Source organism: Pseudomonas huaxiensis (genome assembly GCF_003231275.1).
GTDB lineage: Bacteria > Pseudomonadota > Gammaproteobacteria > Pseudomonadales > Pseudomonadaceae > Aquipseudomonas > Aquipseudomonas huaxiensis.
On sequence record NZ_QKVL01000005.1, the window covers coordinates 1 to 57,671 of the forward strand.

A 57,671-nucleotide genomic window follows, 5' to 3' on the forward strand; every position below is an offset into this window, starting at 1 on the left:
GGGAATCAAACCGGCGTAACACGGGCAGCCACTGAAGCTGTCCAGGCTTCCCGCGACCAGTACGCCTTCGTTGATAAATGACGGAATGCCCCCGTGGATCTGATAGGTCTTCCCGGTCACGCCGCACGTCACCGAGTCACCCTGACGGGCCGTAGGCAAGCCCTCGATGATGAATTCGCTGTCGCCGGTTAGAACCTGACCGCCACAGGTGGTCTTGTCGCCAATGCGAATGAGGTAGCCGAGCACCATGAATCTGCGTCCTTCTGCTTTGTCCAAAACCTCCCGGGAAATAGCTCCCAAGGCCAAGGGCAGATGCTTGCAAGAGGACAGCTTGATGGTAAGCAGGCGGATTCCGAGCGCTAAGCAGGATCTTTCCGATAGAGCTATCAGTTACCGCAAAAAAGGTCCGCAGGATAATGCCTGCGCCCTTACCCGTTCAGGGTGGCATGCGACGCCAAAGCCATTCGGCACAGCCACAGGCCAGACTCCATTACGGATTCATCGCTTTTATCGGGACAAAGGAATTCAGAAAAGAGAAGGCGACGGAACAGGCAATGCTGCCCAACCCGCAGGTGAAGATTTATGCAGAGACAGGGTCCAGAAGATTCTCGGACCCCGGAAATGGAGGCGCCCCCATCAGCCACACCCCGGCACTCGATGTTCCCGCTGTGACTGCTGCCTTCTGGCTCTGACCAGGTGGCATGCCAGCATGCTCGGGCAATCGTTGCGGGCCTTACGGGGCAAGGGTTTCAGGCGAATGGGGCTGCGAAAGTTCTACCGTGCGAACACGAGGCACGGACAAGGTGAAATCAGGGGCGTGGCCAGCACTGTCACACTTTGCTGTCACACCCATGGCCTGCATCATCAAGCGCGGGGCGCTCTACTACCTGGCGCACGTTTCTGCTATTACCTCAAGTACAGGCTATGCAGCACACCCCCCGTTCATCTCTTCCCAGTGTTGTGCCCGCCAACCCGGCAAAGAATCGTAAAAAAGGCATTTAGAAATGCTTCTGAGGCGCGCATTTTCGATTGCCGGACTGCACGGCGTTGCATGCATCTTCGGCGGCGCTGTAGGCGTCCAGGTATTGCTTGCGTTCTGCGATCCGCTGTTGAGGGGTGCCGCCAGGACATCCTCCGTCGATCATATCGATGGCCGTCTTGGTCATGAACATTACCGTCTCGGTGCTGCTGGTGACGGAGGCGTTATCGGGGATCTTCGTGTCGATTACGATTTGCTTGCGGGTTTCGCAGTCGCCGGAAGCGAACGTCAGACCCGATTCGCCGCCGCCAACGATTTCAGGCGTTGCATTGTCAGGGTTGCCGGTGGCCTTGAGCGCACTCAGTTTATAGTCCTTGGCGCACGCCATGAGCAATTGGTACTCGGCATCACCATTGCCGTATGCGGCGGTGCTGTAGCACGCCTCGTCTGCGGCGCATTCATTGAGCTTACCTATGTCGTACTGGATGAGGCCAAGGCGTTTTTCGTAGGGGTGCATGGACCACGTATTGTTGTCTTTCGCTCCGCCGAGAGCGGCCTCTATGTACTGACCGCAGAACTGGGGATAGGTGGTACAGCTTTTCGCCTGTGTCAGGGCAGCAATCTCTGCCTGGCAGTGAGCCGCGACCTGCTCCTGACCTGGACTCACGGTGTAAGTGGTTGCCGATTGTTCTGCCGCTGGGGCGACGTTTCCCGTGCCTTCGTCATCCGAGGTGTCGCTCGAGGTGTCGCCCAAGGTGACGACATCCATGACAACCATGAAAGGCAGGGCAACGCTCATGATCCCGACACCAAGAACGTCGCCGTCCTTGGCGGAGTCGACGATCATCTGACCAGTCTGGCCGGTATGGGTAGAGCAGCCGGCAAGCGCCAGCATCGCCATGACGGTTAGAGTTTTCCGCATGTTTGATTCCTGTAGGGACGGGACACTGACTTCTTGGCCAATGGCTGCGCCCTTCGGAATTTCTGCCCGCAAGTGTTTGTGATGCCCGGATAGGCCTCGACTCTCTTTAGCCGCCCAGGTCAATGCCAATGCGCCTTTATCGTCTTCCATTTCCCAGGAGCTATACGAATACGGAGTTCTGCCTGGATGGATTCCGCCGGAGTCTGCTACCCGAACCGGGTTTTCTTCAGCTACGTAGTCGTCCAGACACTCCGGCAGCAATGTGAACTGCGGCCGAACTTCACCCTCAATGAATCGCTTCATAGTTGTCCCTGCCACGATCACGATAATCAGGAGGTTAGACAACCGCTGATGTTTTCACACAACCTGGGCCGTTTTCTCCCATAGACGCCCCTTCAAGCAGCCCCCCAAAGGCCCCTATCTGCTCGCGATGCAGGTCAGCCGCCCAGCGCATGACCGCGAAAAAACAGAGCTACCCCACTCCGATCAGACGCGCTTTTCACCCAAGGCAACGTCAAGACAGGCACGAATGTAGGACATCCCGATTCAACACCGGACGCTTACTGACTTTTATTGAGAGAAGAAACCTCAGAAAAGAGGCAATGACAGAACAAGCGATGCAGCCTGATCCGCAGGTGAAGGGTGTTGCCGACAGGGTCAGAGAGACTTTCAGACCCCGGAAATGGAGGCGGCCCCACCAGCCACACCCCGGCACACAATGTTCCCGCTGTGGCTGCTCCCTTCCGGGCCTGACCAGGTTAACGGGTAATCGTTGCGGGGGGACCGATGGGGCCACCACTACGCGACTCGCCAAGTGACGAGCCGCGCCATTGTACCGGTCTGAGAGGGAGTTACAACCTCCAGCGCGAGAAAAAACCATCATTTCTCAATGACTTGTCCCGCTGACCGGTCAGACGCTGATGCCCTGCTCCGCCAAAAAGGCCACGAATGCGTCCTCGTCCATCACCTTTACCCCCAATTCACTGGCCTTGGCCAGCTTGGAGCCGGCACCGGGGCCGGCAACGACGCAGTGGGTCTTGCCTGACACGGAACCGGCAACCTTCGCACCGAGGCTTTCCAGTTTGTCCTTGGCGATATCACGGCTCATGCGCTCCAGCGTCCCGGTCAGCACCCAGGTCTGGCCGGCAAGCGGCAAGCCTTCGGCGACCTTCTTCTCGCTGGCCCAGTGCATACCGAACTCCAGCAACTGGGCTTCGATGGCACGGGCCAGCTCGCGGTTGGCTTCGATCAGGAAGAATTCCCGCACGGCTTCAGCTTGCTTGGCCGCCAGGGCCTGGCGCAGGTCGATGCCGTCGGCTTCGATGATCTTGTCCAGGCTGCCCAGCTTGGCCACCAGCTTTTCCGCACCGGTCGGGCCGACCGAAGCAATATCCAGCTTGGCGATCATGCCGGCCAGGGTCGTACTGGCGGCGAACTCGGCGCTCAGTTCGCCTTCGTCCTGAAGCTGCATGCCGCAATCGAGCAGTTGCTGGATGACGTTGCGGTTGTGCTCGTCCTCGAAGAAGTTGTGAATCTCGTAAGCCACTTCCAGCCCCACATCCGGCAGGTAGGTGAGCACCTGCGGCAGCGCCTTCATCACGCGCTGCAGCGAGCCCAGCGAGCGGGCCAGCACCTTGGCGGTTTCCTCACCCACGTCAGGGATGCCCAGCGCATAGATGAAGCGCGCCAGACCGGGGCGCTTGCTGTCTTCGATCGCGGCCAGCAGCTTATTGCTGGAGACTTCGGCGAAACCTTCCAGCTCGACCACCTGCTCATAGGTCAGGCGATACAGATCAGCCGGCGAGGCGATCAGGCCCTCGTCCACCAGTTGCTCGACGCTCTTCTCGCCCAGGCCTTCGATGTCCATGGCGCGGCGCGAGACGTAGTGAATGATCGCCTGCTTGAGTTGCGCCGCGCAGGCCAGGCGGCCAACGCAGCGGTACACCGCGCCTTCGCTGACGGTTTCCTTGCCTTTGCTGCGCTTGACCAGTTGCGTGCGCTCGACCTGCGAGCCGCACACCGGGCACTCGGTGGGAATCTGCACCGGACGGACGCTGGCCGGATCACGCCGCTCGATGACCACCTGCATGACCTGCGGAATGACGTCGCCAGCCCGGCGGATGATCACCGTGTCGCCGATCATCACGCCCAGGCGCTCTACCTCATCCATGTTGTGCAGCGTGGCATTGGCCACGGTAACGCCCGCCACCTTGACCGGTTTGAGCCGCGCCACCGGCGTGACGGCGCCAGTCCGGCCCACCTGGAATTCCACATCGAGGACTTCAGTAAGTTCTTCCATGGCCGGGAACTTGTGGGCGATAGCCCAGCGCGGCTCACGGGCGCGGAAGCCCAGCTCGCGCTGGGACGCCAGGCTGTTGACCTTGAACACCACGCCGTCGATCTCGTAGGGCAGGTCGTTACGCCGTGCGCCGATGTCGTGGTAGTAGGCCAGGCATTCCTCGATCCCGGCGGCGTGCCGCAGTTCACGACTGATAGGCATACCCCAGGTCTTGAGCTTTTCGAGGATGCCGATATGCGTGTCGGCGATCGCCTCGGATACCTGGCCCAGGCCATAGCAGCAGAATTCCAGCGGGCGGCTGGCGGTGATCTTCGAGTCCAGTTGGCGCAGGCTGCCGGCAGCGGCATTGCGCGGATTGGCGAAGGTCTTACCGCCGATCTCGGCCTGGGCGGCGTTGAGTTTGTCGAAGCCGGCCTTGCTCATGAACACTTCACCGCGCACTTCCAGCACTTCGGGCCAACCGGTGCCGTGCAACTTGAGCGGGATATTGCGAATGGTGCGCACGTTGACGCTGATGTCCTCGCCGGTGGTACCGTCGCCGCGGGTGGCGCCTTGCACCAGTTGACCGTTGCGGTACAGCAGGCTCACAGCCAGGCCATCGAGCTTGGGTTCGCAACTGTAGTCGACGGGCGCACCGCCACCGAACAGATCACCCGCCGGCAGGTCCAGGCCTTCCACCACGCGGCGGTCGAACTCACGCAGGTCGGTTTCCTCGAAGGCGTTACCCAGACTGAGCATCGGCACTTCATGACGCACCTGGCTGAAGGCGGACAGCGCCGCGCCGCCCACGCGCTGGGTCGGCGAATCCTCGCTGACCAGTTCCGGATGCTCGGCTTCCAGCGTCTGCAGCTCGCGGAACAGGCGGTCGTACTCGGCATCTGGCACGCTGGGCTCATCAAGCACGTAGTAGCGGTAGTTGTGCTGGTCGAGTTCGGCACGCAGTTCGAGGATTCGGGTTTCGGCATTCATGGCGGGATTCTCGTGCAAAGCAAAAGAGCAGCCGGGCTGATACCTGTCAGTTCTGCGGCACCCTGGGGCTGCTGTGCAGCCCTTCGCGAGCAAGCTCGCCCCTACAGGATCTGCGCACATTACCTGTGGGAGCGAGCTTGCTCGCGAAGGGCCGCAAAGCGGCCCCAATGCATCCAACTGACTGGCATGGGCCAGGACTGCTCTTGCGTTTTTCTCTACGAAGCGATGCTTCAGCGTTTCTGGGTCAGGGCGCGGCGCTCGAATTCGACGATACGCTGACGGTAGTGCTCGATGGTCTGGGCGGTCATGACGCTGCGCTGATCATCTTTCAATTCGCCATTCAGTTCGTGGGCCAGTTTGCGCGCGGCGGCGACCATCACGTCAAACGCCTGCTTCGGATGCCGTGGACCCGGCAGGCCGAGGAAGAAGCTGACGGCGCGGGTGCTGAAGTGGTCGATATCGTCCAGGTCGAATACGCCCGGCTTGACCGCATTGGCCATGGAGAACAGAACTTCGCCATTGCCCGCCATGCTTTCGTGGCGGTGGAAGATGTCCATTTCGCCGAAGCGCAGGCCGCTTTCGAGGATGTTCTGCAGCAGGGCCGGGCCTTTGAAGCCGCCCTCATCACGGGAAATCACGCTGATCACCAGCACTTCCTCGACTTGCGGCAGTTCCTTGCCTTCGCTGGCGGAACCGTAGCCGGTGGTCTTGGTGTTTTCCGCAGGGAAGTCGTCGTCGATATCACCGAACAGGTCAGGCTCGCGCGAATCGGCGCTCAGGTTCAGGTCGCCCTGCTGTGGCTCGGTGCCACGCTTGCCGCGCTTGTTGGCCTTGCCGGCCTTTGGCTCGCGGGCAGGCGCACTCATCGACGGCAGGTCATCCTCGTCGAGTTGCGGCTCCTTGTGCGTGTCGAGTACGCGGGGCGGCCCCAATACTTCGGCGCTGGTTTCTTCATCCGGGATATTGGACAAACTGCGGTCCAGACGGAACTTCAACTTGCCCTTGCCGCCGCGCATGCGGCGCCAGCCGTCAAAGAGAATACCGGCAATGACTATGATGCCGATGACGATCAGCCATTCGCGCAGACCGATTTCCATGTAATCCCGTGCCTCTGTGAAAAATGCTGAAAAATAAAAGGGTTAAAACCCTTTAAAACGTGGCGCCAACTCTATGTTCTGACTGACGTTTTACCCACGTACGAAAAATTGACATTAAGCTAGCACGACCAAAGATAACTTTACACCGTCTGTCGCAACGGACAGGTTCATTTAGTCCGGGTTCGTGCTTCATATCTCGTATCAGGCGTCGACCATGGCCATCGCCTCCTCCACATCCACCGCCACCAGCCGCGAACAGCCTGGCTCGTGCATGGTTACCCCCATCAGTTGATCGGCCATTTCCATGGCGATCTTGTTATGGGTGATATAGATGAACTGCACGGTCTGACTCATCTCTTTTACCAGCCGCGCATAACGGCCGACGTTGGCATCGTCGAGCGGTGCATCGACTTCATCGAGCATGCAGAACGGTGCCGGGTTCAATTTGAAGATGGCAAATACCAACGCCAGGGCGGTCAGCGCCTTTTCACCGCCAGAGAGCAAATGAATAGTGCTGTTCTTTTTTCCTGGCGGGCGCGCCATGATCGTTACCCCTGTATCGAGTAAATCTTCGCCCGTCAGTTCCAGATACGCACTGCCGCCACCGAAAACTTTTGGAAAAAGTGCCTGCAAACCGGCATTTATCTGATCGAAGGTATCTTTGAAACGATTACGCGTTTCCTTGTCGATCTTGCGAATGACGTTTTCCAGCGTGTCCAGGGCTTCGACCAGATCGGCGTCCTGAGCATCGAGGTAGCGCTTGCGCTCGGACTGTTGCTGGTATTCCTCGATGGCCGCGAGGTTGATTGCGCCCAAACGCTGGATGCGCCCGTCAAGGCGCTCCAGTTCGGCCTCGGCCTCCTGTTCGCTGGCCTCCTCGGTCAGGGTCGCCAACACGCCGTCCAGGTCGTAGCCGTCGGCATGCAGTTGCTCGTGCAGGGTCTTGCGTCGCACGCTCAGGCCTTGCCATTCCATGCGGTGCTGCTCGAGCTGGCCACGCAGCAACTGGGATTGTTGCTCGGCCTGGCTACGGCGCTTCTCGGCATCGCGCAACTCACGGTCGGCATCCTCCATGTGCAGACGCGCCAGACGCATTTCCTCGTCGACGCTCATGCGCTTTTCCAGCAGTTCTTCGAGCTTGAGGCGCAGTTCTTCCAGCGGTGCCTCGCCCTCTTCCAGGTTCAGGCTCAACTGTTCGCGCTTTTCGCTCAGACGCTCGGATTGCAGTTCCAGGCGTTCCAGGGCCTGGCGGGTGGAGTCGTGCTGGGCCCGCAACGAGCCGAGGCGCACCGCGAGCTGGTGGGCGTGATCCTTGTGTTGGCGCGCTTCCTGGCGCACCCGGTCGAGGTGTTCGCGCAAGCCATCGCGCTGGGCCAGAAGCATTTCCCGCTGCTCGGTGTCCTGAGCCATCAGTTCCAGCGCTTCCTGCAACACCAAACGTGACTCGCCCAGTTGTTCCTGCTCGATCCCGCGCTGCTCCGCAGACTCCGCCAGTTCGTCTTCAAGACGCCGACGGCGCAGGCCCAGTTGCTCGGCGCGGGCCTTGCCAGCGGACAGGCGCGCCTTCAGCTCACCTTGTTGACGGGCTTCGTCCTGGGCACGGCGGCGCAGTTGTTCACGGCCGTCTTCAAGCTGGCGCTGCTGGTCGCGCTGGTCGTTCAGTTCTTCGTCCAGTTGCGCCAGCCGGGCTTGCTGCTCTTCCTGTTCCAGGCCAAGACGCTCCAGCTCCTGTCCGCGGGCGAGCACGCCACCCTGGGCATCGCTGGCACGGCTGACCCGCAGGAAGTTGCGGCCGACCCAATAACCGTCGCGACTGACCAGACTCTCGCCCTCGGCCAGTTGCCCGCGCAGCGCCAGCGCCCGATCAAGACTCTCCACCGGCTTGACCCGGCCCAGCCACGGCGACAGATCCACCGCACTTTCGACCTTGTCCAGCAGGCTACCCGGCACGTGCGCGGCGCCCAGGCCGGCGTCGAGCAAGCGCAGTTCGCCCTGGTCGAAACCGTCGAAGCCCAGATCGCTGAACGAGTCCACCAACACCGCTTGCAGATCGGCGCCCAGCACGGTTTCCACCGCCAGCTCCCAGCCCGGCTCGACGCGCAGGCCTTCGGCCAATCGCGGGCGTTGCTCCAAACCATGCTCGCGCAGCCACTGGGCGGCGCCGCTGCCGGGTTCCAGCGCAGCCTGTTGCAAGGCTTCCAGCGATGCCAGACGACCGCCGAGACGCTGCAACTCGCCCTGCGCCTGCTGCTGGGCCTGGGTGGCCTGTTGCAGGCGTTCGCGCAGATGATCGAGGCGCTCGGCAGATTGTTGTTCTTCCAGTTGCAGGTCTTCCAGCAGCAGTTCGCTGCTGGCAACTTGCTCGGCCAGTTCGAGGATCGCCGCGTCTTCCGGGTCGGCGCTGAGCTGATCGCGTTCTTCGCCCAGCTTGCGCTGGCGCTCGGCCAGACGTTCGAGGCTGTGTTCCAGTTGCTGGATGCGCGACTGCTGCACCTCGGCCTGGCGGCGCGGCTCGGCGGAACGGGCGTTGAAACTGTCCCACTGCTCCTGCCAGCCGTGCATGGTGGTTTCGGCTTCTTCAAGTGTCGCGGAGGCTTCCTCGGCCGCGGCCAGGGTCATTTCCTGTTCCGGGTCGAGCATCTCCAGTTCTTCGCCAAGGGTCGCCAGCAAGGTGCGGTCGTGCCCCAGGTGCGATTCGGTTTCCTGGCGCGAGCGCTCGGCTTCTTTGAGGTCGTCCTGCAATTGGCGCAGGCGTTGCTGACCGTGCTGGATACTTTGCTCGACCCGGGCGATGTCGCCGCCGACCGAGTAGAAGCGGCCCTGAACCAGATTGAAACGCTCGGACAGTTCGTGATGGCCATCGCGCAAGCGCTCGATGCTCGCATCGGCGTTGCGCTGCTCGGCCACCAGCGCCTCGAAGGACACTTCCTGGTCGCCGATAACGCTTTCGCGCTGGCTGACCTGGGTGTCCAGCGCGCGCCAGCGCAGGGCCGACAGTTGCGCCTTGAGCTGGCGTTCTTCGGCCTTGTATTCCTTGTACTTCTCCGCCGCCTGGGCCTGCCGGTGCAGGCGTTCGAGCTGGCGCTCCAGCTCTTCGCGCAGGTCGGTCAGGCGCTCGAGGTTTTCATGGGTGCGGCGGATGCGGTTCTCGGTTTCGCGGCGGCGCTCCTTGTACTTGGAGATGCCTGCGGCTTCTTCGATGAAGTTGCGCAGTTCTTCCGGCTTGGCCTCGATGAGCTTGGAGATCATGCCCTGCTCGATGATCGAGTAGCTGCGCGGGCCCAGGCCGGTGCCGAGGAAGATATCGGTGATGTCACGGCGCCGGCACTTGGTGCCGTTGAGGTAATAGGTGTTCTGCGCGTCGCGGGTGACCTTGCGCCGGATCGAGATCTCGGCATAGGCGGCGTATTCGCCCACCAGGGTGTTGTCGCTGTTGTCGAAGACCAGTTCGATGCTGGCCTGGCTGACCGGCTTGCGGCTGGTGGAGCCGTTGAAGATGACGTCGGTCATCGATTCGCCGCGCAGGTTCTTCGCCGAGCTTTCGCCCATGACCCAGCGCACCGCATCGATGATGTTGGACTTGCCGCAGCCGTTAGGACCGACTACAGCGGCCATGTTGCTGGGAAAATTGACGGTGGTCGGGTCGACGAACGACTTGAACCCCGCCAGGCGAATGCACTTCAGGCGCATGGTCAGTCAGTCACCAGGGCCGACAGCACCAGTTCACAACTGCGTCCGCAGTACTCGGTGAGCACCTGGCGGATTCGCGCCAGGTCACCGGCGACCACCGCCTGCAGCAATTCGGTGAACAGCACCAGGAAGTCGTTCATTTCCGCCTTGCGCTGGTCCAGGGCCAGGTAATAGGTGCGGCTCATGGCCGGCTGCAGGTTCTCGACGGTTTCCTGCAGATAAGGATTGTTGGCAAACGGATAGGCGGCGCGCATCACCGCGAAGCTCTCTTCGACGAAGGCCTTGATGTCCTGACGCGCGCAAGCCTCTTGCAGGCGCTGCTGAATGGCCAGGAACGGCGCCAGCTCGGCATCGCTCGTGCGCCGCGTGGCAACGGCGTTGCCCAGCAGGATGTACAGCTCGCTCATCAGGGTGCAAAGGCTGCGCACGTTGAGTTCGTTGAGAACGGTCACGTGGGCGCCACGGCGCGGCAGAATGGTCACCAGATGACGGCGCTCGAGAATCAACAGGGCTTCACGCACCGAGCCACGGCTGACATTCAGTGCCTGAGTGACCTTCTGTTCCTGGATGCGTTCTGCAGGCTTGAGTTCACCCCGGATGATCCGTTCGGCCAGGTAGTGGGCAATTTGCTCGGAGAGGCTGTCCGGCGCCTTGAACGTCATGGTTTTCCTTCAAAATCGTTGAACGGCTAAAAACGCGGAAGTGTAACGCAAATGCCCACTGCCAGCATGCTGGAGCCGTCATCCTCGCGAGGCTTTTCCTACAACACGCTCTCCCCCTGTGGTACGGGCTCCCGCCGTGCGCGCTTCACCCTCAGCGAAAGGATTCCCACAAGGCTAGCTGACGCTTCAGCAGCCCGCACCAGTCGATTCACTCGTCTATTTAGGAATTCAGCTACAGAAAGCCTGCTTAACTGAAACACAGGGATTAGCGCATTGGGAGAGCGGCCGAATGGATTTTCTTGACCTACAGGTCAGAAAATCATTGACCGGAAAGTCAAGGCTGAATACATTTCGCCTCAGTCCGCTCAACAACAATAATTCGCTTGTGAGGCCCTTCCGTGATCCAGTTTCTCTTGAACCAGGAGTTGCGCAGTGAGCATGCCCTGGACCCCAACCTGACGGTGCTCGACTATCTGCGCGACCACCTGGGTAAAACCGGCACCAAGGAGGGCTGCGCCAGTGGTGACTGCGGCGCGTGCTCCGTGGTGGTCGCCGAACGCATTACTGACGAAAACGGCCAGGACAGCCTGCAATACCGCAGCCTGAACTCCTGCCTGACGTTCGTCTCGTCGCTGCATGGCAAACAGTTGATCAGCGTCGAAGGCCTCAAGCACCAGGGCAAGCTGCACAGCGTGCAACAGGCGCTGTCCGACTGCCACGGCTCGCAGTGCGGTTTCTGCACGCCGGGCTTCGTCATGTCGCTGTTCGCCCTGCAAAAGAACAGCGACCAGCCCGACCTGCACAAAGCCCACGAAGCCCTCGCCGGCAACCTGTGCCGCTGCACCGGCTACCGACCGATCCTCGCCGCCGCCGAACAGGCCTGCTGCCAGGCCCAGCCCGACCAGTTCGACGCCGCCCAGGCGCAGACTATCGCCCGCCTCAAGGCCATCACGCCAACGGAAACCGGAGAACTCAACAGCGGCGACAAGCGCTGTCTGGTGCCGCTGACCGTGGCTGACCTGGCCGATCTCTATGGCTCGCACCCGGAAGCCCGGCTGCTGGCCGGCGGCACCGACCTGGCGCTGGAAGTGACCCAGTTCCACCGGACGCTGCCGGTGATGATCTACGTCGGCAACGTCGCCGAGCTCAAGCGCGTGGAGCATTTCGACGACCGCATCGAGATCGGCGCGGCCACCCCGCTCACCGACTGCTACGAAGCCCTGCACACTGAGTACCCGGACTTCGGCGAGCTGCTGCACCGCTTCGCTTCCCTGCAGATCCGCAACCAGGGCACCCTCGGCGGCAACATCGGCAACGCCTCGCCGATCGGCGACTCGCCACCCCTGCTGATCGCCCTCGATGCACAGATCGTCCTGCGCAAGGGCGACAGCACCCGCACCCTCAAGCTGGAGGACTATTTCATCGACTACCGCATCACCGCGCGGCAGGAGAGCGAGTTCATCGAGCGCATCATCGTGCCGAAAGCCAGGGCCAACTGGGTCTTCCGCGCGTACAAGGTGTCGAAACGGCTGGACGACGATATTTCCGCGGTGTGCGCCGCCTTCAACCTGCGCATCGACAACGGTGTGATCGAACATGCCCGGGTCGCCTTCGGCGGCATGGCGGCAATCCCGAAACGCGCCCGCGCCTGTGAAGCTGCGCTGACCGACAAGCCGTTCAACCAGGCCACCCTGGAGAAAGCCTGCCAGGCCCTGAGCGAAGACTTCACGCCGCTCTCGGACTTCCGCGCCAGCAAGGAATACCGCCTGCTGGGCGCGCAGAACCTGCTGCGCAAGTACTTCATCGAACTGCAAACACCGCACATCGAGACCCGGGTGACCGATTATGTCTAACCACCACGCGCCCAAGAGCCAGGCGGAAATGGCCGAGCTGTTCGCCCAGGACCTGACCACCGGTGTCGGTCGCAGCGTCAAGCACGACAGCGCTGACAAGCAGGTGTCCGGCGAGGCCGTGTACATCGATGACCGCCTGGAATTCCCCAACCAGTTGCACGTCTATGCCCGCACCGCCGACCGCGCCCACGCGCGCATCCTCAGCGTGGACACCACGCCGTGCTATGCCTTCGACGGCGTGCGTATCGTCATCACCCACGAAGACATTCCGGGCCTCAAGGACATCGGCCCGGTCGTGGCCGGCGACCCGCTGCTGGCCATCGACAAGGTGGAGTTCTTCGGCCAGCCGGTGCTCGCCGTGGCCGCCCGCGACCTCGACACTGCGCGCCGCGCGGCGATGGCGGCGATCATCGAGTACGAAGACCTGGAACCGGTGCTCGACGTGGTCGAGGCGTACCGCAAGAAACACTTCGTGCTGGACAGCCACACCCACCAGCGCGGTGACTCGGTCGCCGCTCTGGCCAGCGCCCCGCACCGTCTGCAAGGCACCTTGCACATCGGCGGACAAGAACACTTCTACCTGGAAACCCAGATTTCCTCGGTGATGCCCACCGAAGACGGCGGCATGATCGTGTTCTGCTCGACCCAGAACCCCACCGAAGTGCAGAAACTGGTCGCCGAAGTGCTCGACGTGCCCATGAACAAGATTGTCCTCGACATGCGTCGCATGGGCGGCGGCTTCGGCGGCAAGGAAACCCAGGCGGCCAGCCCGGCCTGCCTCTGCGCGGTGATTGCACGCCTCACCGGCCAGCCCACCAAGATGCGCCTGCCGCGCGTCGAAGACATGATGATGACCGGCAAGCGTCACCCGTTTTACGTCGAGTACGACGTCGGTTTTGACGACAACGGTCGCCTGCACGGCATCAACTTCGACCTGGCCGGCAACTGCGGCTATTCGCCGGACCTCTCGGGCTCGATCGTTGACCGCGCCATGTTCCACTCCGACAACGCCTACTACCTGGGCGATGCCACGGTGCACGGCCACCGCTGCAAGACCAACACCGCGTCCAACACCGCCTACCGCGGCTTCGGCGGTCCGCAAGGCATGGTCGCCATCGAAGAAGTGATGGACCATATTGCCCGCCATCTGGGCCGCGACCCGCTGGACGTGCGCAAGGCCAACTACTACGGCAAGACCGAGCGCAACGTCACCCATTACTACCAGACCGTCGAACACAACCTGATCGAGGAAATGACCGCCGACCTCGAAGCGAGCAGCGACTATGCCGAGCGCCGCGAGTCGATCCGCCGCTTCAACGCCCACAGCCCGGTATTGAAAAAAGGCCTGGCGCTGACCCCGGTGAAATTCGGCATCTCGTTCACCGCGACCTTCCTCAACCAGGCCGGTGCGCTGATCCACATCTACACCGACGGCAGCATCCACCTGAACCACGGCGGCACCGAGATGGGCCAGGGCCTGAACACCAAGGTCGCCCAGGTGGTGGCTGAAGTGTTCCAGGTCGATTTCGACCGTATCCAGATCACCGCCACGAACACCGACAAGGTGCCAAACACCTCGCCGACCGCGGCCTCCAGCGGCGCCGACCTGAACGGCAAGGCCGCGCAGAACGCTGCCGAGATCCTCAAGAAACGTCTGGTCGAGTTTGCCGCGCGGCAGTGGAAGGTCACCGAGGAAGACGTGGAATTCCGTAACGGTCACGTGCGCATCCGCGACGAGATCGTCAGCTTCGAGACGCTGGTCCAGCAGGCGTACTTCGCCCAGGTATCGCTGTCGAGCACCGGCTTCTACAAGACGCCGAAGATTTTCTATGACCGCAACCAGGCGCGGGGCCGGCCGTTCTACTACTTCGCCTTCGGCGCCGCCTGCGTTGAGGTGATCGTCGACACCCTGACCGGCGAGTACAAGATGCTTCGTGCCGACATCCTCCACGACGTTGGCGACTCGCTGAACCCGGCCATCGACATCGGCCAGGTGGAAGGCGGCTTCGTTCAGGGCATGGGCTGGCTGACCACCGAGGAACTGGTGTGGAACGCCAAGGGCAAGCTGATGACCAATGGCCCGGCGAGCTACAAGATCCCGGCGGTTGCGGACATGCCGCTGGATATGCGGGTGAAACTGGTGGAAAACCGCAAGAACCCGGAAGACACGGTGTTCCACTCCAAGGCCGTGGGCGAGCCACCGTTCATGCTCGGTATCGCCGCGTGGTGCGCGATCAAGGACGCCGTGGCGAGCATCGCCGACTACCGCGAGCATCCGCAGATCGACGCGCCGTCGACCCCGGAGCGGGTGCTGTGGGGGTGTGAGCAGATGCGCAAGGTGGTGGCGGCACGCAAAGTGCCTGCCGAAGCCGAGGTGGTGACCGAGTAAAGCCAGGGCTGCTGCGCAGCCCATCGCTGGCAAGCCAGCTCCCACAGGGGCTGGCAAGTGCTTCACCTGTGGGAGCTGGCTTGCCAGCGATGAGGCCTGAAGGTCTCCACAAGACTCCTGGAGAGGACCCCAATCATGCACCAATGGATCAACGCCCTCGCCGAATTGCAGGAACAGGGCGAGCCCTGCGTCTTGGTGACCATCATCGAGGAGCGCGGCTCGACCCCGCGCAATGCCGGCTCGAAGATGGTGGTCAGCGCCAACCGTCTGTTCGACACCATCGGCGGCGGGCACCTGGAATTCAAGGCCATGCACATCGCCCGCGAGATGCTCGCCGAAGGCCGTGAATCGCCGCACCTCGAGCGCTTCAGCCTCGGCGCCAGCCTCGGCCAGTGCTGCGGCGGTGTCACCGTGCTGCTGTTCGAGCCCATGGGCGCGGTGCAGGCGCAGATCGCTGTGTTCGGCGCGGGCCACGTCGGCCGCGCTCTGGTACCCTTGCTCGCCGCGCTGCCCTGCCGGGTACGCTGGATCGACTCGCGCGAGCAGGAATTCCCCGAAAACATTCCCGCCGGCGTCTGGAAAGTCGTCAGCGAAGAGCCGGTGGATGAGGTCGACGAGCTGCCCCCAGGCAGCTACTGCATCGTCATGACCCACAACCATCAGCTCGACCTGGAACTCACCGCCGCCATCCTCAAGCGCAATGACTTCACCTGGTTCGGCCTGATCGGCTCGAAGACCAAGCGCGCCAAGTTCGAGCACCGCCTGCGCGACCGCGGCTTCGAAGCCGAGCGCATGCAACGGATGCGTTGCCCGATGGGGCTGGCCGAGGTCAAGGGCAAGCTGCCGATCGAGATCGCCGTGTCCATCGCCGCCGAAATCATCGCCACCTACAACGCCAGTTTCGGCCTGCACAACCCGGCCGCGAACGCTGAACCCATCGCCCAACTGCTGCCGCCCTCACGGCGCAGCCACGCCATTTGACGAGAGTGTTATGAGCGCAACCCGCAAAGCCTACCGATCCGCCATCCTGCACAGCGTCGCCGACCCGGCCGAAGCCGGCATCGAGGCCTCGTTCGAGTATTTCGAAGACGGTCTGCTGGTGGTCGACAACGGCAAGATCAGCCGCCTCGGCCATGCCAGCGACCTGCTGCCGACGCTGCCCGCCGACATCGAAGTGGTGCATTACCAGGACAGCCTGATCACCCCCGGCTTCATCGACACCCACATCCACTTCCCGCAGACCGGCATGATCGGCTCCTACGGCGAGCAGCTGCTGGACTGGCTGAACACCTACACATTCCCGTGCGAACGCCAGTTCGCCGACAAGGCACATGCCGACAAGGTGGCGAAGATTTTCGTCGAGGAACTGCTGCGCAACGGCACCACCACTGCCCTGGTGTTCGGCAGCGTTCACCCGGAATCGGTCAACGCCTTCTTCGAAGAGGCCGAGCGCCTGGACCTGCGGATGATCGCCGGCAAGGTGATGATGGACCGCAACGCCCCGGACTACCTGACCGACACCGCCGAATCCGGCTACGCCGAAAGCAAGGCGCTGATCGAGCGCTGGCACGGCAAGGGCCGCCTGCACTACGCGGTGACCCCACGCTTCGCCCCGACCAGCACCCCGGAGCAACTGCAACTGGCCGGGCAACTGCTGGGCGAATACCCGGACCTGTACATGCACACCCACCTGAGCGAGAACCTCAAGGAAATCGACTGGGTGAAATCGCTGTTCCCGGAGCGCAGCGGCTATCTGGATGTGTACGACCACTTCAAGCTGCTGGGGCAGCGCTCGGTGTTCGCCCACGGCGTGCACCTGTGCGACGCCGAATGCCAGCGCCTGGCCGAAACCGGCTCGGCGGTCGCCTTCTGCCCGACGTCCAACCTGTTCCTCGGCAGCGGCCTGTTCAACCTGTCGCAGGCCGAGAAGTTCAAGGTCAAGGTCGGCCTGGGCACCGACGTCGGCGCCGGCACCAGCTTCTCGCTGCTCAATACGCTGAACGAGGCCTACAAGGTCATGCAGCTACAGGGCACTCGCCTGCATCCGTTCAAGTCGCTGTACCTGGCCACCCTCGGCGGCGCTCGCGCACTGAGCCTGGATGACCGGATCGGCAGCCTGCGGGCCGGTAACGACGCCGACTTCGTGGTCCTCGACTACAAAGCCACACCGCTGCTGGACTACCGCCTGCAGCAGTCCAACAGCATCGAGGAAACCCTGTTCGTGCTGACCACCCTGGGCGACGACCGCACCATTCGCCAGACCTTCGCGGCTGGCAACTGCGTGCACCAGCGCTAGGATTTCGGCGCAAACAGCGCGCTGCGATACCGCGCGGCGCCATAGGACCACACAACGCAACGCGGGACCCGCTTCACCAGCCGTGATATCGGCTGGTGAAGCGGGTCCCGCGTGGGTGTTGCCAAAGGTCGGGGATCAGCTCTTGGCCTGGGCCGAACCACCGCGCTTCTTGCTCTGCAGCAGGTGCGAGAACACCGCGTGCAGGTCGTCCGAGGCGCTTTCCTCGTCAAGGTTGAGCTTGCTGTCGATGTGATCCATGTGATGCATCATCAGGTTCACCGCGAGCGTCGCGTCGCGGGCCTCGATGGCATCGATCAACTGCATGTGCTCGTCATAGGAGCAGTGCGAGCGGTTGCCGCTTTCATACTGAGCAATGATCAGCGAGGTTTGCGACACCAGGCTGCGCTGGAAACTCACCAGCGGCGCGTTGGCGGCGGCTTCGGCCAGCTTGAGGTGGAATTCGCCGGAGAGGCGGATGCCGGCACCGCGGTCACCGCGGGAGAAGCTGTCGCGCTCTTCACGGACCATCACGCGCAGTTCGTTCAGTTGCTCGACAGTGGCGTGCTGCACAGCGAGTTCGGTGATCGCCCGCTCCACCATGCGCCGGGAAAAGAATACCTGACGCGCTTCTTCCACGGTTGGGCTGGCAACCACGGCGCCGCGGTTGGGGCGCAACAACACCACACTTTCATGGGCCAGACGCGACAAAGCGCGGCGGATGATGGTGCGGCTGACGCCGAAGATCTCGCCCAGGGCTTCCTCACTCAACTTGGTACCCGGCGCCAATCGCTGCTCGAGAATGGCCTCGAAGATATGCGCGTAGACGATGTCATCCTGGGTACCGCTGCGGCCACCGGTCTTGCCGGCCCGCGGGGCTTTCTTGAGGGGTTGTAGCTGTTCGTTCATGGGCACTCGCGCACGAAGATTCGCCTATCGGACCTCGACTGTAATACCAGCCAGTGGGGCGATGGCAAGTCCTGGGTAGAAAATTAACGGCTAAAGGTATTGCCGCATTGTACACAGCAAACTGCATTTCTGCAGGCGGCGATCTCCGTTATAGCGCCCGCCACCTCTAATGTGCGCACACCTAATAAAACAGTATTTGCATTCTTTGTATACAAACGCATAATCCACCGGGCAACTTCCTGACTCAAAGGTCAACATTCGAGTCGGTCGCCTTGCCAACCCTTCCCTCGCAGAGCCCCGAGTGATCGTGCAGGACCAGCTCTGAAAAACAAGAAAGACTTGAGGAGTACACGCTGTGGAAAGCCGCAAATCCGACGCACCTACGCTGGATCTTGCCCCACCGCTCGAAACGAGCTGGCTGGAGCGGATTTTCAAACTCAAGCTACACGGCACTACCGTAAAGACTGAAATGATCGCCGGCCTGACGACCTTCATCACCATGGCCTACATCATCTTCGTCAACCCCAACATCATGGCCGACGCCGGAATCGACCACGGTGCCGCCTTCGTCGCCACCTGCATCGCCGCCGCCCTGGGCTGCCTGCTGATGGGGCTCTACGCCAACTGGCCGGTCGGGCTGGCACCTGGCATGGGCCTGAACGCCTTCTTCACCTACACCGTGGTCGGGACCATGGGTTACACCTGGGAGGCGGCGCTGGGGGCCGTATTTGTCTCCGGGGTGCTGTTCATGTTCCTGACCCTTTCCCGCGTACGCGAATGGCTGCTGAACAGCATCCCGGTCAGCCTTCGTCATGCCATGGGCGCCGGCGTCGGATTGTTTCTCGGACTGATCGGCCTCAAGACTGCGGGCATCGTTGTCGACAGCCCGGCCACCCTGATCAAGCTCGGTCACCTGAACGAACCCGGCCCGCTGCTGGCAGCCATCTGCTTCCTGATGATTGCCGTGCTCAGCTACCACCGGGTGTTCGGCGCCATCCTCATCAGCATCATCACCGTCACTCTCGCCGGCTGGGGTCTGGGCCTGGTGGAGTACGGCGGCGTGTTCTCGCTGCCACCGAGCCTGGCGCCAACCTGGATGGCCATGGATGTCGCCGGGGTGTTCAACGTCAGCATGATTGCCGTGGTTCTGGCATTCCTCTTCGTGCACATGTTCGACACCGCCGGCACCCTGATGGGCGTCGCCCAGCGCGCCAATCTGGTGAATGCTGACGGCCGCATCGAGAACCTGTCCCGTGCGCTCAAGGCAGACAGTGCGTCGAGCGTGTTCGGCGCGGTGGTCGGCGTGCCGCCAGTGACCAGCTATGTGGAGAGTGCCGCAGGCGTCGCCGCCGGTGGTCGCACCGGCCTGACGGCGGTGGTGGTGGGCCTGCTGTTCGTCGCAGCGATGTTCTTTGCGCCGCTGGCCGGCATGATCCCCGCATATGCCACTGCGGGAGCGCTGATCTACGTCGCCATGTTGATGATGGGCAGCATGGCCCATATCGAATGGGACGAAGCGACCGACACCATTCCCGCGATCGTCACGGTGATCATGATGCCGCTGACGTTCTCGGTCGCGGACGGCATTGCCCTGGGCTTCATTACTTATGTGGTGCTCAAGGCGTGCACTGGCCGGCATAAAGAAGTCTCGGCCAGCCTGTGGGTGCTGTGCGCGATCTTCATTGCCAAGTTCATCTTCCTTTAAGGGATAGATGGCGGGACAGGAGCCTCACCTTTGGGTGGGGCTTTTTTTGAGCTGCAAGTTGTAAGCGGCAAGCGATCAGACAAGCTGCGGCGACGCGGACTGCTCTTTCTTGCAGCTTGTGGCTTGTGGCTTGTGGCTGGAAAACAGCAGACGAAAAAAAGCCCGCCAGTGTGAGCGGGCAAGGACCTACGAAGATTCTTCTAGCGACCAACTAGCTTCCGCGATAGGTCGAGTAACTGTAAGGCGAGATCAGCAGCGGAACGTGGTAGTGCTCCTGCTCGGCATTGATGCCGAAACGCAGCACAACCACATCAAGGAAGGCCGGCTGCGGCAGTTGCACACCACGGGCGCGGTAGTAGTCACCGGCGCTGAACTGCAACTGGTAAACACCGCTGCGGTAGTCATCACCCTGCAGCAGCGGCGCGTCGACGCGGCCATCGCTGTTGGTCAGGGCAGTGTTCACCAGCTCCAGTTGCTGGCCTTCGACACGATAGAGCTCGACCTTGATCGAGCTACCAGGACAGCCGTGTGCGGCATCCAGTACATGCGTGGTCAAACGTCCCATTGCTTGCTCGCCTCATTGTTCAATCTGTGGGCAAAAAATACCCGCACGGCACCAGGGTAGACCACGGCGGTGTGCGGAAGGTGGACTATTAAGACACTTTCTTGAAAAATTGTACACAATTTTTCCGGCCAGATTGAGCCTCAGCCAATCGGCCTTCTGTAAATACGCCATCAGTCGCAAAGCCAGGGCATTGGCAGACGTCAGCGTCATTTGCTGACCAATCAGGCAAGTTTCTTGCAGACCTTTCTCTGTTAAAGCGCTGGAAGAAATGAGAAAAAACAGGCTTACAAATCGTCAATAAAGTTGTATACAATCACACCCATCGACGTGGCCCAACGCAACCTGCGACTGCCACCCTCCCGTGTTTACGTACAAGAAGGAAGACTGCAGTGAGCGCTGATTATCCTCGCGACCTGATCGGTTACGGCAATACCCCACCCCATCCACGCTGGCCGGGGAATGCCCGTATCGCGTTGTCTTTCGTGCTCAACTATGAAGAAGGCGGCGAACGCAACATCCTTCACGGCGACAAGGAATCCGAAGCCTTCCTCTCCGAGATGGTCTCCGCCCAGCCGCTGCAAGGCGCGCGCAACATGAGCATGGAATCGCTCTACGAATACGGTAGCCGCGCGGGCGTATGGCGCCTGCTGAAATTGTTCAAGGACAGCGGCGTACCGCTGACCGTCTTCGCCGTGGCCATGGCCGCGCAGCGCCACCCCGACGTGATCCGCGCCATGGTCGAAGCCGGCCACGAGATCTGCAGCCACGGCTACCGCTGGATCGACTACCAGAACATGGACGAGGCTCAGGAGCGCGAGCACATGCTCGAAGCCATCCGCATCCTCACCGACCTGACCGGCAAACGCCCGGTGGGCTGGTACACCGGCCGTACCGGGCCGAACACCCGTCGCCTGGTGATGGAGGAAGGCGGCTTCCTCTACGACAGCGATACCTACGACGACGACCTGCCCTACTGGGAGCGCAACAACCCGACCGACAAGCCGCATCTGGTGATCCCCTACACCCTGGACACCAACGACATGCGCTTCACCCAGGTCCAGGGCTTCAACTGCGGCGAGCAGTTCTTCCAGTACCTCAAGGACGCCTTCGACGTGCTCTACGAAGAAGGTGCCGAAGCGCCGAAGATGCTTTCCATCGGCCTGCACTGCCGCCTGATCGGTCGTCCGGCGCGCCTGGCTTCGCTCAAGCGCTTCATCGACTACGCCAAAAGCCATGACCAGGTCTGGTTTGCCCGCCGCGAGGACATCGCGCGCCACTGGCACGCCAACCACCCTTACACCGCCGAGAACGCCCAATGACCGCTTTCAAGACCCTGACCCCTTCGTCCCTGGACCGCGCCGCGTTCGTCGAGGCTTTCGCCGACATCTACGAACACTCGCCATGGGTCGCCGAGAAAGCCTTTGACCTGGGCCAGCTCGAAGAAGTGGATCAGATCGAAAACCTGCACCAGCGCATGAGCGACATCCTGCTGAGCGCCGACCACGCCGCTCAGCTCGCGCTGATCAACGCTCACCCGGATCTCGCAGGCAAAGCCGCAGTCCAGGGCGAACTGACCGAATCGAGCACCAACGAACAGGCCGGCGCCGGTATCCACCAGTGCACCGCCGAAGAGTTCACGCGTTTCACCACGCTCAATGACGCCTACAAAGACAAGTTCGGCTTCCCGTTCATCATGGCGGTGAAGGGCAGCAACCGGCACCAGATCCTCGCCTCGTTCGAAACCCGCATCCACAACGATGCCGAGGCCGAGTTCAAGGAAGCCCTGGCGCAGATCAACCTGATCGCCCTGTTCCGCCTGCTGCAACTGTAAGACCTTGCGCGCCGGCCCGGCCGGCGGCTACAGCCTGATAACAACACACAGAATCAAGAGACCTACGCATGCGCACTTTAGTGATTGAGCCCCTGAGCAAAGAAGCCTTCGCCCCTTTCGGTGACGTGATCGAAACCGACGGCAGCGACCACTTCATGATCAACAACGGCTCGACCATGCGCTTCCACAAGCTGGCGACGGTCGAAACCGCGCAGCCGGAAGACAAGGCGATCATCAGCATCTTCCGCGCCGACGCGCTGGACATGCCGCTGACCGTGCGCATGCTGGAACGCCATCCGCTGGGCAGCCAGGCCTTCATTCCGCTGCTCGGCAACCCCTTTCTGATCGTGGTCGCGCCTGTTGGCGACGCACCTGTATCGGGTCTCGTCCGCGCCTTCCTGAGTAATGGAAAGCAGGGCGTCAATTACCATCGCGGCGTTTGGCACCACCCGGTGCTTACGATCGAAAAGCGGGATGATTTCCTGGTGGTTGATCGCAGTGGTTCCGGCAACAACTGCGACGAGCATTTCTTCACCGAGGACGAGCAACTGGTCCTCAATCCCCACCAATAAGAAAAGGCTGGCCATCGGTTTTCCGGTGACCGGCAAGAGGTAAAGACTGTGGAAGCACATCTGTTGGAATGGCTGAACCTTAGCGTGCGCTGGGTTCACATGATTACCGGCGTGGCCTGGATCGGCGCGTCGTTCTACTTCGTCTGGCTGGAAAACAACCTGAATCGCTCCAACCCGCGTGAAGGGCTGTCCGGTGATCTCTGGGCGATCCACGGTGGCGGTATCTACCACCTGGAGAAGTACAAGCTGGCCCCGCCGAAAATGCCGGAGAACCTGCACTGGTTCAAATGGGAAGCCTACTTCACCTGGATGTCCGGTATCGCGCTGCTGTGCGTGGTGTTCTACTTCAACCCGACCCTGTATCTGCTGGCCCCTGGCAGCAGCCTGTCGGGCGCTGAAGGGATCGCCATCGGCGTCGGTTCGCTGATCGCCGGCTGGTTCATCTACGACTTCCTCTGCGACTCGCAACTGGGCAAACACCCTGCCCTGCTCGGTCTGGTGCTGTTCGTCCTGATCATCGCGGCGTGCTACGGCTTCAGCCAGGTGTTCAGCGGTCGTGGCGCTTACCTGCACACCGGCGCCATCATCGGCACCATCATGGTGGGTAACGTGTTCCGCACCATCATGCCGGCCCAGCGTCAGCTGGTCGCCGCCATCGAAGCCAACAAGACCCCGGACCCGGTCCTGCCGGCCAAGGGCCTGTTGCGCTCGCGCCACAACAACTACTTCACCTTGCCGGTGCTGTTCATCATGATCAGCAACCACTTCCCGAGCACCTACGGCAGCCAGTACAACTGGCTGATCCTGGCAGGTATCGCAGTGGCCGCGGTCCTGATCCGTCACTACTTCAACACCCGTCACGACAGCAACAAGTACGCCTGGGCCCTGCCCGCCGGCGCACTGGCGATGATCTGCCTGGCCTACGTCACCGGCCCCAAGCCGGTCTCGACCGCGCCTGAGCAAGCCGCCGCGAAAGTCGAATACCAGCCGCTGCCGGAAACCGCACTGGGTGGCAAGACTGCTGCCGAGAAAGCGGCCGAAGACAAAGCCGCAGCCGAACAGGCAGCCCAGGCGCCAGCCGCCCCTGCCGCGCCCGTCGATGCACCTGCCCAGGCAACCGCCGCGGCCCAGGCTGCCGGCGGTGGTTTCGACAAGATCCACAGCGTCATCCAGGAACGCTGCACCGTGTGCCATTCGGCCAAGCCGACCAGCCCACTGTTCAGCACCGCGCCAGCCGGCGTGATGTTCGATACCCCGCAACAGATCCAGCAACTGGCACCGCGTATCCAGGCCCAGGCCGTCGCCAGCCAGATCATGCCCCTGGGCAACATCACCCAGATGACTGCCGAGGAACGCAAGCTGGTCGGCGACTGGATCGCCAAAGGCGCTCCAGTCAACTGACAGTAGTCGCGAGCTTCACGTTACAAGCTGCAAGCCAGAGCGGTCCTCCTTTCTCAGGAGGTATCCGCTTCGGCTTGCGGTCGAGATACCAGCAACAACTGCACGCCTGATAGCGGCGGCTTCTTCTTGAAGCTTGTCGCTTGAGGCTTGCAGCTAAAAACAAGAACAAAACCGTTGAGGTGCTGCATGTCCGAGTCTCGCAAGGCGTACATTCCCGTTGCGCCGCCACGACAGCCCCTGCCCTTGCTGCAATTGATCCTCGTCGGTCTGCAGCATGTGTTGCTGATGTACGGAGGCGCCATCGCGGTGCCGCTGATCATCGGACAGGCTGCCGGACTCTCCCGTGAAGAAGTTGCTTTCCTGATCAATGCCGATCTGCTGGTCGCCGGTGTCGCCACCATCGTTCAGTCGTTCGGCATTGGTGCTGTAGGGATCCGCATGCCGGTAATGATGGGTGCCAGCTTCGCCGCCGTCGGCAGCATGGTGGCCATGGCCGGGATGCCTGGCGTCGGCCTGCAAGGGATCTTCGGCGCGACCATCGCCGCCGGGTTCTTCGGCATGCTGATCGCGCCCTTCATGTCCAAGGTGGTGCGTTTCTTCCCGCCTTTGGTGACCGGCACGGTCATCACCTCGATCGGCCTGTCGCTGTTCCCGGTTGCCGTCAACTGGGCGGGTGGCGGCGCCTCTGCCAGCACCTTCGGCTCGCCGATCTACCTGATCGTCGCCGGCCTGGTCCTGGCCACCATTCTCCTGGTCAACCGCTTCATGCGCGGTTTCTGGGTCAACGTTTCGGTACTGATCGGCATGGGCCTGGGCTACATCCTGGCCGGCTCGATCGGCATGGTCGACCTCACCGGTCTCGACGAAGCGCCCTGGGTCCAGGTCGTGACGCCGCTGCACTTCGGCATGCCGACCTTCAGCCTTGCGCCGGTTCTTTCCATGTGCCTGGTGGTGGTGATCATCTTCGTCGAATCCACCGGCATGTTCATCGCCCTGGGCAAGGTGACCGATCGCGAGGTCACCCCCGGCATGCTTCGTCGCGGCTTGATGTGCGACGCCGGCGCTTCCTTTGTCGCCGGTTTTTTCAACACCTTCACCCACTCCTCGTTTGCCCAGAACATCGGCCTGGTGCAAATGACCGGCGTGCGTTGCCGCTACGTGACCGTGGTGGCAGGTGGCTTGCTGATCCTGCTCAGCCTGCTGCCGAAGGCCGCGTTCCTGATTGCCTCGATTCCGCCAGCGGTACTGGGCGGTGCGTCGATCGCCATGTTCGGCATGGTCGCCGCCACCGGCATCAAGATCCTCCAGGAAGCGGACATCGCCGACCGGCGCAATCAGTTGCTGGTCGCAGTCAGCGTCGGCATGGGCCTGATTCCGGTCGTGCGTCCGGAGTTCTTCGCGCAAATGCCGCAGTGGATGGAGCCAATCACCCATAGCGGTATCGCCATGGCCACGGTCAGCGCCCTGGTGCTGAACCTGCTGTTCAACATCCTCGGCGGCGCCGAGCGCGCTGCGCACAACGAAGCCTCCGCCCACCATTGAGCCTTTTGGGCGGCGCTTTCGCCGCCCGGCAAACCCGAGCAATACGCAGGACCGTCGACCCGTGGGAGCGGGTCGGCCGGGGCGCTTCGCGCCGAAAAAACCGCAACGAACAATAACAATTAGCCGGGAATCACAACATGAAACGCATCACCACTTCCCTCCTCCTGGGCAGCAGCTTGCTGGCAACACTTCCAGCGGTAGCGGGGGATCTTCTGCTGTGGCAATCCAACAGCCTCAGCTATTTGTACGGCAAGGACTTCCAGGTCAACCCTGCGATTCAGCAGACCATTACCTTCGAACACGCCAACAAGTGGAAGTACGGCGACACCTTCCTGTTTGTCGACAAGATTTTCTACAACGGCCAGGCCGACCGCGGCAAAGGCTACCGCACCTACTACGGCGAGTTCACCGAGCGCTTCTCGTTCGGCAAGATCTTCGACACCAAGGTCGAACTCGGCCCGATCAAGGACGTGCTGCTGGCCGTCAGCTACGAGTCCGGCGAAGGCGACAACGAGGCCTACCTGATCGGCCCCGGCTTCGACCTGGCGATTCCCGGCTTCAACTACTTCACCCTGAACTTCTACAACCGTCACACCGAAGGCAGCCGTGCGGGTGACAACGTCTGGCAGATCACTCCGACCTTCTCCTACACGATTCCCGTAGGTAAGTCCGACATCCTCATCGACGGCTACATCGACTGGGTCGTCGACAACGACGAAACCAAAAAGCGCGGCACCTATCACGCCAACCTGCAGTTCAACCCACAGGTCAAATACGACCTGGGCAAGGCCCTGAACCTTGGCGCCAAGCAGCTTTATGTCGGTTTCGAATACAGCTACTGGAAAGACAAATACGGGATCGAGAACAGCGGTCGTCTCGACACCAACCAGAGCGTGACCAGTGCGCTGGTGAAGGTGCATTTCTAAAACCTGACCAGGTGAAAGGATTTTGTTCCACCGGCTCCAGGACGGAGCACTTGAGGGCCAGCGCGCAAGCCAGTAACCTGCGCGCCCCCTCGACCGGGGCGGAAGGATTTCGCCCCCGTTTACTGACCGCTCAGTCAATGAATACGGGCGGTTGGTAAATGTAAGCGCCAACAGTCGTAACCGCTTTGAACTGTTCAGAAAGACGTCGAGCAGGATTGCTGCACCCTTCCGGAAAGACGGGGCCAGCGCTTGCCCTTTTTTCGTGGGCGATCGCAAAAACCTGACCCGGAAGGCAACTCGATCAACCCGACGACGCCAGCTCAAGAGCGTCGCTAACAGAATCAATCAAGGGAGCAACCCGATGCGCTTTACCAACAGCCTGATCCTCGCAGGTGGCCTGCTGGCCGCCAGCTCCGCCATGGCCGGCGACCTGTTGCAATGGCAGAACAACAGCCTGACCTACCTGTACGGCAAGGATTTCGCGGTCAACCCGGAAATCCAGCAGACCTTCACTTTCGAGCACGCCGATGCCTGGAAGTACGGTGACAACTTCCTGTTCATCGACAAGATCTTCTACAACGGCAAAAAAGACGGCAGCAACGGCCCGAACACCTACTATGGCGAGTTCAGCCCGCGCCTGTCGTTCGGCAAGATCTTCGACCAGAAGCTGTCGTTCGGCCCGGTCAAGGACGTGCTGCTGGCCATGACCTACGAGTTCGGCGAGGGTGACACCGAGTCCTACCTGATCGGCCCGGGCTTCGACCTGGACATCCCCGGCTTCGACTACTTCCAGTTGAACTTCTACCAGCGCAACACCGAAGGCAGCCGCGCCGGCGACAACGTCTGGCAGATCACTCCGGCGTGGGCCTACACCATCCCCGTGGGCAAGTCCGACATCCTCATCGACGGCTTCATGGACTGGGTCGTCGACAACGACGAAACCAAGAAGCGCGGCACCTACCACGCCAACCTGCACTTCAACCCGCAGATCAAGTACGACCTCGGCAAGGCGCTGGACCTGGGTGAGAAACAGCTCTACGTCGGTATCGAATACGACTACTGGAAAGACAAGTACGGCATCGAAAACAGCTCTGGTTTCGACACCAACCAGAACACCGCCAGCCTGCTGGTGAAAGTGCACTTTTAAGTAAATGCCCCACGGGGTTCCAGGCTCCCGTAGGTGGCCTGGAACCCTACGGCAACCGTTTCAGGCCACCGATGAGCGTCTGCCAGGGCGCACGCTTCCCCAATTCCCCTCGCCGAAAAGTGCTGTCTCGTACCCACCAAAGGACATCTGGCTCAAGTCCCGCGTTTGCGGCCTATCACTCGGCATCGCCCGTCGATGGCCATAGAACGCCCCCGCTGGAAGCCTTGGTGCGTCTTGTAGCAATCTTTGCTCGCCGAGGGTCGCTCTTATCATCGAAGGCCCCGTCATGAACATGGTCAGCTTCATACGGGAAAAAAGTCCTTCTCCCGCCTTGTGGCGCTTGGTTGTCCAGGCAACCTCCGGCAAGTGTTCATTCTTGCTCGAAGCCGGCGAATACTCGTGGACCACCTGCTTCAGCAACCTGCGTGTCGTTTCCGTGCCCGACACCGCCGCCAGCACCGCATTGGAAATAGAGCGACGTTCGGCATGAACGAGAAAATCACTGCTCCCCTCACCAAGGTCGATCGCGCCGCCCACCGCTACGTCCATGTCCATGTACATCCCGCCGTAGGCATGGAGCACCGCCAGACGAAACACGTCACTGGCTGCAGCATGGTTCTGATAGGCGCCATTGCTTTCACGCAGGAAGATCCCATGGAGTTTCTCCGCCTCGACCCCAGCGGATTCGCGTAATGCAGAGAAGACTTCTGCCGGATCACGCCGTTTGAGGTGCTTGCCGTGGGTGGCCGCAAGATCACGCTGCATGGCATCCATGCTCTGTTCCATCCTGATGAACGAGCTTTCCAGTTGCATCGGTCTGGTCACCCACATGTTCACCTGCCACTCGGGGTTGAGCTCCTGGAACATCAGCACGTTGTACAGGTACTCTGGCGGGATGGAACTTCCTCCCCAATAGAAATGCGCCTCACTGGGTATCGCCTCCCCGCCATCCCGATCCCGCAAACTCAACGGATTGTTCCTCACCATGCGAAACAGGTTCAGGCCATCCACCTCGCCAAGCGGGTCCGGGTTGATCCAGCGCGACAACCATGGCGCGTAGTATCGCAGGCCGAAGTAATACAGCCCCGTGGCATCGCGCTCCTTGCCGGAAAAACGCCGGCTCTTGTAGCCCGCCTGCACCGCATTGCTTCCCGCCCAGATTGCCGTGCCGCCGAAGGGATAGAAGACTTCGCTGGTCAACAGGCGCGCTTGACCGTCGAACTCCAGGGCAACCGAGCCGAGGTGATCGTCGACCTGATAGCGGACCTGATCGTTCGGCACCTGCTCCGGCCGCCCGGCCGTCCAGCGCAGAACCCGCGCCTGCGCACCCACCACAACCACCTGACGCTGCTCACCGGTGGCACCTGAGCGAGGTCGGTTACGACAGCGTGTTCGTGTATGGCGGTCGCGGCTACTTCGACAACATGAACGCCTTCTTCAGCGGCAACGGCTATCGGGTCGTCGACCAGACCAGCGTCGACGAAAGCGATATCAGCTTCAAGAACGCCTGGGGCATGTCCGACGAAGACCTCTACCGGCAAGCGGTGAAACTGGCTGACGCCGATCACGCCAATCAGGTGCCGTTCTTCCTGCAACTGATGACCACCTCCAACCACCGCCCTTACACCTATCCGGACGGCAGGATCGACATTCCGTCAGGTAATGGCCGCGACGGAGCGGTGAAATATACCGACTACGCCATCGGCCAATTCCTCGCCGAAGCCCGGAAAAAACCGTGGTTCGACAACACTCTGTTCATCTTCGTCGCCGACCACACTGCCGGCAGCGCGGGCAAGGAAGACCTGCCGGTGCAGAACTACCAGATCCCGCTGTTCATTTATGGACCGAAGCTGATCGAGGCCCGCGAGGAAGGCAAGCTGGCCAGCCAGATCGACCTGGCGCCGACCCTGCTCGGGCTGCTGAACATGAGCTACACCTCGACGTTCTTTGGCCGCAACCTGCTGCTGGAAGACAACCTGCCGCCGCGGGTGCTGATCGGCAACTACCAGCACCTGGGCCTGTTCGACGGCCAGGACCTGGCGATTCTCAGCCCGCGTGGCGGCCTGCGTTTGCACCAACAGGCGCTGGGTGAAAGCCATGAAGTCGCGAGCGACGCGGACAATCCGCTGATCAAGCGAGCCATCGCCTACTACGAAAGTGCCAGCTACGGCTTCAAGCAGCGCCTGCTGGACTGGGTGCCGGAGAACCACACACCGCAGACGGCCGCGACGCCTTGAAGAAATGAAAACGGCCGAGCCCTTCGCGAGCAAGCTCGCTCCTACAGAGGCGTGATGAACCTGTAGGAGCGAGCTTGTCGGGGCGCCGAACCGTCGCGAAGGACCGCAATTGTTTTAACTGACTGGCACTGGCCATGTCGGTGGGCGAACCTCAGGCCTTCACCGCCCGCCAGACCTTGCTCGCCCCACCGACCACCGCCAGCACCAACGCGCCGGCGACGATACCGACCACGCCGCTGAGCAGCGCCGACGTCAAGCCACCACCACGGCCTTCGCTGAAGCCCTGGATCGCATGATGCAGCGGCTCGATGCCATGCACCAGAATCCCGCCCCCGACCAGGAACATCGCGGCCGTGCCCACCACCGACAGCGCCTTCATCAACCACGGCGCCGAATGCAGGATGCCGCGGCCGATCGTTTTGCCGATGCCTTTGGAGGTGTTGGTCAACCACAGGCCGAGGTCATCGAGCTTGACGATCCCCGCCACCAGCCCGTAGACACCCACGGTCATCACCACGGCGATGCCCGAGAGCACGATGATCTGCTGGGTCAACGGTGCGCCGGCGACCGTGCCGAGGGTGATGGCGATGATCTCTGCGGACAGGATGAAATCCGTGCGGATCGCGCCTTTGATCTTGTCTTTCTCATAGGCCACCAGGTCCACCGCCGGGTTGGCCGCGGCTTCGCTCAAGGCAGTGTGCTCGGCGTGCTTTTCGTCAGCGCCATGGAGGAACTTGTGGGCGAGTTTCTCGAAACCCTCGAAACAGAGGTAGGCACCGCCGATCATCAACAGCGGCGTGACCGCCCATGGAATGAACGCGCTGATCAGCAGCGCCGCCGGCACCAGGATCAGCTTGTTGACGAAGGAACCCTTGGCGACCGCCCACACCACCGGAATTTCCCGCTCCGCCTTTACGCCCGTGACCTGCTGGGCATTGAGCGCCAGGTCGTCGCCCAATACACCGGCCGTTTTCTTGGCCGCTACTTTGGTCATCACGGAAACGTCATCGAGTACTGCCGCGATATCGTCGATCAGTAGAAGAAGGCTGCTTCCTGCCATTTGCATGTATCTCGCGTAAAGAATAGTTACAGAAGGATAGCCGCTTGCCGCTTGCGATACACCTGCGAACCGCTTGGGACGCCGCCTTGAGCCCCCCGCGAGCCCGGTGCTACCATGCGCCACCGCCTGCCCGGGCCTGCCGCGGTGCGGGCCGAGACCAAGGAACAGCGCCAAACCATGAGCAGCATTCGCGAGCGCAACAAAGAACTGATCCTGCGTGCGGCCAGTGAAGAATTCGCCGACAAGGGTTTCGCCGCCACCAAGACCAGCGACATCGCGGCCAAGGCCGGCTTGCCCAAGCCCAACGTCTACTACTACTTCAAGTCCAAGGAAAACCTCTACCGCGAGGTGCTCGAAAGCATCATCGAGCCGATCATGCAGGCGTCGACCCCGTTCAACGCCGAGGGTGATCCGGAGGAAGTGCTCAGCGCCTATATCCGCTCCAAAGTGCGGATCTCCCGGGATCTACCGTTTGCGTCGAAGGTATTTGCCAGCGAGATCATGCATGGCGCGCCGCACCTGAGTACGCGGCAGGTGGAGCAACTGAACGTCCAGGCCCGGCACAACATCGCCTGCATCCAGCGCTGGATCGACCACGGCCAGATCGCCCCGGTAGACCCGCATCACCTGATGTTCAGCATCTGGGCGGCGACCCAGACCTACGCTGATTTCGACTGGCAGATTTCGGTGGTGACCGGCAAGGCCAAGCTCGATGACAGTGACTACGAGGCGGCGGCGCAGACCATCATTCGGCTGGTGTTGAAAGGATGTGCGCCGGACAATTGATGTCCGGTTCGAAGGCCTCATCGCCGGCAAGCGATGAGGCCCGTAATCACACCACAGAACTCAAATCAGGCCGCAACCCCGGCATCAGCCCGCAGCCCCACCTCTTCGATCGCACTGATCGCACACTGCTCGTCGATATCCGACGTATCGCCACTGATCCCGATCGCCCCCAGCACCACGCCCGCCTCATTACGAATCAGCACGCCACCCGGCGCCGGTACCACCGGGCTCTGACCCAGGCCATTGAGCGCGGCGAAGAACGCCGGGCGCTGCTGCGCGTCCAGCGCCAGTAAACGCGAGCCCTTGCCCAGGGCGATCGCGCCCCACGCCTTGCCCATCGCCACCTGCGGACGCAGCAGGCTGGCGCCGTCCTCGCGCTGCAACGCCAGCAGGTGGCCGCCAGCATCCAGCACCACCACGGTCAACGGCGCGGCGGAAATCTTGCGACCCGCTGCCAGCGCGCCATTCACCAGGCTGACAGCAACTTTCAAGCTCAATGCGTTCATGAAACGGTCCTCTTTTTGTTAGAAGCCCAGGCGGGCAAGTGAAAACTGATAGAACAAATAGAACACAATGGTGAATATTTTTGTATACAATATTTTCCACATCACGCCCCTGATCGTCGCCAAAGCCTTTTTTACGGCATTTCGACGAAAGCACAGACCGCCGATGAAAATGGATTGACCAGCACTGCGTCCCATGAATAAACTCTGGCAAAAAGCAGTTTGTATACAATTACAAAATCAATGAGGCACAAAACAATGAGCAAAATGAGAGCAATCGATGCAGCCGTTCTGGTGATGCGCCGTGAAGGTGTGGACACCGCGTTTGGCATTCCTGGTGCAGCGATCAACCCGCTGTACTCGGCGCTGAAGAAAGTCGGTGGTATCGATCACGTCCTCGCTCGCCACGTTGAAGGCGCCTCGCACATGGCCGAGGGCTACACCCGCACCAAGGCCGGCAACATCGGCGTGTGCATCGGCACCTCGGGCCCAGCCGGCACCGACATGGTCACCGGTCTGTACAGTGCCTCCGCCGACTCCATCCCGATTCTCTGCATCACTGGCCAAGCGCCGCGCGCTCGCCTGCATAAAGAAGATTTCCAGGCCGTCGACATCACCAGCATCGTCAAGCCGGTGACCAAGTGGGCGACCACCGTTCTGGAACCGGGCCAAGTGCCTTACGCCTTCCAGAAAGCCTTCTACGAAATGCGCACCGGCCGTCCAGGCCCTGTGCTGATCGACCTGCCGTTCGACGTGCAAATGGCCGAAATCGAATTCGACATCGATGCCTACGAGCCGCTGGCAATCCACAAGCCTGCCGCTACCCGCGTCCAGGCCGAGAAAGCCCTCGCACTGCTGAATGACGCCGAGCGCCCACTGCTGGTTGCCGGTGGCGGCATCATCAACGCCGACGCCAGCGAAAAACTGGTCGAGTTCGCTGAACTGACCGGCGTACCGGTCGTTCCGACCCTGATGGGCTGGGGCACCATCCCTGACGATCACGAACTGATGGTCGGCATGGTTGGTCTGCAGACTTCGCACCGCTACGGCAACGCCACGATGCTGAAATCCGACCTGGTGTTCGGTATCGGCAACCGCTGGGCCAACCGTCACACCGGTTCCGTGGACGTCTACACCGAAGGCCGCACCTTCATCCACGTCGACATCGAACCGACCCAGATCGGCCGCGTGTTCACCCCGGACCTGGGCATCGTTTCCGACGCTGGCGCCGCACTGGACGTGTTCCTGGAAGTGGCCCGCGAGTGGAAAGCTGCCGGCAAGCTGAAGTGCCGCGGCGAATGGCTGAAAGACTGCCAGGCGCGCAAATCCAGCCTGCAACGCAAGACCAACTTCGACAACGTGCCGGTCAAGCCGCAGCGCGTTTACCAGGAAATGAACGAGGTGTTCGGCAAGGACACCACCTACGTCAGCACCATCGGTCTGTCGCAGATCGCCGGCGCGCAATTCCTGCACGTGTACAAGCCACGTCACTGGATCAACTGTGGCCAGGCCGGCCCGCTGGGCTGGACCATTCCGGCTGCGCTGGGCGTGGTCAAGGCCGATCCGACCCGCAAGGTCGTGGCACTGTCGGGCGACTATGACTTCCAGTTCATGATCGAAGAACTGGCAGTGGGCGCGCAGTTCAAACTGCCGTACGTCCACGTGCTGGTGAACAACGCCTACCTCGGCCTGATCCGCCAGGCGCAGCGTGGCTTCGAGATGGATTACTGTGTTCAACTGGCGTTCGAGAACATCAACTCGCCTGACCTGAACGGCTACGGCGTCGATCACGTTGCCGTGGTCGAAGGCCTGGGTTGCAAGGCCCTGCGCGTGTTCAAGCCGGAAGAAATCGCCCCTGCCCTGCTCAAGGCGCAGAAGCTGGCCGAAGAGCACCGCGTGCCGGTGGTGGTCGAGGTGATTCTCGAACGCGTCACCAACATTTCCATGGGTACCGAAATCAACGCGGTCAACGAATTCGAAGACCTGGCACTGGTCGGCAACGACGCGCCAACCGCGATTTCGCTGCTCGACTGATCGTCTGTGCGGCCCCGCCCTTCACGGCGCGGGGCCCATCCCAGCAAGGAGACCACCATGCCACGCTTTGCCGCCAACCTGTCCATGCTGTTCACCGAACAGGACTTCCTGGCCCGTTTCAAGGCCGCCGCCGACGCGGGTTTCAGCGGGGTCGAATACCTCTTCCCTTACGACTACAGCTCGACCGAGATCAAGCAACTGCTCGACGCTCACGGCCTGACCCAGGTGCTGTTCAACCTGCCGGCCGGCGACTGGGCCAAGGGTGACCGCGGTATCGCCTGCGACCCGGCCCGGGTCGAGGAATTCCGCGCTGGTGTCGACCTCGCCATCGCCTACGCCAAGGTCCTGGGCAACACCCAGGTCAACGCCCTGGCCGGCATCCGCCCGCAAGGCCCGGACTGCGCCACCGTACGCAAGACCTTCGTCGAGAACCTGCGCTTCGCCGCCGACAAGCTGAAGGCCGCCGGTATCAAGCTGGTCATGGAAATGATCAACACCCGCGACATCCCGGGTTTCTACCTGAACACCACCAAACAAGCCCTGGAAATCCAGGCTGAAGTGGGCAGCGACAACCTGTTCCTGCAGTACGACATCTACCACATGCAAATCATGGAAGGTGACCTGGCCCGTACCGTTGAAACCAACCTGGCCAAGATCAACCACATCCAGCTGGCCGACAACCCGGGCCGCCACGAGCCGGGCACTGGCGAGATCAACTACCGCTTCCTGTTCGAGCACCTGGACCGCATCGGTTACCAGGGCTGGGTTGGCGCGGAGTACAAGCCCAAGACCACCACCGAAGAAGGTCTGGGCTGGCTGAAGACGCATAACGCTATCTGAAAACGGAAATACCCCCATCACCGTAGGAGCGAGCTTGCTCGCGATGACCTAAGCCGCGCCGACACCGGCGCCGGCTTCATCGCCTTCGCGAGCAAGCTCGCTCCTACGGGATGCGCGGCGCACCGGATCAGAACTCAACAAATAAAAGAGGCAAATTCTCATGGCTAAAATCGGTTTCATCGGCACCGGCATCATGGGCCGCCCAATGGCGCAGAATCTGCAGAAAGCGGGTCACAGTCTGTTCCTGTCCACCCACCACGACGTCGCGCCAGCCGAGCTGATCGCCGCCGGTGCCGTGGCCCTGGCCAATCCGAAGGAAGTGGCCCAGGAAGCCGAATTCATCATCGTCATGGTGCCCGATACCCCACAGGTCGAAGCCGTCCTGTTCGGTGAAAACGGCGTCGCCGAAGGCGTTGGCCCGAACAAGGTCGTGATCGACATGAGCTCGATCTCGCCTACCGCCACCAAAGCCTTCGCCGAGAAGATCAAGGCCACTGGCGCTGCCTACCTCGACGCACCGGTTTCCGGCGGCGAAGTCGGTGCCAAGGCGGCGACCCTGAGCATCATGGTCGGCGGTTGCCCGAACGCCTTCGAACGCACCCTGCCGCTGTTCCAGGCCGTGGGCAAGAACATCACCCGCGTCGGTGGCAATGGTGATGGCCAGACCGCCAAGGTCGCCAACCAGATCATCGTTGCACTTAACATCCAGGCCGTTGCCGAAGCCCTGCTGTTCGCCTCCAAGAACGGCGCCGATCCAGCCAAGGTGCGTGAAGCACTGATGGGCGGCTTCGCGTCCTCGAAGATCCTCGAAGTGCACGGCGAGCGCATGATCAAAGGCACCTTCGATCCAGGCTTCCGCATCAGCCTGCACCAGAAAGACCTGAACCTGGCCCTGCAAGGCGCCAAGGAACTGAACATCAACCTGCCCAACACCTCCAACGCCCAGCAAGTGTTCAGCACCTGCGCGGCCATCGGTGGTGCCAACTGGGACCACTCGGCGCTGATCAAAGGCCTGGAACACATGGCCAACTTCTCGATCCGCGGCGACAAGTAAGCAAGAGCTGCACGCCGCGCGGCGAAGGGGCCGCGCATCGTTCCCTTCCACCCGCGTGGCTGGCAGTTGCAACAGCGCAACACCGCCCCTGGTTCAGCCTGCACGGAGGCCGTTCCAGGGGCGTTTTCGATTTTGAAGAACAATAAGATTTGGGAGCCTGAGATGTCGGTCGATCCGCAACAATTTCTCCGCGACCTGTTCGCAACGGCCATCGACGCCGCGCACCCGCGGCAGGTCCTTGAAGCACACCTGCCCGCCGACCGCACCGGTCGCGTCATCGTCATCGGCGCCGGCAAGGCCGCAGCGGCCATGGCCGAAGTGGTCGAACGTACCTGGCAAGGCGAAGTCCGCGGCCTGGTCGTGACCCGTTATGGCCACGGCGCTAGCTGCTCGAAGATCGAAGTGGTCGAAGCCGCCCACCCGGTCCCCGACGCCGCCGGCCTCGCCGTCGCCAAGCGCGTGCTGGAAATGGTCAGTGGCCTCAGCGCCGACGACCGGGTGATCTTCCTGCTGTCCGGCGGCGGTTCCGCGCTGCTCGCCCTGCCCGCCGAGGGCCTGACCCTGGCGGACAAGCAACAGATCAACAAAGCCCTGCTCAAGTCCGGCGCCACCATCGGCGAGATGAACTGCGTGCGCAAGCACCTCTCGGCGATCAAGGGCGGTCGTCTGGCCAAGGCCTGCTGGCCGGCCACTATCTATACCTACGCGATTTCCGATGTGCCGGGCGACCTCGCCACGGTCATCGCCTCCGGCCCCACCGTGGCCGACCCGAGCACCTCGGCCGAAGCGCTGGCGATCCTCAAGCGCTACAACATCGATGCGCCACAAGCGGTGATCGACTGGCTGAACAACCCTGCCTCGGAAACCGTCAAGGCCGATGATCCGGCCCTGGCCCGCAGCCATTTCCAACTGATCGCCCGGCCCCAGCAGTCGCTCGAAGCCGCTGCGGTGAAAGCCCGCCAAGCCGGCTTCAGCCCGCTGATCCTCGGCGACCTGGAAGGCGAGTCGCGGGAAGTGGCCAAGGTCCACGCCGGTATCGCCCGCCAGGTGGTGCTGCATGGTCAGCCGCTGCCGGCGCCTTGCGTGATTCTGTCTGGCGGTGAAACCACCGTGACCGTGCGTGGCAATGGCCGCGGCGGACGCAACGCCGAATTCCTGCTGAGCCTCACCGAAAGCCTCAAGGGCCTGCCGGGCGTCTACGCCCTGGCCGGTGACACCGACGGCATCGACGGCTCGGAAGACAACGCCGGCGCCATCATGACCCCGGACAGCTACGCCCGCGCCCAGGCCCTGGGCCTGTCGGCATCGGACGAGTTGGACAACAACAACGGCTACGGCTACTTCGCCGCGCTCGACGGGTTGATCGTCACCGAACCGACCCGCACCAACGTCAACGACTTCCGCGCCATCCTCATCCTTGAGACCGCTCAACATGACGCCTGACAAAAAAGCCAAGATTCTCGCCACCCTGGGTCCAGCGACCAAAGGCATCGACGACATCCGCCAACTGGTCGAGGCCGGGGTCAACATCTTCCGCCTCAACTTCAGCCACGGCGAGCATGCCGACCACGCGATGCGCTACCAGTGGATCCGCGAGGTGGAAAGCCAGCTCAACTACCCGCTGGGCATCCTGATGGACCTGCAAGGTCCGAAACTGCGCGTCGGCCGTCTGGCCGAGGGCAAGGTGCAACTGCAGCGCGGCCAGGCCCTGCGCCTGGACCTCGACCCGACGCCGGGTAACGGCCAGCGCGTCAACCTGCCCCACCCGGAAATCATCGCCGCGCTGGAGCCGGGCATGGACCTGCTGGTGGACGACGGGCGTCTGCGCCTGCGCGTGACCGCCAAGCACGTCGATGCCATCGACACCACCGTGCTCAACGGCGGCGAACTGTCCGACCGCAAGGGCGTCAACGTTCCGCAGGCGGTGCTGGACCTCAGCCCGCTGACCCCAAAGGATCGCCGCGACCTGACCTTCGGCCTGGAACTGGGTGTGGACTGGGTGGCGCTGTCGTTCGTGCAACGCCCTGAAGACATCATCGAAGCGCGCCAGTTGATCGGCGACCGCGCCTTCCTCATGGCCAAGATCGAGAAGCCTTCGGCCGTGACCAAACTACGCGAGATCGCCGAGCTGAGCGACGCGATCATGGTTGCCCGCGGTGACCTGGGCGTGGAAGTGCCGGCCGAAAGCGTGCCGCAGATCCAGAAGAACATCATCGCCACCTGCCGCCAGCTCGGCCGTCCGGTGGTGGTGGCAACGCAGATGCTCGAATCGATGCGCTTCTCCCCGGCGCCGACCCGCGCGGAAGTCACCGACGTCGCCAACGCCATCGGTGAAGGCGCTGATGCGGTGATGCTCTCGGCGGAAACCGCCTCCGGCGAATACCCGCTCGAAGCGGTGCAGATGATGAGCAAGATCATCCGCCAGGTCGAAGGTGGTCCGGACTACCAGACCCAGCTCGACGTCGGCCGGCCAAAGGCCGAAGCCACGGTTTCCGATGCCATCAGCTGCGCCATCCGCCGTATCAGCGGGATCCTGCCGGTGGCGGTGCTGGTCAACTACAGCGAGTCGGGCAACTCGACCCTGCGCACCTCGCGCGAGCGGCCACGGGCACCGATCCTCAACCTGACGCCGAACCTCATCACCGCTCGCCGCCTGAGCGTGGTCTGGGGCGTGCATTCGGTGGTCAACGATCGCCTGCGCCAGGTCGACGAAGTGTGCTCCACCGCACTGGAAATCGCCCAGGCCCAGGGCATGGCCAACCGTGGCGACACGTTGCTGATCACCGCCGGTGTGCCTTTTGGCCAGCCGGGATCGACTAACTCGCTGCGTATCGAAACCCTGCTTTGACGTTTTCGCGGGACAAGCCTGCGACCGCCGATTCATCCGCGTGAATCTGTGGCTGCGGGCTTGCTCCGCGATCCAGAGCGCTAAAAAAGAAATACCCCTAAACCGTGGGACAAGACCCGCCCAAAGAGGCGACCCACTTCACTCAGACCTACTGCCATGTACACCAAAAATCTAGTTAACCCTTGCCCCGACTGGGCGACCGCCTTGCTCAACGGTTTCAGTCAGGTGCTGCTGCAGCGTAACCCGCTGTGCGGCCTGTGCTGCCTGCTGGCCATCCTTCTCACCGCCCCGCACCTGCTCGGCGGTGCACTGCTGGGCGCCCTCTCCGGGCTGCTGGTGGCCCAGCGCCGTGGCTACGACCGCGCCGACCGCCAGGCCGGGCTGTACAGCTACAACGGCGTGCTGATCGGCGTGCTGTTCAGCTACCTGCTGCCGTGGTCCTCGCTGCTCGCACCGCTCATCATCGCCGCCGCCGGGCTCAGCAGCATGCTGGTGCACCAATGGCTCAAGCGTGGTGGTTCGGTATTGCTGCCGGCCTACACCTTGCCGTTCGTGCTGATCGGCTGGGCCTTGCTGGTCATCGCCGATCCGGCGACGGTTGCCAATGCGCCGGTCCCGGCCAATCCGCTGGATGCATTGGCGCGAGGACTGGGACAGATCTTCCTGCTGGATCAGCCGTTGGCGGGCCTGCTGATTGCCCTTGGCCTGCTGCTGTCGGATCGCTACGCGGCGGCCTGGGCCTTTGTCGGCGCCGCGATCGGCGGCAGCGTCGCGCTGGTGGGCGGTGAAGCGACTGCGGCCTACATGGGGCTTTATGGCTTCAATGCCGCGCTGGCCGCCCTCGCCTTCAGCGGCACCCGTGCCCAGCCGTGGAAACCGCTGCTGGCCATCGTCCTGGCGATCGCTGTGCAGCCGCTGTTCAACCTGCTGCCGGTTTCGGGGCTGACCGCGCCGTTTATCGTGGCGTGCTGGATGGTGCGGCTGGGTGGGTTTCGCAAGGTGAAAGCAGCGGCTTTGGGCTGATGTCATGGGCCTCATCGTTGCATGCGTATCTACACATCTTGCAGGCAAACGCAAAACGTCAGCCACTTGCGATCCTGTGGGAGCGGTGACCTGACGCCATGGGTTGCCTGAGATGTGTAGATACCCATGCAGCGATGAGGCACCCGAAACTTGCACAAAGCAGCAGCCACCCCCTAGGCTTCCCGGCACCACCCCCCGGAACACATCCCCTCATGAACACCCCTCAGAGCCTGCGCCAGCAGCTCTACGTCATCATCTTCCAAACCGACACCGTCGCCGGCCGCCGCTTCGACACCGCCCTGCTGCTGATCATCCTCGCCAGCCTGGTCATCGTGATACTGGACAGCATCGACGAAGTTCACCAGAGCTACGCCGGGCTGCTGGCCATAATCGAATGGGGCTTCACCGCCGTATTCCTGATCGAATACCTGATGCGCCTGTACTGCTCGCCCAAGCCGCTGCGCTACGCCTTCAGTTTCTACGGGCTGGTGGACCTGCTGGCGATCGTGCCGGGGATCATCGCTCTGTACTACAGCGACGCCCAATACCTGCTGATCATCCGGGTCATCCGGATGCTGCGGATCTTCCGCGTGCTCAAGCTCAGCCCGTACCTCAAGCAGGCCCATTACCTGCTCGACGCCCTGCGCGGCAGCAAGCAGAAGATCATCGTGTTCCTGGTCAGCGTCTCCACCCTGGTCACGGTGTTCGGCACCCTGATGTACGTGGTCGAAGGCCCGGAGCACGGCTTTACCAGCATTCCCAAGGGTATCTACTGGGCCATCGTCACCCTGACCACCGTCGGATTCGGTGACATCGTGCCGAAAACGCCGCTGGGCCAGGTCATTTCTTCGCTGGTGATGATCACCGGTTACTCGATCATCGCCGTGCCCACAGGTATCTTTACCGCCGAACTGGCCAACGCGATGCGCGGCGAGCAACTGCGTCATGACTGCCCGGTGTGCCGCAAGAATCAGCACGAACATGGCGCAGCCTTCTGTTCGCGGTGTGGCAATGCGTTGTTCAGAAAAGAGGAATAAGCAAAGCAGCTTTTAATCTTTTTGTGCCTAAGGCGCTTTGGCTATAGTCGCTGGCACAATGCCGTCAATTAACTCCAACAAGGAATGCACAGTGAAAAAACTCTTCAGTGCCTCGCTGCTGGCCGCGAGCCTGGCTGTGGGCAGCTTCGCCCAGGCCGCCCCAGCCCCACTGCTGAACGTCTCCTACGACGTGATGCGTGACTTCTACAAGGACTACAACGCCGCGTTCCAGAAGCACTGGGAAGCCGAGCACAAAGAGAAGATCACCGTGCAGATGTCCTTCGGCGGTTCGAGCAAGCAAGCGCGCTCGGTCATCGACGGCCTGCCTGCCGATGTCATCACCATGAACATGGCCACCGACATCAACGCCCTCGCCGACAACGGCCAACTGGTGCCGAACGACTGGGTCACCCGTCTGCCGAACCACAGCGCGCCGTTCACCTCGGCCACCGTGTTCATCGTCCGCAAGGGCAACCCGAAGACCCTGAAAGACTGGCCCGACCTGCTCAAGGACGGCGTCCAGGTGATCGTGCCTAACCCGAAAACCTCGGGTAACGGACGCTACACCTACCTGTCGGCCTGGGGCTACGTGCTGAAAAACGGCGGCGACGAGAACAAGGCCAAGGACTTCGTCGGCAAGCTGTTCAAGCAGGCGCCAGTGCTGGACACCGGTGGCCGTGCCGCCACCACCACCTTCATGACCAACCAGATCGGCGACGTGCTGGTGACCTTCGAGAACGAGGCCGAGATGATCGCCCGCGAATTCGGTCGTGATCAGTTCGAAGTGATCTACCCAAGCGTTTCTGCCGAAGCCGAGCCGCCGGTGAGCGTGGTAGACAAGGTCGTCGACAAGAAAGGCAGCCGCGCCACCGCCGAGGCCTACCTGAAATACCTGTGGTCGCCGGAAGCCCAGGAAATTGCCGCCAACAACTACCTGCGCCCGCGTGACCCGGCGATCCTCGCCAAGTACACCGACCGCTTCCCGAAAGTCGACTTCCTCTCGGTCGAGAAAACCTTCGGTGACTGGCGCACCGTGCAGAAGACCCACTTCAATGACGGTGGCATCTTCGACCAGATCTATACCGGTAAATAACCGGTAGGGTCCCTTATCGCTGGCAAGCCAGCTCCCACAGGTACTATGCACTGCTGACCTTGTGGGAGCCGGCTTGCCGGCGATGAGGCCTTCGAACCCGCCAGAAATCCCTCGCAGTAATCCCCCGCCGATCATTGTCTACCCTTTCCGTCACCCCCGGCCGAAGGAGTACCCCGTGATCCGATCCGTACTCATGCTGCTGTTCTGCGCCCTGCTCGGTACTTCCGCGCTGGCCGCCGGGCCGCTGTCTACTCTCACCGAAGAAAAACCCGCCGAAGCCGAACCCGTGGTCCAGGGCGGTCTGCTCGGTGCATTGGCCAATGGCCTGGACGATGTTTCCCAGGAACTGAACATCGACAACCACCTGCTCGACGCCTGGCGCCTGCGCGCCGACCGGGCCGCCAATGAAGTCGATCAACTGGTCACCCGCCACAACGGCAGCGACGCGCTGGAGATGATCGGCGACTTCCTGCTGCTCACTGTCACCTGGGCCCTGACCTTCGCCATCCTCTGCTACCTCGGCCGCCTGGCCACCCGTTACGTCCAGCACACCCGCCTGCTGCGCGAACGCCCCCGCCCGCAAAAACTGCTGGCCTACCTGCTGCCCTACACCCTGCCGGCAATGATCAGCCTGCCGATGACCCTGTTCATCAGTCGCCAGCTCGACCCGTCAGTGGGTCGCGCGCTGGGCATGAGCCTGGCCTACGCCACCAGCAGCGGGATTTTCTCCACCTCGATCATCCTGTGCCTGATCACCCTGTTCGACGTTGGGCACAAACGCGCAGCGGTGCGGATCATTCGCCAGGCGGCCCCGCGCCCACTGTTCCTGATCGGCTTCCTCGCGGCGTGGAGCGACGCCCTGACCAGCCCGCAGATCGCCCGGCAACTGGGCGGCAACCTGACCAGCAGCGCCGCCGTCATCACCGGCCTGCTGGCCACTGTGGCCTTCGCCGTGCTGGTGCTGCGCTCGCGTCGCCCGGTGGCGCACCTGATCCGCAACCGCAGCCTCAAGGACCGCCTGCAGCACCGCGCCGTGCAGGAAACCCTGCGGATCTTCTCGGCGCTGTGGTACCTGCCAATCCTGATGATGATCCTGGTCTCGGCGATCAACCTGATCGGCGCCGGCGAAGAGAGCCAGCGCGCCTTGCAAAAAGCACTGCTGACCACGGTGCTGCTGATCGGCACGGTGTTCCTGAGCATCACCCTGCAGCACCTGTTCAAGCCTCACCGCGCCAACGCCGAACAGCATCTGAGACCCTACAAGGAGCTGCTCTACAGCCTGGCCCACGCGCTGCTGCGGATTGCCATGGCAATCGCCTTCATCGAGCTGCTGGGACGGATCTGGGGCATTTCGGTGCTGGAGTTCGCCCTGCGCAACACTCTGGGCCGGGCGATCAGCGACTCCTTGAGCAGCATCGGCCTAATCCTGCTGGTGACCTGGCTGCTCTGGGTAGTGATCGACACGGCGATCCAAGAAGCCCTCAAACCCACCCCCGGCCGCCGCGCCTCGCGCCAGCCGAGCACGCGCCTGCGGACCATCCTGCCGATGTTGCGCAACGCCATCAAAGTGGTGCTGGTGGTGATCTGCACCATCACCACCATGGCCAACCTGGGGATCAACGTCGCGCCGTTCCTCGCCGGTGCCGGGGTGGTCGGCCTGGCCATCGGTTTCGGTTCGCAGCAACTGGTGCAGGACGTGATCACCGGGCTGTTCATCCTGATCGAGGACACCATCGCCATCGGCGACTGGGTGGTGCTCGACTCGGGCCACGCCGGCACGGTGGAAAGCCTGACCATCCGCACCCTGCGCCTGCGCGACGGCAAGGGCTTCGTGCATTCGGTGCCGTTCGGCCAGATCAAGGCGGTCACCAACCAGTCACGGCAGTTCGCCTACGCGTTCTTCTCGGTGCAGTTCAGTTACGAGACGGATGTGGACACGGCGCTGAAACTGATCCGCGAAGTGGGCCAGTCGATCAGCGAAGACCCGATCCTGCGGCACAGCCTGCAAGGGCCACTGCAAGTGTTCGGGGTCGACAGCATGAACCTCAACGGCATGACCCTGACCGCGCAATTCCGCACCACCTCGGGCGGGCAGTACGCGGTGAACCGGGCGTTCAATGAGCGACTGAAGAAGCTGGTGGACCAGACGGATGATGTGAGTTTTGCGCAGTACAACCCGGTGCCGGCCAGGGTTGGGGATCCGGCTCAGTAGGTTTTGGTGTTTCTGAGGGCGTAATCGCTGGCAAGCCAGCTCCCACAGGTCCGGTGCACACAGTCCCTGTGGGAGCTGGCTTGCCAGCGATAGGGGGCCCTAACAGTCACCGAAAAACCAAAGCCTTCAACCCACCCGCCACATCCGCATCCGGAAACTCCGGCGGATTCTCCAACCGCTCGATAAACGTCAACTGCGGCGCCTGCTCGGCCATCCCCTGAATCAGAAACTCCGGCCCGATCGCCGGATCATTGACGCAGGCCAGCACCGTGCCGCCCTCGGTCAACAGCTCCGGCAGGCGCCGCAGGATCTTCGCGTAATCCTGGGTCAGGGCGAAGCTGCCTTTCTGGAAGGTCGGCGGATCAATGATGATCAGGTCATACGGCCCGCCCTTGCGCACCTTGCCCCAAGACTTGAACAGTTCATGGCCGAGAAAACCGACCCGCGCCAGGTCGTGGCCATTGAGCCGGTGATTGTCCCGCCCCCGCGACAACGCCGCCCGGGACATGTCCAGATTCACCACCTGCTCCGCGCCGCCAGCGATGGCCGCCACCGAAAACCCACAGGTGTAGGCGAACAGGTTCAGCACCCGCTTGCCCGCCGCCTGCTCGCGCACCCAGCGCCGGCCGTAACGCATATCGAGGAACAGGCCGCTGTTCTGCTTCAAGCCGAGGTCCAACTGATAACGCAGGCCGTCTTCGTCGATCACCCGGGTTTCGCAAACCTCGCCCAACAGCCACTGGCCCGGGCTTTCCGGCAGATACCGGTGCTGGATCAACACCGCCGCGCCCGGCCAGTCAGCGCTGGCGGCAAGTGTGCGCAGCAGGCTTTCCAGCTCGGTGAGTTGACCTTCGGGCGGCTCGCGGAACAGCGACACCAGCAACACACCCTGCAGCCAGTCCACGGTGATCTGCTCCAGCCCTGGCCAGCAGCGCCCACGACCGTGGAACAGCCGCCGGGTTTCGGTCGGCGGCGGGTTCAGGGCGGTGAGCAGGTGTTGATGCAGGGTGTCGATGGCAGCGGTCATGGCGGGCAGTCGTTGAGCTAAAGCGGCGTATTCTACGCCCTCGCACCGCGCCCGCGGGTGGCGGATTTGAACCACCAGCCACGCTGCATCCCCGCAGCCGCCAGCAGGATCGCCGCCACGCCCAGCCATTGCAGCGGTTGCAGGCGGTGGCCGAAGGCGACCCAGTCCACCAGGATCGCGGCGATCGGGTAGATGAACGACAAGGCGCCGGTCAGCGCAGTGGGCAATTTCTGGATCGCGCCGTAGAGCAGCACATACATCACGCCGGTGTGGACGATCCCCAGGGTCACCAGGCTGCCCAGCTCCGCTTGCCCGCTGGGCAGCCCGCCGAGGTTGGCGAACGGCGCCAGCAACAGAATGCCGGTGCTGACCTGAATCAACGCGATCAAGTGCGGCGGCGTACCGCTCAAACGCTTGATGACCAGCGCCGCCACCGCATAGAGAAACGCCGCACCCAGCGCCAGCGCGATGCCCAGCAGGTACTCGTCGCCGCTCTCGCCCTGGCTGCCGTGGGCACTGACGATCGCCAGCATCCCGGCGAAAGAAACCCCTAGCCAGAACAGCTTGGGTACGGTGATTTTCTCTCCGAGGAACAACGCCGCCAGTCCCACCAGCATGAACGGCTGAACGTTGTACACCGCCGTACCGATGGCGATGGACGCCCGCGAATAGGACGCGAACAACAGCACCCAGTTACCGACGATGGCCACCCCGCTGAGCACCGCCAGCGCGAATGTGGCGCGGGTGAGAATGCCCGGACGCAGAAAACCCATGGCCGCACAGATCAGCAACAAGGTGCCGGCGCCAAACACGCAGCGCCAGAACACCACATCCAGCACCGGTTGCCCGGACACCAGCACAAACCAGCCAATGGTGCCGGAAATCAGCATGGCCCCGATCATTTCCAGCGAACCGCGACGTATCGAACTGTCCATCACTCACCTCCGGGAATATGTGACAAAGTATGCCGAGGGTGTCCGGAGCCATTCCATGGGATTAATCAGGCTGAAGCCGACGCCGACCTTTTTTATCAAGGCGATTTACGAAGATTGCCTAACGAGGGATTTTTCATGACCGACGCCATCGACCAACTGCTGCTCAACGCCCTGATGGAAGACTCGCGACGCTCGCTCAAAGCGCTGGCGAGCCTGACCGGGCTGTCCTCCCCCAGCGTCAGCGAACGCCTGCGCCGCCTGGAAGAGCGCGGCGTGCTCAAGGGCTACACCGTCGAAGTCGATCCGCGCAGCTTCGGCTACCAGTTGCAGGCCATCGTGCGCATTCGCCCGCTACCGGGGCAGTTGCATGAAGTGGAACGGCAGATCATCGCCATCCCGGAGTTCACCGAGTGCGACAAGGTCACCGGTGACGACTGCTTTATCGCCCGCCTGCATGTGCGCTCGATGGAGCAACTCGACACCCTGCTGGACAAGCTCAACAGCCACGCCGAGACCAGCACCGCAATCGTCAAGAAGACCCCGGTGAAACGCCGCCTGCCGCCGATGGACTGAAGGATTGCGAACGGCCGCGATCAGACAAGACCCGGCAACTCCAGCGCGGACGGCCCTCCGGCAAGGGTCCGCGCCAGCAGTTGCCCGCTACCGCAGGCCAGGGTGAAACCCAGGGCGCCATGGCCGAGGTTCAGCCACAGATTGCGGTACGGGCTCGCTCCCAGCAGCGGCACTCCGGTCGGCGTGGCCGGACGCATGCCGGCCCACTCCTGCCCGTGGGCGTAATAACCGGCGTCGGGAAAGCTGACGGCCGCCTGACGACGCAGGCTGGCGAGGCGCAGCGGATCCGGTGTTTCATCGAAACCGACAATGTCCACCATGGCCGCCACCCGCAATTGCTGGTCGATGCGGGCATACACGATCTTGCGGTCGTAGTCGGTGACACTCACCTCGGGCGCACGCGCGCCGACCGGCACGGTCAGGCTGTAGCCCTTGAGCGGATACACCGGCAATCGCAACCCCGGCAAGCCCAGTTGCGTAGCTCGATAGCCCGCGCAGAGCACCAGGTTTTCCACCGCCAGCACCTCGTCGCCCAACTCCAGGGCCTGGACCACACCCTTGCTGTGGCGGATCTTGCTGACCCGCTGGCCCAAGCGAAAATGGCAGCGCCCCGAGGCCTGCAAGCGCGCCGCCAGGGCCAGGCAGAAGCGATGGCAGTCACCGACCTCTTCGCAGGGCGTGAATACGCCCCCCATGAACGGCACACCGGCCAAGGCCGGCTCCAGCCCCGCCAGCTCATCGGCACCGAGCGCGTGCTGGTGGTCCGCATCGAGCCGCTGTCGGGCCTGGGCAAAGCTGGCGGACTCACGGAAAACCACCAGCTTGCCATTGCGCCGCCAGGCAAAACCGTCCAGGCCGTCTTCCTCGCGCCAGCTGGTCAAGGTGTTTTGACTGTGCAGCGCCAGCCGCAACAGGCGCGCGGCGTTGGCACGGTTAACCGAGCCCCGGCACGCGGCCATGAACGCCAATAGCCAACGCCACTGCGCCGGGTCCATGCGCGGGCGCAAACGCAACGGCGAATCGCCGCGCAACATCCAGCCGAGCGCGTGCCACGGCACACCGGCATCCGCCAGTGGCGCGACATAGCGATAAGAAAGTTGCCCGCCATTGGCGAAGCTGGCGCCGCTGGCCAGCGCGTCACCGGCTTCGATCAGCTCCACCTCGAAACCTTCGCGCACCAACGCGTAGGCCGTGGCCAGGCCGATCACACCGCCGCCGATGACTGTTACCCGACTCGTCATGCCCGCAATCCATTTGCCAAAACGGGAGTCAGAGTAAGGGTGTTCTACCGCAGCGCCAACCCGGAAGACTCATGTGCCGTCCCCGGGCATTGCACATCCCCACCGTCCAGCCCCTGCTTCACATTGCGACTGAGCATCGTCGCCTTGCCATCGCGCCAGGTCAGGGTCAGCACGTACAGCGAATCGAAGTCGCTGTTCTCCCAGTCCTCGGTAATCACCCGATCCTCGCCCAGGGCCTTGCCGGCCACGGTGTTGATCAGTTCGGGCAGGTAGCCGTGGGACCAGGCGGTGTACACCGTGGCGTTGCGGTACTTGTTACTCAACAGTTCGCGGGCCAGGGCGCCGGTGTCGTTGGCGCCATACTCGATGTTCACCGGCAGGCCGAGCTTGATGGCGCTGGGGCTGATAGTCATCAGCGGGCGGAGGTAGCTGTAGCTGTCGTCGTTGGCGCCTTCCTCCACTTCGCGGGAGGGGTTGGCGGCGAACACGTAATCGGCCTTGCCGAATTTTTCCGGCAACAGCGTGGCGAGATCAAGGGCGCGGTTCAGGCCCTGGCAGTTGAGTTGACCGAGACCTTCACCGGGCTTTTCGGCATGGCGCAGGAAGATCAGCGTCTGGGTGCCGTCCACCGGTTTGGCGAAACTGTCGAAGGTAGTGAAACCGAGAAGGGCCGCGCTGGCGGCGAGCACGGCGCAGAACAGCGCCTGGCGACGAAAAGAAAGCGTCATGGGCAACTTCATGATGAACCCTTGGCGGAAAGAATCGAGGTTGACCCGTCAGTGCTGCCCCGCGGCCGAAGCCGCGGAGCATCCCTGTCTGTCGCTCCTTCCGTGGAAGCGGGCATCCTTGAGAGTGCAGCAAGCCCGTTTGGTTCTGTCCCTGGGTGCTTATCCGTAAGCAGAGTCGAATGTAGTCCCTGGCTGTTACGAAATTAAGACGATGTCTCAACCGCGATAAACCATTTCGGTTTCATGCTTCGGAAATCGATCCAGTGGTAGGTGTTGAGCGCTTCTTGGGCGCATCTGGCGCCTTCAGTCGTCGCGGGTCAGCACTTCCAGCAGCTCGATCTCGAACTGCAGGTCTGAGCCCGGCGGGATCGAGCCCATGCTGCGCTCGCCGTAGCCCAGGTGCGCCGGCACGAACAGCGTGCGCTTGCCGCCGACTTTCATGCCCATCAGGCCCTGGTCCCAACCCTTGATCACGCGGCCGGTGCCGATCACGCACTGGAACGGCTTGCCGCGCTGGTGGGACGAATCGAACACGCTGCCGTCGGCCAGCGTGCCGGTGTAGTGCGTGGTGATCAGGGCGCCCTTGACCACTTCCTTGCCGTCGCCCAACAGGACGTCGGTGATTTGCAGTTCGCCGCTCATAGTGACCTCATTCAAGCGCGGTAATCGTAGCCGCAGCCTTTTCGCAGGATTGCCCTGGTTTTGCAAGGAGCAGGCGGCTATTGGTTATCGGTCTTACACTGGGTAGCTCTGACAACCACCTACCAGCGGCAGGAAGCGACATGAGCAAGGAGCTATGTAAAGAACTGGGGATCAGTGAAGACCTGTTGCTGGCGCGGGGTTTTGTCGCCTACCCCGAAGCACGGGTGCTGGCGATTGCCGAGATCAACGCCGACGCGCGCCGGTTCGAGCTGGAGCCGGACGCCGCCGCAGCCTGGAGGCAGATGAAGGCTGATGCCGCGGCTGACGGCGTCGAGCTATGGCTGATGTCGGCGTACCGCAGCGTCACCTACCAGGCCAATCTCATTCGCACCAAGCTCAAACGCGGCCTGTCGCTGGAGCAGATCCTCGCGGTCAACGCCCCGCCCGGCTACAGCGAGCATCACACCGGCCGGGCGATCGATATCAACTCGCTGGAAATCGACTTCGAACACAGCCACGCCTATCAGTGGCTGAGCAAACATGCGCAGAGGTTCGACTTCCATTTGTCCTACCCGCGAAACAACCCGCTGGGCTACCAGTTCGAGCCGTGGCACTGGTGCTACGGCACAACCTTGCTGGCGGTCAACTGAACTGCGCGATGACCTCGGCGCCGGTCATGTTCTGGGTCGGGTCGGAGAAGCAGTAGAAGGCTGGTTTCTCGTCGATGTAGACCTGCAGGTCGAAGGTCCAGGCGGTGTCGCCGTCGAGAACGCCGACCGGACCCGCATCGAAGCCACCGGCCTTGAGGCGGTAGAACAAATGGGTGCCGCAGCTCGGGCAGAAACCGCGCTGGGCCCAGTCGGAGGAATCGTAGACCGCCGGTTGCGCGCCGCTGAACTGCAGGGGCTGCGTGCTGTGCGCCACCAGCAGAGGGCCACCGCTCCATTTGCGGCACATGCTGCAATGGCAGGCGCTGACGCGGGTTTCATCGAGGGTGACGGAGAGCTGGATGGCGCCGCAGAGGCAGGTGCCTTGGTGGGTTGGCATGAGGGGTGCTCCTTGCGTTTATGAGGTGGCGAGGGAGTCTAGCAGTGTGGATGGAAGGCGCAGGCCGAATGTTATCTGGCGCTCTTGAGATCGAGCGCCGCTCGCGCGGCGCATCGCGAGCAAGCTCGCTCCTACAGTGGTTACAACGTGCCATGGCCATCAGATAGGCAATTGGCGAGCAATCGCGGGGGATGTTGTTGAGACAAGCATAGGCACGCTCAAACCACCGTAGGAGCGAGCTTGCTCGCGATGCGCCGCGCGAGCGGCGCTCAATCTCAAGGACCCTGAAATGTCCTAACCAGTCACCGGCGTCAACACCTGCTCCCCGGCAAAAAACGCCTGCAGGTTCTTCAGCACCAGCGCCACCGTATCCCGCGCCGCTTCCGGCGACTGCCCAGCCACATGGGGTGTCAGCACCACGTTGGGCAGCGTCTTGAGTTCATCCGGGACATTGGGTTCGTCATCGAACACATCCAGCGCCGCGCCGGCAATTCGCCGCTCACGCAACGCCGCAACCATATCCGCCGTAGACACCACACTGGCCCGGGCAATGTTCACCAGAAAACCCTCCGGCCCCAGCGCATCGAGCACCGCGCTGTCCACCAGTTGCCGGGTGTTGGCGCCACCGGGCGTGGCGACGATCAGGAAGTCCGACTCCCGCGCCAGCGCCAACGGGCTGTCGCAATACGAATAAGCCACATCTTCACGCCGGGAACGGTTGTGATAGCGCACCTGCATATCGAACCCGAGGGCACCGCGCCGGGCGATCGCCAGCCCCACCGCACCCAACCCGAGAATGCCCAGGCGCTTGCCCGAGATGGACGGGCTGATCACCCGGTTCCATTGGCCCTGGCGGGTAGTGGCATCGGCCTGGGGAATATTGCGCACCACGGCGAGCAGCAAGGCCATGGTGTGATCTGCCACCGCCACGGCATTCGCGCCAGCGCCGTTGGTGACCGTGATGCCCCGCGCCGCAGCGGCGGCCAGGTCGACCTGCTCGTAGCCAGCGCCGATCACGCAAATGATCTGCAAGGCCGGCAACGCGGCGATTTCAGCTGCGGACAAGCCCAGCGGGCCACGGGTCAGCACCGCGTCGATCTCACCGCCGTGGCGGGCGATGGCCTCGGCGCGCAAGGCCGGGGTCTGCGCGCGAATCAGGTGATAACCGTTGTTTTCCAGCAGGGGCAGGTAATCGTCGACCGTCTCGACCAGCACCAGTACCGTCTTTGTCATTTCAGGCTCCCAGGCATTTCAGCGAGGCAGCATTATGCTCCGGTCACTGGCCAAAAGCCCGTCCCAGACCGCCCGGTACACCACTGCTGTCGGTGTCCTGCCACGGGCCATCAGCGCTGGTCGCCCAGCTCCAGCCGTTGTTCCAGCGGTAGTAGGTGCGCTGGCGGTAGAAGGTGTTGGTCTTGCCCTCCAGCACGTAGACGCCCAGGCGCGGGTCCCAATGGCTGGCACCGCCCGGTGGCGGGGCGAAGCTGGCGGAGGTACGCGGCATGGGCTTCTGCGATGGGGTGACCGGTTTGGTCGGGACTGGCTTGGTCGGGCCCGGTTTGATCACCGGGCCCGGCGGGGGTGTGGTCTGGATCGGCGGCAGCGGCTCGCGCTCGGGCTGATGCACCGTACATGCGCTGAGCCCCAGGGCCAGTGAAATCAGGGTCAGGCGTACGGTGCTGTTCATGAGGGCGCTCTCTTACGGGTCCGGGCTGTCGATAGTCAGGTGTTGCGGCGCCTCGGTGCTGGTAGCCAGCGGTGAACCGCTACCGATCCACTCACCCTTGGTGGGCTGGCCGGAGCGTGAGATGCGCGCCACAAGTTGGACTTCGGCGAAGCTCGACAGTTTCATGTTCGGCATCATTGCGTCGCTGTCACTCAGTTCCACCTCGATGGGCAACTGCGCCACGGTGACCCGCTTGGCCGCCAGCGGCATCGGTGGACCAGACGCGGCGCGGGCGAAGATGAACACGGTATCGTCCGGCTTGACCTTGTCTTTCAGCGCCGCCGCCAGCTCGACGCGCACCGTCAGCCTGGCGCCGCTGGCTGCGGTGGCCGGTGCGGACGCCTTGCCTTCGCCGGCAGCCAGTTTTTCCTTGGCCTTGTCGATGCCGCCCAACAGCGCGGTGCGCGAGGCGTCACCTTCCGGCAGTTGCACCAGCAGGCGGTTCCAGTAATCGACCGCTTCCTGGTAGCGCTCGCCCTCGAAGGCGGCGATGCCCAGCAGGCCAAGGCTGGTGACTTCGTTCGGATCGGCTTTCAGGGCTTCATCGGTGATCGCCTGGAACTGCGGCGTCCACTGCTTGTTGTTGGCGAAATACAGCGCCTGGGCCCATTGGCCCAGCAACTCCGGCTGACGACCCGCCACGCCGACGGCGCGTTCGAAGGCCTTGGCCGCGTCCGCCGGACGCTCCTGGGCCATGTAGGCACGGCCAAGGAAGTACAGGCCCTCGGCATTCTCGGGCTGGGCGGCGACGGCGCGCTCCAGGCGCGAGGTCATTTCGTCCAGCGATTGCGGCGCCTGGGAGAATTCCTGGGCCAGCTTCACTTTGTCGCTGGAGCCGAAATGCAGGTACAGCCCGACCGCCATCAGCGGCACCAGGAACGCCGCCATCACCGGCAGCGCCTTGCCCAGCCGGGCGCTGCGGGTCGGCTCGGCATTGTCGGTGTCGGCCAGCAGTTCGCGGGCCGCTTCGTCGCGACCGCGGGAGAGTTGGTCAGCGTTGAGTACGCCCTCCTCGCCCTGGGCCTGCAGTTCGGCGACACGCTCCTGATACAGGGCGACGTTCAGGGCGGTACGGTCTTCTTCCTGCTGCGCACGACGGCCACGCAACACCGGAATCAGCAAAAAGCTCAGGGCTACCAGCAACAGCAGGCCTGACGCGAGCCAGAAATCAGTCATGGGTCTGTTCTTTGTCCAGCAGTTTGGCGAGGCGCTCACGCTCCTCGGGAGAAAGGTCGGCCGAACCAGCGGCCGCCGGTACGCGGCGTTTGCGGACAATCACCACCAGCACGCCGAAGCCACCGGCCAGCAGCAGCGCCGGACCGAACCAGAGCAGCCAGGTGCGGGCGGTCAGGGCCGGCTTGTAGCGCACGAAGTCGCCGTAGCGATCGACCATGAAGTCGACGATCTGCTGGTTGCTCTTGCCTTCGCCGAGCATGCGGAAGATTTCCCGGCGCAGGTCGGCGGCGATGGGCGCGTTGGAGTCGGCGATGTCCTGGTTCTGGCACTTGGGGCAGCGCAGTTCCTTGGTCAGCTCGCGGTAACGCTCGCGTTCGGCCTCGTCGGCGAACTGGTAGGTGTCGATTGCCGCCTTGGCCACGCCGCACAGGCTCAGGCCGAGGACAGCGGCTGCCAGCCAGCGCTTCATGGGCGAGCCTCATCGACCAGGCCTTGGTACAGCGGCGCCAGTTGCTCGCGCCAGACGGTTTCGTCGACAACACCGACGAACTTGTGGCGGATGATGCCTTCGGCGTCGATCAGGAAGGTTTCCGGCGCGCCGTACACCCCCAGGTCCAGGCCCAGGGTGCCCTGCTCGTCACGGATATCCAGTTGGTAGGGGTTGTGGAACTCGGCCAGCCATTTCAGCGCGGCGGCATTGTCGTCCTTGTAGTTGACGCCGTAGATCACCACGCCCTGCTCGGCCAGCTTGTTCAGCACCGGGTGTTCGACCCGGCACGACACGCACCAGGTGCCCCAGACGTTGACCAGCGCCGGCTTGCCGTGCAGGTCGTTCTGGGTCAGCGTGCGGTCGCCCTGCACGTTGGGCAGCGAGAACGCCGGGAACGGCTTGTCGATCATCGCCGACGGCAGCTCGGCCGGGTCCAGGTACAGACCGCGGTAGAGGAACACCGCCACCAGCAGAAACACCGCCAGTGGCAGCACCATGATCCAACGCTTCATGCAGTTGCTCCTTCCAGACCGAGTACGTCACGTACCTTGCTCTTGACCTTGACCCGATAACGCCGGTCCGTCGCCGCCAGCAAACCACCCAGACCGGTCAGCAGGCCGCCGAGCCAGATCCAGCGCACGAACGGTTTGACGTGCACCCGCACGGCCCAGGCGCCGTTTTCCAGAGGCTCGCCGAGGGCGACGTACAGATCGCGGGTGAAACCGGCGTCGATGCCGGCCTCGGTCATCATCGACTGCTGCACGGTGTACAGGCGTTTTTCCGGGTGCAGCACGCTGATTTCGCGGCCGTCCTGGAGCACGCGCACGGTGCCTTTGTCGGAAGTGAAGTTCGGCCCCTCGAAGTGCTTGGCGCCTTCGAAGACGAACTGGTAACCGGCCAGTTCCACCGACTCGCCCGGCGCCAGGCGCAGGTCGCGTTCAGCGCTGTTGTTGCTCGACAGCACCACGCCCAGGGCGCAGACCGCCAGGCCCAGGTGCGCGACGTGCATGCCCCAGTAGCTGCGGTTCAGGCCACGCACGCCTTTGAGCAGTCCTTTGTGACGGGTCTTGTCGAAGATGTCGCGCACGCCGCCGAGGACGATCCACGCCGCCAGGGCGAAGGTGGTCAGCACGGCCCAGTCGAAATCATCCACCAGCAGGCCACAGATCGGCGCCAGCACCGCGCTGCCGATCAGCACCGGGGTCAGCATGCCCAGCAGCCAGCGCACGGGGGTGTCTTTCCAGCGCACCAGCACACCCACCGTCATCACCACCATCAGCAGCGCCATCAACGGGATGAACAGTGCGTCGAAGTACGGCGGGCCGACTGACAGCTTGGCGCCGCTGAGGGCGTCGAGCACCAGCGGATACAGGGTGCCGAGCAGGATCATCGAAGCCGCCACCACCAGCACCAGGTTGTTGGCCAGCAACAGCGTCTCGCGGGACCACAGGGCGAAGCCGACCTGGCTCTTGACCACCGGCGCGCGCAGGGCGAACAGGGTCAGCGAACCACCGACCACGAACAGCAGGAAGAACAGGATGAACACGCCGCGCTCGGGGTCCGAGGCGAAGGCGTGGACCGAGGTCAGCACGCCGGAACGGACCAGGAAGGTGCCGAGCAGGCTCAACGAGAATGCCGCGATGGCCAGCAACACGGTCCAGCTCTTGAACACACCGCGTTTTTCCGTCACCGCCAGCGAGTGGATCAGCGCGGTGCCGACCAGCCAAGGCATGAACGAGGCGTTTTCCACCGGGTCCCAGAACCACCAGCCGCCCCAGCCGAGTTCGTAATAGGCCCACCACGAACCGAGGGTGATGCCGATGCCGAGGAAGGCCCAGGCGACGATGGTCCACGGCCGCGACCAGCGCGCCCAGGCGGCATCAAGGCGACCGCCGAGCAGCGCGGCGATGGCGAAGGCGAAGGCCACCGAGAAACCGACGTAGCCCATGTACAGCATCGGCGGGTGAACGATCAGGCCGATGTCCTGCAGCAACGGGTTGAGGTCGCGGCCATCACCTGGCACCTGCGGCAGCAGGCGCATGAACGGGTTGGAGGTGACGATCAGGAACGACAGGAAGCCGACGCTGATCATGCCCATCACCGCCAGCACGCGGGCGAGCATCACTTGCGGCAATTGCCGGGAGAAGATCGACACGGCGAAGGTCCAGCCGCCGAGGATCAGCGCCCAGAGCAGCAGCGAACCTTCGTGGGCGCCCCACACTGCGCTGAACTTGTAGTACCAGGGCAAGGCGCTGTTGGAGTTGCTGGCGACATAGGCGACCGAGAAGTTGTCGGTCATGAAGGCATGGGTCAGGCAAGCGAAGGCGAAGGCCAGGAAGGCGAACTGCCCCCAGGCCGCCGGCCGTGCCAGGCTCATCCACAGGCTGTCGCCGCGCCAGGCGCCGAGCAGCGGGACGCTGGCCTGCACGCAGGCGAAGCAGATAGCCAGGATCATCGACAACTGGCCGAGTTCGGGAATGATCAGCGAGGCGTTCATTGTGCAGGTGCTCCAGAGGCCGTCTGCCCGCTTTCCTTGAGAGCCTTGGTGACTTCCGGCGGCATGTATTTTTCGTCGTGCTTGGCCAGCACTTCATCGGCCACCACCACGCCGTCGGCGTTCAGCTTGCCCAGGGCAACGATGCCCTGGCCTTCACGGAACAGGTCCGGAAGGATGCCGCGGTAGGTGATCGGCACGGATTTGGCAAAGTCGGTGACCACGAAACGCACATCCAGCGAGTCGCTGGAACGCTGCACCGAGCCCTTCTCGACCATGCCGCCAGCGCGAATGCGGGTATCCAGCGGCGCCTCGCCGTTGGCGATCTGGGTCGGGGTGTAGAACAGGTTGATGTTTTCCTGCAGTGCGCTCAGGGCCAGGCCCACGGCGACACCGAGGCCGGCGAGCAGGCCGAGGATGATGAACAGGCGCTTCTTGCGTAGCGGATTCACTTGGCGTTCTCCCGGCGCAGACGGCGCGCCTCTGCTTGCAGGTAACGGCGCCGTGCCAGCAGCGGCGAAGCGACGTTGACGGCCAGTACCAGCAGGCAGATGCCATAGGCAGACCAGACATAAAGGCCGTGACGGCCCATGGCGAGAAACTCGCCGAAGGATGCGAAGCTCATCGTGCGTTCCCCAGGCTATTGAGTACTTCTTCCCGGACCCAGCTTGCGCGAGCTTCGCGCTTGAGCACTTCGAGGCGCATGCGCACCAGCAGCACGGCGCCGAAGAAACAGTAGAAACCGAGCACGGTCAGCAGCAGTGGCAGCCACATTTCCACCGGCATCGCCGGTTTCTCGGTGATGGTGAAGGTGGCGCCCTGGTGCAGGGTGTTCCACCACTCCACCGAGTACTTGATGATCGGGATGTTGATCACCCCGACGATAGCCAGCACCGCGCAGGCCTTGGCCGAGCTCTCACGATTGCTGATCGCGTGGCCGAGGGCAATGAGACCGAAGTACAGGAAAAGGAGGATGAGCATGGACGTCAGGCGGGCATCCCAGACCCAGTAGCTACCCCAGGTGGGCTTGCCCCAGATGGCGCCGGTGACCAGCGCCAACGCGGTCATCCAGGCCCCGATGGGCGCAGCGCTCTGCAGGGCGACGTCGGCGATC

General features: G+C 62.7%; 50 protein-coding genes, 1 other RNA gene and 2 pseudogenes (1 of these 53 running past the window's edge). 25 read left to right on the forward strand and 28 right to left on the reverse strand.

Annotation, left to right across the window (positions count from 1 at the left end; all coding sequences use genetic code 11):
- From DM374_RS07935 to DM374_RS07970, 7 genes and pseudogenes are all read right to left on the reverse strand, one after another.
- The coding region (locus tag DM374_RS07935; protein ID WP_177431530.1) for a PAAR domain-containing protein at window positions 1–249 on the reverse strand (249 nt) is incomplete at its 3' end.
- Window positions 250–2,102: 1,853 nt separating this feature from the next.
- Window positions 2,103–2,204 (reverse strand): annotated as a pseudogene (locus DM374_RS33675) (hypothetical protein); the annotation flags it as partial.
- A 389-nt stretch (window positions 2,205–2,593) separates the two neighbouring features.
- Window positions 2,594–2,690, reverse strand: an RNA gene (gene ffs, locus DM374_RS07950) — signal recognition particle sRNA small type.
- Between the two features lie 121 nt (window positions 2,691–2,811).
- A complete protein-coding gene (gene ligA / locus DM374_RS07955) occupies window positions 2,812–5,169 on the reverse strand; it encodes an NAD-dependent DNA ligase LigA (RefSeq protein ID WP_110969381.1) in 2,358 nt (785 codons plus the stop codon).
- Window positions 5,170–5,399: 230 nt separating this feature from the next.
- Entirely contained in the window at window positions 5,400–6,266 is an 867-nt protein-coding gene (gene zipA, locus DM374_RS07960) for a cell division protein ZipA (RefSeq protein ID WP_095157040.1), read from the reverse strand.
- A 201-nt stretch (window positions 6,267–6,467) separates the two neighbouring features.
- Entirely contained in the window at window positions 6,468–9,956 is a 3,489-nt protein-coding gene (gene smc, locus DM374_RS07965; RefSeq protein ID WP_110969382.1) for a chromosome segregation protein SMC, read from the reverse strand.
- A 2-nt stretch (window positions 9,957–9,958) separates the two neighbouring features.
- Window positions 9,959–10,618 (reverse strand): GntR family transcriptional regulator, encoded by a 660-nt coding sequence (locus DM374_RS07970; protein ID WP_095157038.1) that lies wholly within the window; start codon window positions 10,616–10,618, stop codon window positions 9,959–9,961.
- Window positions 10,619–11,016: 398 nt separating this feature from the next.
- On the opposite strand from DM374_RS07970, the gene xdhA reads away from it, so the two are divergent.
- From xdhA to guaD, 4 genes are all read left to right on the forward strand, one after another.
- Window positions 11,017–12,471 carry a xanthine dehydrogenase small subunit gene (gene xdhA / locus DM374_RS07975; RefSeq protein WP_110969383.1) on the forward strand — a complete coding sequence of 485 codons (1,455 nt, stop codon included), beginning with the start codon at window positions 11,017–11,019 and terminating at the stop codon, window positions 12,469–12,471.
- Window positions 12,464–14,860: a xanthine dehydrogenase molybdopterin binding subunit gene (xdhB, locus tag DM374_RS07980; RefSeq protein ID WP_110969384.1), complete on the forward strand. Its 2,397-nt coding sequence runs from the start codon at window positions 12,464–12,466 to the stop codon at window positions 14,858–14,860. Before xdhA ends, xdhB begins: the two co-directional genes overlap by 8 nt.
- A 135-nt stretch (window positions 14,861–14,995) precedes the next feature.
- On the forward strand, window positions 14,996–15,841 hold the full coding sequence (gene xdhC / locus DM374_RS07985; protein WP_110969385.1) for a xanthine dehydrogenase accessory protein XdhC: 846 nt from the start codon (window positions 14,996–14,998) through the stop codon (window positions 15,839–15,841).
- Between the two features lie 10 nt (window positions 15,842–15,851).
- Window positions 15,852–17,156, forward strand: a complete 1,305-nt coding sequence (gene guaD, locus DM374_RS07990) for a guanine deaminase (RefSeq protein ID WP_110969386.1) — start codon at window positions 15,852–15,854, stop codon at window positions 17,154–17,156.
- 135 nt (window positions 17,157–17,291) lie between these two features.
- On the opposite strand, the gene DM374_RS07995 is transcribed toward guaD, so the two are convergent.
- The gene (locus DM374_RS07995) at window positions 17,292–18,062 is read right to left on the reverse strand and encodes a GntR family transcriptional regulator (protein WP_110969387.1); all 771 of its coding nucleotides are present in this window, start codon (window positions 18,060–18,062) and stop codon (window positions 17,292–17,294) included.
- Between the two features lie 469 nt (window positions 18,063–18,531).
- Here DM374_RS07995 and DM374_RS08000 point away from each other — a divergent pair, with 469 nt between their 5' ends.
- Window positions 18,532–19,767 (forward strand): NCS2 family permease, encoded by a 1,236-nt coding sequence (locus DM374_RS08000; protein ID WP_225422462.1) that lies wholly within the window; start codon window positions 18,532–18,534, stop codon window positions 19,765–19,767.
- Window positions 19,768–19,978: 211 nt separating this feature from the next.
- Here DM374_RS08000 and uraH read toward each other — a convergent pair whose 3' ends face one another.
- Window positions 19,979–20,332 (reverse strand): hydroxyisourate hydrolase, encoded by a 354-nt coding sequence (uraH, locus tag DM374_RS08005; protein ID WP_095157031.1) that lies wholly within the window; start codon window positions 20,330–20,332, stop codon window positions 19,979–19,981.
- A 389-nt stretch (window positions 20,333–20,721) separates the two neighbouring features.
- Between uraH and puuE the strand changes: the two genes are divergently transcribed.
- The 4 genes from puuE to DM374_RS08025 all read left to right on the forward strand — a co-directional run bounded on the left by puuE (window position 20,722) and on the right by DM374_RS08025 (window position 24,136).
- Window positions 20,722–21,651 carry an allantoinase PuuE gene (gene puuE / locus DM374_RS08010; RefSeq protein WP_110969388.1) on the forward strand — a complete coding sequence of 310 codons (930 nt, stop codon included), beginning with the start codon at window positions 20,722–20,724 and terminating at the stop codon, window positions 21,649–21,651.
- Window positions 21,648–22,163, forward strand: coding sequence for a 2-oxo-4-hydroxy-4-carboxy-5-ureidoimidazoline decarboxylase (gene uraD / locus DM374_RS08015; protein WP_110969389.1), 516 nt, complete (start codon window positions 21,648–21,650; stop codon window positions 22,161–22,163). Before puuE ends, uraD begins: the two co-directional genes overlap by 4 nt.
- A 68-nt stretch (window positions 22,164–22,231) precedes the next feature.
- Window positions 22,232–22,735, forward strand: coding sequence for an ureidoglycolate lyase (locus tag DM374_RS08020; RefSeq protein WP_095157028.1), 504 nt, complete (start codon window positions 22,232–22,234; stop codon window positions 22,733–22,735).
- A gap of 48 nt (window positions 22,736–22,783) precedes the next feature.
- Window positions 22,784–24,136, forward strand: a complete 1,353-nt coding sequence (locus DM374_RS08025) for a urate hydroxylase PuuD (RefSeq protein WP_110969390.1) — start codon at window positions 22,784–22,786, stop codon at window positions 24,134–24,136.
- 53 nt (window positions 24,137–24,189) lie between these two features.
- Here the strand turns inward: DM374_RS08025 and DM374_RS34065 are convergent, their stop codons facing one another.
- Window positions 24,190–24,324, reverse strand: a complete 135-nt coding sequence (locus DM374_RS34065; RefSeq protein ID WP_263854264.1) for a hypothetical protein — start codon at window positions 24,322–24,324, stop codon at window positions 24,190–24,192.
- Between DM374_RS34065 and DM374_RS08030 the strand changes: the two genes are divergently transcribed.
- The 3 genes from DM374_RS08030 to DM374_RS08040 all read left to right on the forward strand — a co-directional run bounded on the left by DM374_RS08030 (window position 24,323) and on the right by DM374_RS08040 (window position 27,751).
- Window positions 24,323–25,678, forward strand: a complete 1,356-nt coding sequence (locus DM374_RS08030) for a nucleobase:cation symporter-2 family protein (protein WP_110969391.1) — start codon at window positions 24,323–24,325, stop codon at window positions 25,676–25,678. The genes DM374_RS34065 and DM374_RS08030 overlap by 2 nt on opposite strands.
- A 137-nt stretch (window positions 25,679–25,815) precedes the next feature.
- Window positions 25,816–26,604, forward strand: a complete 789-nt coding sequence (locus tag DM374_RS08035) for an outer membrane protein OmpK (RefSeq protein WP_095157025.1) — start codon at window positions 25,816–25,818, stop codon at window positions 26,602–26,604.
- A 361-nt stretch (window positions 26,605–26,965) separates the two neighbouring features.
- Entirely contained in the window at window positions 26,966–27,751 is a 786-nt protein-coding gene (locus tag DM374_RS08040) for an outer membrane protein OmpK (RefSeq protein ID WP_110969392.1), read from the forward strand.
- A 60-nt stretch (window positions 27,752–27,811) separates the two neighbouring features.
- On the opposite strand, the gene DM374_RS08045 is transcribed toward DM374_RS08040, so the two are convergent.
- On the reverse strand, window positions 27,812–29,083 hold the full coding sequence (locus DM374_RS08045; protein ID WP_225422458.1) for an RHS repeat-associated core domain-containing protein: 1,272 nt from the start codon (window positions 29,081–29,083) through the stop codon (window positions 27,812–27,814).
- A 32-nt stretch (window positions 29,084–29,115) separates the two neighbouring features.
- Between DM374_RS08045 and DM374_RS08050 the strand changes: the two are divergent.
- Window positions 29,116–29,988, forward strand: a pseudogene (locus DM374_RS08050) (LTA synthase family protein); the annotation flags it as partial.
- A gap of 151 nt (window positions 29,989–30,139) precedes the next feature.
- Here the strand turns inward: DM374_RS08050 and DM374_RS08055 are convergent.
- Window positions 30,140–31,048, reverse strand: a complete 909-nt coding sequence (locus tag DM374_RS08055; protein WP_110969394.1) for a DUF808 domain-containing protein — start codon at window positions 31,046–31,048, stop codon at window positions 30,140–30,142.
- 177 nt (window positions 31,049–31,225) lie between these two features.
- On the opposite strand from DM374_RS08055, the gene DM374_RS08060 reads away from it, so the two are divergent.
- Window positions 31,226–31,834 (forward strand): TetR/AcrR family transcriptional regulator, encoded by a 609-nt coding sequence (locus tag DM374_RS08060; protein WP_110969563.1) that lies wholly within the window; start codon window positions 31,226–31,228, stop codon window positions 31,832–31,834.
- A gap of 65 nt (window positions 31,835–31,899) precedes the next feature.
- Here the strand turns inward: DM374_RS08060 and DM374_RS08065 are convergent, their stop codons facing one another.
- Complete coding sequence (locus tag DM374_RS08065; protein ID WP_110969395.1) at window positions 31,900–32,340, reverse strand: GlcG/HbpS family heme-binding protein; 441 nt, start codon at window positions 32,338–32,340, stop codon at window positions 31,900–31,902.
- Between the two features lie 255 nt (window positions 32,341–32,595).
- Here DM374_RS08065 and gcl point away from each other — a divergent pair, with 255 nt between their 5' ends.
- From gcl to DM374_RS08110, 9 genes are all read left to right on the forward strand, one after another.
- Window positions 32,596–34,371, forward strand: coding sequence for a glyoxylate carboligase (gcl, locus tag DM374_RS08070; RefSeq protein WP_095157018.1), 1,776 nt, complete (start codon window positions 32,596–32,598; stop codon window positions 34,369–34,371).
- Window positions 34,372–34,428: 57 nt separating this feature from the next.
- Window positions 34,429–35,211, forward strand: a complete 783-nt coding sequence (gene hyi, locus DM374_RS08075) for a hydroxypyruvate isomerase (protein ID WP_095157017.1) — start codon at window positions 34,429–34,431, stop codon at window positions 35,209–35,211.
- Between the two features lie 160 nt (window positions 35,212–35,371).
- The gene (locus tag DM374_RS08080; RefSeq protein ID WP_110969396.1) at window positions 35,372–36,265 is read left to right on the forward strand and encodes a 2-hydroxy-3-oxopropionate reductase; all 894 of its coding nucleotides are present in this window, start codon (window positions 35,372–35,374) and stop codon (window positions 36,263–36,265) included.
- A gap of 162 nt (window positions 36,266–36,427) precedes the next feature.
- Window positions 36,428–37,708 (forward strand): glycerate kinase type-2 family protein, encoded by a 1,281-nt coding sequence (locus DM374_RS08085; protein ID WP_110969397.1) that lies wholly within the window; start codon window positions 36,428–36,430, stop codon window positions 37,706–37,708.
- On the forward strand, window positions 37,698–39,113 hold the full coding sequence (gene pyk, locus DM374_RS08090) for a pyruvate kinase (protein ID WP_110969398.1): 1,416 nt from the start codon (window positions 37,698–37,700) through the stop codon (window positions 39,111–39,113). Before DM374_RS08085 ends, pyk begins: the two co-directional genes overlap by 11 nt.
- A 156-nt stretch (window positions 39,114–39,269) precedes the next feature.
- Window positions 39,270–40,136: an urea transporter gene (locus DM374_RS08095; RefSeq protein ID WP_110969399.1), complete on the forward strand. Its 867-nt coding sequence runs from the start codon at window positions 39,270–39,272 to the stop codon at window positions 40,134–40,136.
- Between the two features lie 212 nt (window positions 40,137–40,348).
- Window positions 40,349–41,173 carry an ion transporter gene (locus DM374_RS08100; protein WP_110969400.1) on the forward strand — a complete coding sequence of 275 codons (825 nt, stop codon included), beginning with the start codon at window positions 40,349–40,351 and terminating at the stop codon, window positions 41,171–41,173.
- 91 nt (window positions 41,174–41,264) lie between these two features.
- Complete coding sequence (locus tag DM374_RS08105) at window positions 41,265–42,266, forward strand: sulfate ABC transporter substrate-binding protein (RefSeq protein ID WP_095157011.1); 1,002 nt, start codon at window positions 41,265–41,267, stop codon at window positions 42,264–42,266.
- Window positions 42,267–42,459: 193 nt separating this feature from the next.
- Window positions 42,460–44,478, forward strand: coding sequence for a mechanosensitive ion channel family protein (locus tag DM374_RS08110; protein ID WP_404821327.1), 2,019 nt, complete (start codon window positions 42,460–42,462; stop codon window positions 44,476–44,478).
- A gap of 106 nt (window positions 44,479–44,584) precedes the next feature.
- Here DM374_RS08110 and DM374_RS08115 read toward each other — a convergent pair whose 3' ends face one another.
- Window positions 44,585–45,505: a class I SAM-dependent methyltransferase gene (locus DM374_RS08115; RefSeq protein WP_110969402.1), complete on the reverse strand. Its 921-nt coding sequence runs from the start codon at window positions 45,503–45,505 to the stop codon at window positions 44,585–44,587.
- Between the two features lie 32 nt (window positions 45,506–45,537).
- A complete protein-coding gene (locus DM374_RS08120; RefSeq protein ID WP_110969403.1) occupies window positions 45,538–46,440 on the reverse strand; it encodes a DMT family transporter in 903 nt (300 codons plus the stop codon).
- Window positions 46,441–46,575: 135 nt separating this feature from the next.
- Between DM374_RS08120 and DM374_RS08125 the strand changes: the two genes are divergently transcribed.
- On the forward strand, window positions 46,576–47,013 hold the full coding sequence (locus DM374_RS08125) for an Lrp/AsnC family transcriptional regulator (protein WP_110969404.1): 438 nt from the start codon (window positions 46,576–46,578) through the stop codon (window positions 47,011–47,013).
- Window positions 47,014–47,033: 20 nt separating this feature from the next.
- On the opposite strand, the gene DM374_RS08130 is transcribed toward DM374_RS08125, so the two are convergent.
- From DM374_RS08130 to DM374_RS08140, 3 genes are all read right to left on the reverse strand, one after another.
- Entirely contained in the window at window positions 47,034–48,254 is a 1,221-nt protein-coding gene (locus tag DM374_RS08130; RefSeq protein ID WP_110969405.1) for a D-amino acid dehydrogenase, read from the reverse strand.
- 44 nt (window positions 48,255–48,298) lie between these two features.
- A complete protein-coding gene (locus DM374_RS08135) occupies window positions 48,299–48,994 on the reverse strand; it encodes a histidine phosphatase family protein (protein WP_110969406.1) in 696 nt (231 codons plus the stop codon).
- A gap of 291 nt (window positions 48,995–49,285) precedes the next feature.
- Complete coding sequence (locus tag DM374_RS08140) at window positions 49,286–49,624, reverse strand: FKBP-type peptidyl-prolyl cis-trans isomerase (RefSeq protein ID WP_110969407.1); 339 nt, start codon at window positions 49,622–49,624, stop codon at window positions 49,286–49,288.
- Window positions 49,625–49,764: 140 nt separating this feature from the next.
- Here DM374_RS08140 and DM374_RS08145 point away from each other — a divergent pair, with 140 nt between their 5' ends.
- Window positions 49,765–50,274, forward strand: a complete 510-nt coding sequence (locus DM374_RS08145) for a M15 family metallopeptidase (protein ID WP_110969408.1) — start codon at window positions 49,765–49,767, stop codon at window positions 50,272–50,274.
- On the opposite strand, the gene DM374_RS08150 is transcribed toward DM374_RS08145, so the two are convergent.
- The 10 genes from DM374_RS08150 to DM374_RS08195 all read right to left on the reverse strand — a co-directional run.
- Window positions 50,267–50,671: a GFA family protein gene (locus DM374_RS08150; RefSeq protein ID WP_110969409.1), complete on the reverse strand. Its 405-nt coding sequence runs from the start codon at window positions 50,669–50,671 to the stop codon at window positions 50,267–50,269. The two genes, DM374_RS08145 and DM374_RS08150, sit on opposite strands and share 8 nt — an antisense overlap.
- 294 nt (window positions 50,672–50,965) lie before the next feature.
- A complete protein-coding gene (locus DM374_RS08155) occupies window positions 50,966–51,904 on the reverse strand; it encodes a 2-hydroxyacid dehydrogenase (RefSeq protein WP_110969410.1) in 939 nt (312 codons plus the stop codon).
- A gap of 43 nt (window positions 51,905–51,947) precedes the next feature.
- Window positions 51,948–52,358, reverse strand: coding sequence for a hypothetical protein (locus DM374_RS08160; protein WP_110969411.1), 411 nt, complete (start codon window positions 52,356–52,358; stop codon window positions 51,948–51,950).
- A gap of 12 nt (window positions 52,359–52,370) precedes the next feature.
- Complete coding sequence (ccmI, locus tag DM374_RS08165; protein ID WP_110969412.1) at window positions 52,371–53,573, reverse strand: c-type cytochrome biogenesis protein CcmI; 1,203 nt, start codon at window positions 53,571–53,573, stop codon at window positions 52,371–52,373.
- On the reverse strand, window positions 53,566–54,042 hold the full coding sequence (locus DM374_RS08170; RefSeq protein ID WP_095156998.1) for a cytochrome c-type biogenesis protein: 477 nt from the start codon (window positions 54,040–54,042) through the stop codon (window positions 53,566–53,568). Before DM374_RS08170 ends, ccmI begins: the two co-directional genes overlap by 8 nt.
- Window positions 54,039–54,575 (reverse strand): DsbE family thiol:disulfide interchange protein, encoded by a 537-nt coding sequence (locus DM374_RS08175; RefSeq protein WP_110969413.1) that lies wholly within the window; start codon window positions 54,573–54,575, stop codon window positions 54,039–54,041. The genes DM374_RS08170 and DM374_RS08175 overlap by 4 nt, the downstream gene beginning before the upstream one ends.
- Window positions 54,572–56,545, reverse strand: a complete 1,974-nt coding sequence (locus DM374_RS08180; protein ID WP_177431535.1) for a heme lyase CcmF/NrfE family subunit — start codon at window positions 56,543–56,545, stop codon at window positions 54,572–54,574. The genes DM374_RS08175 and DM374_RS08180 overlap by 4 nt, the downstream gene beginning before the upstream one ends.
- 11 nt (window positions 56,546–56,556) lie before the next feature.
- Window positions 56,557–57,009, reverse strand: a complete 453-nt coding sequence (gene ccmE / locus DM374_RS08185) for a cytochrome c maturation protein CcmE (protein WP_095156995.1) — start codon at window positions 57,007–57,009, stop codon at window positions 56,557–56,559.
- Entirely contained in the window at window positions 57,006–57,182 is a 177-nt protein-coding gene (gene ccmD / locus DM374_RS08190; RefSeq protein ID WP_095156994.1) for a heme exporter protein CcmD, read from the reverse strand. Before ccmD ends, ccmE begins: the two co-directional genes overlap by 4 nt.
- On the reverse strand, window positions 57,179–57,671 hold the 3' portion of the coding sequence (locus DM374_RS08195; RefSeq protein ID WP_110969415.1) for a heme ABC transporter permease. Its footprint extends 278 nt past the window's final position; only the last 493 of its 771 coding nucleotides appear in the window; its start codon lies beyond the right edge, outside the window — the gene reads right to left on this strand; it ends in the stop codon at window positions 57,179–57,181. The genes ccmD and DM374_RS08195 overlap by 4 nt, the downstream gene beginning before the upstream one ends.

Bases quoted from the DNA above. Each gene is read 5' to 3' on its own strand.
- DM374_RS08035 (WP_095157025.1), top strand. From the start codon at position 25,816: ATGAAACGCATCACCACTTCCCTCCTCCTGGGCAGCAGCTTGCTGGCA.
- DM374_RS08100 (WP_110969400.1), top strand. From the start codon at position 40,349: ATGAACACCCCTCAGAGCCTGCGCCAGCAGCTCTACGTCATCATCTTC.
- DM374_RS08065 (WP_110969395.1), bottom strand. From the start codon at position 32,340: ATGAACGCATTGAGCTTGAAAGTTGCTGTCAGCCTGGTGAATGGCGCG.
- uraD (WP_110969389.1), top strand. From the start codon at position 21,648: ATGACCGCTTTCAAGACCCTGACCCCTTCGTCCCTGGACCGCGCCGCG.
- DM374_RS08060 (WP_110969563.1), top strand. From the start codon at position 31,226: ATGAGCAGCATTCGCGAGCGCAACAAAGAACTGATCCTGCGTGCGGCC.
- pyk (WP_110969398.1), top strand. From the start codon at position 37,698: ATGACGCCTGACAAAAAAGCCAAGATTCTCGCCACCCTGGGTCCAGCG.
- DM374_RS07970 (WP_095157038.1), bottom strand. From the start codon at position 10,618: ATGACGTTCAAGGCGCCGGACAGCCTCTCCGAGCAAATTGCCCACTAC.
- DM374_RS08160 (WP_110969411.1), bottom strand. From the start codon at position 52,358: ATGAACAGCACCGTACGCCTGACCCTGATTTCACTGGCCCTGGGGCTC.
- ccmD (WP_095156994.1), bottom strand. From the start codon at position 57,182: ATGAGCTTCGCATCCTTCGGCGAGTTTCTCGCCATGGGCCGTCACGGC.
- DM374_RS07995 (WP_110969387.1), bottom strand. From the start codon at position 18,062: ATGAACGAACAGCTACAACCCCTCAAGAAAGCCCCGCGGGCCGGCAAG.
- DM374_RS34065 (WP_263854264.1), bottom strand. From the start codon at position 24,324: ATGCAGCACCTCAACGGTTTTGTTCTTGTTTTTAGCTGCAAGCCTCAA.
- ccmI (WP_110969412.1), bottom strand. From the start codon at position 53,573: ATGACTGATTTCTGGCTCGCGTCAGGCCTGCTGTTGCTGGTAGCCCTG.
- DM374_RS08055 (WP_110969394.1), bottom strand. From the start codon at position 31,048: ATGGCAGGAAGCAGCCTTCTTCTACTGATCGACGATATCGCGGCAGTA.
- DM374_RS08175 (WP_110969413.1), bottom strand. From the start codon at position 54,575: ATGAAGCGTTGGATCATGGTGCTGCCACTGGCGGTGTTTCTGCTGGTG.
- DM374_RS08135 (WP_110969406.1), bottom strand. From the start codon at position 48,994: ATGAAGTTGCCCATGACGCTTTCTTTTCGTCGCCAGGCGCTGTTCTGC.
- DM374_RS08170 (WP_095156998.1), bottom strand. From the start codon at position 54,042: ATGAAGCGCTGGCTGGCAGCCGCTGTCCTCGGCCTGAGCCTGTGCGGC.
- DM374_RS08095 (WP_110969399.1), top strand. From the start codon at position 39,270: ATGTACACCAAAAATCTAGTTAACCCTTGCCCCGACTGGGCGACCGCC.
- DM374_RS08155 (WP_110969410.1), bottom strand. From the start codon at position 51,904: ATGACAAAGACGGTACTGGTGCTGGTCGAGACGGTCGACGATTACCTG.
- uraH (WP_095157031.1), bottom strand. From the start codon at position 20,332: ATGGGACGTTTGACCACGCATGTACTGGATGCCGCACACGGCTGTCCT.
- smc (WP_110969382.1), bottom strand. From the start codon at position 9,956: ATGCGCCTGAAGTGCATTCGCCTGGCGGGGTTCAAGTCGTTCGTCGAC.
- gcl (WP_095157018.1), top strand. From the start codon at position 32,596: ATGAGCAAAATGAGAGCAATCGATGCAGCCGTTCTGGTGATGCGCCGT.
- DM374_RS08040 (WP_110969392.1), top strand. From the start codon at position 26,966: ATGCGCTTTACCAACAGCCTGATCCTCGCAGGTGGCCTGCTGGCCGCC.
- DM374_RS08020 (WP_095157028.1), top strand. From the start codon at position 22,232: ATGCGCACTTTAGTGATTGAGCCCCTGAGCAAAGAAGCCTTCGCCCCT.
- ligA (WP_110969381.1), bottom strand. From the start codon at position 5,169: ATGAATGCCGAAACCCGAATCCTCGAACTGCGTGCCGAACTCGACCAG.
- DM374_RS08085 (WP_110969397.1), top strand. From the start codon at position 36,428: ATGTCGGTCGATCCGCAACAATTTCTCCGCGACCTGTTCGCAACGGCC.
- DM374_RS08115 (WP_110969402.1), bottom strand. From the start codon at position 45,505: ATGACCGCTGCCATCGACACCCTGCATCAACACCTGCTCACCGCCCTG.
- DM374_RS08145 (WP_110969408.1), top strand. From the start codon at position 49,765: ATGAGCAAGGAGCTATGTAAAGAACTGGGGATCAGTGAAGACCTGTTG.
- DM374_RS08125 (WP_110969404.1), top strand. From the start codon at position 46,576: ATGACCGACGCCATCGACCAACTGCTGCTCAACGCCCTGATGGAAGAC.
- DM374_RS08030 (WP_110969391.1), top strand. From the start codon at position 24,323: ATGTCCGAGTCTCGCAAGGCGTACATTCCCGTTGCGCCGCCACGACAG.
- hyi (WP_095157017.1), top strand. From the start codon at position 34,429: ATGCCACGCTTTGCCGCCAACCTGTCCATGCTGTTCACCGAACAGGAC.
- DM374_RS08150 (WP_110969409.1), bottom strand. From the start codon at position 50,671: ATGCCAACCCACCAAGGCACCTGCCTCTGCGGCGCCATCCAGCTCTCC.
- xdhC (WP_110969385.1), top strand. From the start codon at position 14,996: ATGCACCAATGGATCAACGCCCTCGCCGAATTGCAGGAACAGGGCGAG.
- DM374_RS08000 (WP_225422462.1), top strand. From the start codon at position 18,532: ATGATCGCCGGCCTGACGACCTTCATCACCATGGCCTACATCATCTTC.
- xdhB (WP_110969384.1), top strand. From the start codon at position 12,464: ATGTCTAACCACCACGCGCCCAAGAGCCAGGCGGAAATGGCCGAGCTG.
- guaD (WP_110969386.1), top strand. From the start codon at position 15,852: ATGAGCGCAACCCGCAAAGCCTACCGATCCGCCATCCTGCACAGCGTC.
- DM374_RS08110 (WP_404821327.1), top strand. From the start codon at position 42,460: ATGCTGCTGTTCTGCGCCCTGCTCGGTACTTCCGCGCTGGCCGCCGGG.
- DM374_RS08080 (WP_110969396.1), top strand. From the start codon at position 35,372: ATGGCTAAAATCGGTTTCATCGGCACCGGCATCATGGGCCGCCCAATG.
- DM374_RS08120 (WP_110969403.1), bottom strand. From the start codon at position 46,440: ATGGACAGTTCGATACGTCGCGGTTCGCTGGAAATGATCGGGGCCATG.
- DM374_RS08130 (WP_110969405.1), bottom strand. From the start codon at position 48,254: ATGACGAGTCGGGTAACAGTCATCGGCGGCGGTGTGATCGGCCTGGCC.
- zipA (WP_095157040.1), bottom strand. From the start codon at position 6,266: ATGGAAATCGGTCTGCGCGAATGGCTGATCGTCATCGGCATCATAGTC.
- DM374_RS08140 (WP_110969407.1), bottom strand. From the start codon at position 49,624: ATGAGCGGCGAACTGCAAATCACCGACGTCCTGTTGGGCGACGGCAAG.